This window comes from Neorhizobium sp. JUb45 (assembly GCF_004343585.1).
In the GTDB taxonomy this organism is placed as follows: domain Bacteria; phylum Pseudomonadota; class Alphaproteobacteria; order Rhizobiales; family Rhizobiaceae; genus Neorhizobium.
Window position 1 is genome coordinate 634,386 of record NZ_SLYW01000003.1, and the last position, 57,671, is coordinate 692,056.

Here is a 57,671-nt window from a genome sequence, read left to right on the forward strand (position 1 = left end):
GCGGTCTCGCTGTTGCTTCAGCAGCGCGGCTTCCGAAACATGATCGAAATACGGGAGAGGACGCTCGCCGTCGAATATAGTGGCGATTTCATCCTGAATTTCCGACGTCGCAAGAAGGAAGGCACCCTGATGGACTGCCTGCGACACGCGCTCGGTCGCAGCGATGAACTTGTCGAGCCCCAGTCGGATCTGCCCGGACAATTCCTCGTAATTGTTGGAAATCGTGCTGATCGCCTTGCCGGTATCGCCGAGCCGGCTTGCCTGCACGGTGAGGTTCAGCGGCACAAAACGGTATCTCTGATAACCCGCGGCGATGGTGGACGCCGCTTCCAGCAGCAGTTTCGATGCCGACATCAGCTGACCATAAAGCGCCACGGCGGGATGTGCATCCTTTTGCAGATGCCCGGAGCGGCTTGCCAGTTCCGCCGTCAGGCTGGCTCCCATGAAACCATCATAGCTCGAAAAGCCGAGGGCAGAGAGCCTTTGCAGCAAACGCTGCGCACTCTGCGATGGAGACAGGCCCTCGGTCTCCTCCGCTTTCAACAGATCCGCATATTCGCGCAATACGATGGGCAGGAGCGCGCTGCTCGGTTTCATGCGCACCGACATATATCCCGCCGCGATCGGCGAAATGATCGCGTAGACCCAGTAATAACGCCCGTCCTTGGCGCGGTTTTTCACATAGGCGCCAGTCGGCCTGTTCTGACGCAACCGATCCCACAGAAGCTGAAACACGGCGCGCGGCATATCCGGGTGGCGAACGATATTGTGGGGCTTTCCAAGAAGCTCCTGCCAGCAGAAACCGCTGATCTTCTGAAAGACCGTGTTGCCGGCCTGTATCTTTCCCCGCTCATCCGTGCGGGAGAAAAACAGCTCGGCAAAGTCGAGTGGAATTTCGCGCTCGAGCGAAAATTGCTTTTTGGAAGAAACATCCTGATCGCGCATAGAAAATATCCAGCAATATAAACCTCCCACCCAGTCTAAAATTTGCAGAGATATTCGTAATTCTATTCAATTCGGCGGATTTGATCGAGATCAAACATCAATACAGGCGAGGGACGACGATCCACTGAAAACACGTAGCAATCGGGCACGGAAGGCGAAAAACCATTTCTGGGTGTAAAACCGAAACCGAGCCTGACCAACCGCCGGACATGCCGGAGCCGATACCCTGCGTCGCATCACGCCTCAAAATTGTCACTAACTGCCATAATAATTGCCATAAACCGACAACTGATTTGTTCCGGTTGGGAGAGGATATGAGCAGTCGCCGCGAAGATGCCCGTCTGACCGTAGCGCGCCATGCTGCCCGCCTGTTCGTGGAAAATGGATTGGCGGCCACGAGTGGCGCACAGATCGCCAATGCTGCCGGCCTGTCGGAACGCACCATCTGGCGCTACTTCGCCTCGAAGGAAAGCTGCGTCGAACCGCTGTTTTTATCCACCGCCCTGCGCTTTCACGCCAAGCTGCGGCAATGGCCCCGCAATGTGTCGATCGAAGCGCATCTCTATGAATGCTGCCGGCTCGATGACGCATCGCCTCAAGACATTGCCGACGGCGTTCTGGTGGTGCGGCTTCTCACCCGGATGGCGACGGAACCGGCATTGCGCGCCGTCTGGCTGTTTGCCTGTTACCGGGTCGAACAGGACATGATCGACGTCGTTGCCGATCGGCTCGATCGATCGAAGAAGGATTTCGATGTTCGCTTATGCGCCGCGACCGTTGCTGCGGCGATGCGGATGATCGACGAAACGATCAGCATCGCCTCCATTGAACACGGCCAGAAATTCACCACCGAGCAGGTCGTTCACGAGCTTGCACAGGCAATCCGCAAGGCCAGCACTTTACCCATTTGCGATCCGGTCACGCCCAACGTTTTCGGCGCACCGACCCGGCAATGACCCTGAAAGGGACAAACCATGACGACCAAGGGCATTTCGAGCTTCAGCAGATTGGCAACCGTCGCCGTCATCGGCCTTGTGTTGGTGGCAGGCGGTGCCAGCGCGCAACAGCCGGCAAAACTGGAAGGGCCGCTGGAACTTGCCCCGGTCGATGTCAGCAAGGCTGTCCGGCAGGATATCGCAACGGAAGTGCGCATCGCCGGCTCGCTGACGCCGATCCGCCGGTCGACGCTGACATCGCGGGTCTCTTCCACCATCGTTGAACTGCCCGTGCAGATCGGCGACGTCGTCAAGGCCGGCGATCTGCTGGTGCGGTTCGACACCGAGGGACTGGCCTCGGCCGTCACCGCCCGCAAGGCAGAGGTCGATGCGCTGAATGCCCAGGTCGAGCTGGCCGAATCCGTGCTTGAACGCAACACGGCACTGGGAGAGCGTGGCGCCGCATCGGACGCCACCCGGCTGGAGGCGCGCGCCAACCTGTTGAACCTGCGCGCGCAGCTGCGCTCGAAACAGGCGGAGGTCGCCGATTCCGAACGCTCGCTAGCCTATGCCGAACTGCGCGCCGAATTCGACGGTGTCGTGTCCGCCCGCCCGGTCGAGCAGGGCCAGACCGTTGCGCTCAACACCGAGCTGATGACGATCGTCGATCTCAGCCGCATGGAGGTCGATGCCGGCGTGCCGACCAGCCGCATCCCGCTTGTGCAGCTGGAACAGCCGGTCGAGCTTTCGGTCGAAGGTTTCGCCGGCCGCACATTTGCCGGCAAGGTGATGCGCATCTCGCCGACCGCCGTTGCCGGTTCGCGCGCCGTGCGCGTTTTCGTCGCCATCGACAACAATGAGGGCCTGCTGCGTGGTGGCATGTTCACCACCGGCATTCTCAAGGTTGATGATCGCAAGGGTGTGATCGCTTTGCCGACGGCTGCGATCCGGCATGACGGCGACGGCACTTTTGTGCTGAAGGTGGACGGCAATGCGCTGCGCCGCCAACCCGTCAATCTCGGCACGAGCTGGACGGACCGCAACCTCGTGGAAGTGTCGGGCGTGACCGAAGGCGAAACGATCGTCACGGCGCCGCTGCCGGACCTGGTCGCCGGCACCGCCGTCAGCGTCGAGGGCCTCTGATATGTTTCTCACCCGCATCAGCGTCGGTCACCCCGTTTTCGCCACCATGATGATGGTGACGATCCTCGTGGTTGGCCTGTTCTCCTATTCGCGCCTCGGGGTCGACCAGTTCCCGGAAACCGACCTTCCTATCGTCGTCGTCGCCACCACCTATACCGGCGCCTCGCCGGCCTCGGTGGAAAGCGAAGTGTCACGGCCGATCGAATCCTCGCTCAACACCATCGGCGGCATCGATACGATCACCTCGGAATCCTACGAGGGCCGTTCGATCGTCGTCGTGCAGTTCGAACTCGACGTGGACAGCCAAGTGGCCGCGCAGGAAGTGCGGGACCGCGTGGCGCGTCTGGAAGCCACTTTTCCGGACGAAGTCGACACGCCGCAGGTCACCCGCTTCAACCCGGATGACCAGCCGATCCTGTCGATCGCTGCCTCCTCCCCCACCCGCACGCTTTCGGAAATCACCACGCTTGCCAACCGCGTCATCACCAACCGGCTGAGCGTCATCGGCGGTGTCGGCCAGATTTCACTGGTCGGCGGCAGCGAGCGGCAGGTCCTCGTGGTGGTCGATCCCGACCGGCTGGAGGCTTATGGCGTCAGCGTTTCGACGATTATGGATGCCATTCGCCGCGAAAATCAGGACCGCGCCGCCGGCACACTGATCTCCGGCATCAACCAGCGCATCGTCACCGTCGAAGGCCGCATTCCCGATGCCGCGGGCTTCAACAGCATCATCGTGGCCCAGAGCGGCGGTTATCCCGTCTACCTCTCGGATGTCGCTTCCATTCTCGATACCGGCGCCGAAATCACCAGCCGCGCTACCTATCAGGGCGCGCCGTCGCTCGGTCTCGATATCGTCAAGGTTCAAGGGGCCAACACCGTCGAGGTGGCTTCGGCCTTGCGCAAGGAAATCACCACTCTCAACACCGAGCTTGCCAAGGAAAATGTCGAGCTCACCATCACCCGCGACAATTCCCGCGCCATTGCCTCGCAGGTCTCGGAAGTGCAACGCACGCTGATCGAAGGCGGCGTGCTGACGGTGCTGATCGTCTTCGTTTTCCTCAACTCATGGCGCTCCACCGTCATTACCGGCCTGACGCTGCCGATCTCCGTCATCGGCACGTTCGCGGTCATTTATGCGCTCGGCTTCACCCTCAACACGATGACGCTGATGGCGCTGTCCCTGTCGATCGGCATTCTCATCGATGACGCCATCGTCGTGCGTGAAAACATCACCCGCCATCTGCAAATGGGCAAGGACCACGTCAAGGCGGCACTGGATGGCACCAACGAGATCGGCCTTGCCGTTCTCGCCACCACGCTATGCATCGTCGCGGTGTTTCTGCCTGTCGCCTTCATGGGCGGCCTGATCGGCCGCTTCTTCCTGCAATTCGGCGTCACCGTCGCCGCAGCAGTGATGATCTCGCTGTTCGTGTCCTTCACACTTGATCCGATGCTGTCGAGCGTCTGGCATGATCCGCAAAGCCAGAAGGGTGCCAAGCGCGGGTTTATCGGCCGCGCCGTCGAACGGTTCGATCACTGGTTCGAGGGATTGGCCGGGCGTTATCGTTCGCTCATCCACTGGACCTTCGACCACCGCAAGACGACGATTGCCATCGTTGCCGCCATGTTCGTCGGAAGTCTGGCTCTGATCCCGCGCATCGGCGCCGAATTTCTGCCGCCTGCCGATCAGGGCGAAGTCAGCGTATCGCTGGAGGCAGCCCAGGGGTCCTCCCTCGATTATATGGCCGCGAAGGTCAGCCAGGTCGAAAAGGCACTGCGTGAATTCCCTTATGTCTCGGCCACCTATTCCACCATCAATTCCGGCGGCGCGCGTGGCTTCAACCAGGCCAATGTCGCCGTGCAGCTGGTGCCGAATGCCGACCGCACCGTGACGACGGCACAGAGCATCGATCCGATCCGCCAGCGGCTGGCCCGTATTGCCGGGTTGGAAATCTCCGTTGGCCAGTCCTCCGGCATGGGCGGCGCATCGAAACCGCTGCAGCTTTCGATCCTCGGTGACGGCGATCAGGAACTGCGCCGCATCTCCGACCAGATCACCACAGCGCTTGCCGCAGTTCCGGGCGCAACGGAAGTGGAATCCTCGATTGAGAACGTCCGGCCGACCATCGCGGTCAGGGTACGCCGTGAAGCGGCAAGCGATCTCGGCGTGTCGATCTCCACGATCGGCGATACGCTGCGGCCTCTTGTGGCCGGTGATGCGATCTCTGTGTGGAATGCGCCGGATGGCGAATCCTACGACGTGACGCTCCGTCTGCCGGCAACGGGCCGGCGCGACGCGGCGCAGCTGCGCAACCTCACCATTTCCACCGGCCGCACCGATGACGACGGCAAGCCGATCACCGTGCTGCTCGATCAGGTTGCCGATGTGGTGGAAAGCACGGCGCCGGACTCCATCACCCGCAAGGATCTTTCGCGCGAAGTGCGCATCTCCAGCAATATCGAAGGCCGTGCACTGGGTGACATCACGACAGATCTCAATGCCGCCATCGCCAAGATGGATATCCCCGTCGGCTACCGCATCTCGTTTGGCGGCGATGCGGAAAACCTTGCCGAGAGCATGGGGTATGCCGTGCAGTCGCTCGTACTCGCCGTCATCTTCATCTACATCATCCTCGCTTCGCAGTTCGGCTCGTTCATCCAGCCGATCGCCATCATGATGACGCTGCCGCTATCGCTGATCGGCGTGTTGCTCGGGCTGTTGTTCACCGGCTCGACGCTCAACATGTTTTCCATGATCGGCTTCATCATGCTGATGGGCCTCGTCACCAAGAACGCCATCCTGCTGGTCGATTACTCCAATCTCGGCGTGCGCGATGGCAAGACCCTGCGCCAGAGCCTTGCCGATGCCGGCGCGGTGCGCCTGCGGCCGATCATCATGACCACGCTTGCGATGATTTTCGGCATGCTGCCGATGGCGCTGGGGTTGGGCGAAGGCGGCGAACAGCGCGCTCCGATGGCGCATGCGGTGATCGGCGGGCTGATCTCCTCGACGCTGCTGACACTGGTCTTCGTGCCGGTGGTGCTGACCTATCTCGATGGCATGGGCCGCCGCGTGTCACGCTGGTTTTCGCATTCCCCGGAAAAGCGCCCATCCACTCTGGCCGCACCGGATCAGAACCCTAATTAAGCGACCGCTGGCATATCCAAATCATTGTCAGGCTAGGGATTTTAAGGAAACACAGATGAAGAAAATCGTTTTGACCGGTCTGGTGGCGCTCGGCTTTGTTGCGCCGGCTTTTGCGCAAGCCACCAACGAGCAGATGGAAATGGCCTATAACTCGGCCCGCAACCAACTAGGCGTCCTGAAATATTGCCAGAACGAAGGCCATATCGACGGCGCGGCCGTCACCGTACAGGGCAAGCTGATTGCGCTCATTCCGGCGCCGAGCGACACGACCAAGGGCGACGAAGCCGAAAAGATCGGCGAAAAAGGCACGATCGCCGCCATGGGTGTGAACCAGGAGCTCGCCGCGTCCGCCAACGCGCAGAATGTTACCGAAAAGCAGTTTTGCGATGTTGTCGCCAACGCCGTGAAGCAGGTCGGCGACCAGTTGCCGAAGTAAGTTTTTCTGGCCCTGCCCACTTCTTGCATTGTCGAGGAGGGGAACGGATATCGGACAAGTCCCCCTCTGGCCTGCCGGCCATCTCCCCCACAAGGGGGGAGAAAACTTGCGGCAACCACCTGCCCCAACTGAGCCAAAACGGATCGGCCGGGTTAAGCCCCTCCCCCTTGTGGGGAGGGGTTTGGGGCGGGGTCTTTCGTCCTAAATAAGAAGGCCTTGCTTAGACGCGACACAATGTTCAGACGACCGGTCGGCAAACGCCGCCGGTCGTTTTTCGTTTAGGACAGGTTTGCTGTAATGATGGGCAAACTGCCCATGCGACATGCATGCCGCTTGTTTCCGGCAGGACGGCCGCATAAAGCATGCAACGAAGTGGATGCCGGGCATTCCGGCCAACAAGGAGAGCGGCGTGCTGACCCTTCTGGACTATGCGGGCGTCGTCGTTTTTGCAGCCGCCGGCGCGCTTGCCGCGTCGCGCAAACAGCTCGATATCATCGGTTTTCTGTTCTTCGCGGCCGTGACCGGCGTTGGCGGCGGAACGCTGCGCGACCTCATTCTCGGCAGGCTGCCGGTCTTCTGGGTCAAGGAACCCGCCTATATTATCGTCTGTGTGGCGACGGGCTTTCTGGTCTTCTTCTCCGCCCATCTTGTCGAGTGGCGCTACAAGCTGCTGCTCTGGCTCGATGCGCTTGGCCTTGCCGCCTATAGCGTCATGGGTGCGCTTATCGGCCTTGAAACCACGGGCTCCCCCATTATCGCCATCGTCACCGGCATGCTGACCGCCACCTGCGGCGGTGTACTGCGCGATATTCTGGCCGATGAACCGTCTGTTCTGTTGCGTCCGGAAATCTACATATCGGCAGCTCTTGCCGGTGCCGGCATCTTCGTTCTCTGCCAGTCTCTCGACATGTCTCTTTACGCCAGCGCCGCAGCGGGTTTTGCCGCCGCTTTCGCGTTGCGCGGCGGTGCGCTTTATTACGGCTGGACCATACCGCGTTATCGCCCACGCCCCGGACGTGATCCGGATGATGCCTTAAAGAAATAAAAAGCAATGGCAAGGTCGGGAACAGATGAACCAAAAACGCACCTGCGCGTTATAGGGCTGAAATTGTTCCAGCAAAGGACCTGAAATTGGACGTTATTCGTATTCTTTTCGCTATTTTCCTGCCACCCGTCGGCGTTTTTCTGCAGGTCGGCCTCGGGCTTCATTTCTGGCTGAACATCCTGCTCACCCTGTGCGGATACATTCCCGGCATCATCCACGCCATCTGGGTCATCGTGAAGAAGTAAACAAACGCCGGTGCGGCGCGATCTGCACCGGCATTTTCACGCTCTGCCGGCTCCGTTCCGAGATATTCAACGCGAGTTCGAGCCACTTATACGTGACAAAATCCAATTATATTCTGTAAACGCGTATTTTTACGGAATAACGAGTACATATCATCTTAAAAGAGCGGTGAGATAACCGCAATTATTGCCTGTTATAAATTGTACATCATTGATTTCATTGGAAAAACAAAACCACCTTTTTTGGTAATGTTTACTTGGTGCGTTTCGCGCCGAGTACAGCTGCGTTATTTGTGAAGTGCGAAATGATTCGCGTGAATATTGGCTAGATGATTTAGCGAGGCTGCTTTGAACGAGCAAAGTAGTACAATTGAGTCCTGGGCTTTCCAGAGAGCACACCAGATCGTGGTTCACCAGGGTCTGAGTCTTGTCGATGCGGCACAGTCGCTCGACCACAAGCGTACCAGCAACCATACCTATGCATTGCGGCAGGCGATTTCCGATTGCCTGCTGGAAGCCCTGAAACACGGCCTCGGCCGCCAGGGACCCGAAGAAGTCATACAGTAAAATCCCGGAAATACCGGCGGGCGCGAAATTTTGGTTGATGATCACCGTTATGTGACACGGTGCTGACACCAAGGTCTCGCGCCGCCTGTCTTCTGTGTTACTCTTCTAATAGATTAACGCAGTGACGGGGTTGAAATGCTGGTCACCTTTGCGATGCTCATGGGGCTTTCCGCCTCTCCCAATCTCACGGCTGCAACAGCGGGCGGTGAGGTGGATGTCGAACTAGCGCTTGCCGTCGATGTCTCGCGCTCGATGGATTACGAAGAAGTACGGATCCAGCGACAGGGTTATGTCGAAGCACTCTCCCATCCTGAATTCATCAACGCCGTCAAAGGTGGAATGCTCGGACGCGTCGCCATCAGCTATTACGAATGGGCCGGCGAAGTCGATGAAGCCTCGGTCATAGACTGGCAGATCATCGAGACGGAAGCGGACGCCAAGGCGTTTGCCGACAAGATCGCCGCGCGCCCGGTCGCCACCCAGCGCCGCACATCGATCTCCGCGGCGATCGGTTATGGTGCGACATCGATCATCGCCAACGATTATCGCGGTATGCGGCAGGTCATCGATGTATCGGGCGACGGGCCGAACAATATAGGCGTGCCGGTGCTGCCCGTGCGCGACAAGGCTATCGAAGCCGGGATTGTCATCAATGGTCTCGCCATCATGCTGCGCCCTTCCGGCACGGCGGGTGGATTGGACCGTTATTATTCCGACTGCGTGGCCGGCGGACCCGGCTCCTTTGTCCTGCCCGTGCACAAAATCGAGGATTTCGCCACGGCCGTGCGCCGCAAGATGGTGATGGAGGTCAGCAACATTTCCCCCTCACCTCAAATGCACAGGATCGCAGCCGAGCCGAAGGCCGACTGTCTTTCCGGCGAGCGGCAATGGCAGGATTTTCTCGATCGCTAATGACAGAGCATCTGTCAGCGCAAAAGCCCCTGCCCGCCATCGATATAGATCGGCACGCCGGTGATGTGTCTTGAACGCGGCGACGCAAGGAACTGCACGAGATCGGCGACATCCTCGCTGCGGCCAGGCCTGCCATCGCTGATCGGCACCTGCCCCGCCGGCCACTCCACCGGGATCGCCGTCTCTTCCGCATGTCGCTGGCGTGTATTGTCCTCGATACTGGTCTCGATCTCGCCGGGGCAGATCGCGTTGACGCGGATGTGGTGTTTTCCAAGCTCCAGCGCCAGCTGCTGCACCATCGCCACCTGCCCTGCCTTGGTCGCGGCATAGGCGGTCGCGCCGGGTGTCGTGAATGTACGGTTTCCGTTGATCGACGAAATGACGATGATCGAGCCACCGCCCTGTGATTTCAGATGCGGCACGGTGGTATGCAGTGTGAGATAGGTGCCTCGCAGATTGACCGAAATCGTTTTGTCCCATTCCTCGGGCTTGAGATCGTCGATCGGCGCCCAGACGCCATTGATGCCCGCATTGGCGACCACGATATCCAGCTGTCCATAGGTCGTCACAAGCTCATCGACGGCGCGACGCATATCACCCTCCGAAGCCACGTCTGCTTCCAGAACCAGCGCCTGCCCGCCCGCATCGACGATTTCCGTTACCGTCCTTTCGATCTCGGATCGCGTGTGACCGAGAATACCTACCTTGGCCCCCTGCCCGGCCAGCATGATCGCTGCCGCCTTGCCGATGCCGGAACCCGCGCCGGTTACCAGCGCCACCTGAGATTTCAGCTCCATGAAAGATCCTTTCGCCGCAGTGCAACCTTTCACCGCCAACGAAAGAAATCTGCCAAGGTTCCGCGAGTGACCCAGATCAGCCGTGCCGCCGCTCCATTGCGGCCCGCAGCAACGCGGCTGCCCGGTACGCGCCGTGTGCCAGCTTGCCGGTCGAGATAAACAGGAAGAGGCTAAGCACCGCGCCGAAATGGATGGCGAGCAGCATGCCCATCATCATCGTCTCGCGCCATATCAGCAACGCAAAACCGCTGACCGAAACCAGCATCAGCAAAGCCAGCAACATGTAGCCGCCGGCGGTCTGAGCCTGCCGCCGCCGGTCACGCCGCAACCTGCTCCACCACAAACCGCCGCAGCCGAACATCATCAGGCTACCACCGATGCTGCCGAGAACGACTGGCAGGCTGGTCATCGGATAGGGCGCCTGAAGACCAATGCTGTGGTGATAGACGGTCGCGACCGCAGTCGAGCCAAAGCAGAAACCAAAGCCGGTGACCAGACCATGATGCGCCCATCGCCGCATTCCGCCATGATCACAAGCAATGCCGCCACCCTCCAGATTGCGCAGGGTCAGACTGTCGGCCAGCGCCGTCATGATCGCACCACGCGGATTACCGCCGCCACTGCTGCGCCAAAAGCGGAAGATCCCGAAGCCAAGGGCAGCAAGTGAACTCATGAGCGCGATGCCGGCACCAATGCTCAGAACCGACCAGGGCAGCACTACGTAAAAGGCACCGGGCCCCAGATGCCGGGCAAACAGGATATCCGATGGCACGAGGAGGAATGTCATCAGCGGCGCCAGCGGCACAAAAAGCAATGTTAGCCACGACCATATCTTCGGCCACAACTGCGACCGCACATCGGCAAGATTTTTCGGTGGATCGATCTCAAAAACATGCGGCGGGGCATATTGGCATGCTTCGAGACAATTGCCGCAATCGTGGCAGAGATGGGCGAGATAGGTGATGTCGCCATCCAAAAGCTGCGGCCGCCTGCCCGCGGCGCGGAACATTTCGCAAAAGCCGCTGCAGTAATCGCAGACGATGCAGATGGCGAGCATCCGCCGGGCTTCGTCCGACAGGGTTTCATCCAAGCGCATGACGGGCTGCCTCCTCACCTGCGATACGCCCGAAGACAGCGCTGATCGTCAGCGCCGTGCCGGAGAGATAACCGATGTGCAGAACCGCCGGCGCCATGATTGCACCTGCCGCGAACAGATTTTTGCTCACCGAACCATCGCCCATTTTCACCCGAGCACGCGTATCGACCCGCAGACCATGGCAGGAAAAGGTCAGCCCCGACACGACCGGATAAGCAAAAAACGGCGCTTTTCTCACCCGGCCGGATTGCCGCGCCGAGCAGGAAAGAGCCGCGAAATCGACCTCGATCAACGCGGCCATCTCGCCAAGATTTGCCGCACGGATGGGCTCGAAGGCCAACCGGGGCATCGCTGCCATGCCTCCCGCATCGAGAACAAGCGTTGCGCTGGGCACCGGCAAGGCGGCAATCGTCTGCCCCCAAATCGAATAGCGCCGGGACCCGACAATCGCCGTCTCGTCGGCAAACCGTCTGCCTTGCGCATCGACCATCATCCCGAATTGCATGCCATCGATGCGCGTCACGATCCCTCCGTCATGGCGGGGTGAGCGGGCGTCGACGGCAACCAGATGTACCGCCCCCGAGACGCCGGCCACCGCAGCCCCTGCCCGGATCAAGCCTTCCATCGGTGCGCCCACATTGAACGGCGTACCGCGATTGATGAACCGCTGCCGGGCATCGGCCTGATCACCTCCACAGCACAGAACCACTGCTGCAGATGGCAACTCACAAAGGGTATCGATGTCCCATGGCGTCTCGTAGCTGACCGCAATACCAAGCGCCTCGATCCTTGCATAAAGTGCGTTGGTTGCCGCCTTTCCACCGCCCAGAAAGAACGCCGTCCTGCGGGAAAACGGGATATGTTTCGTCTGGAAAACCACGCCCTGGTCGGCAAGCCATTCGCCGAGATCAGCCGCGCGGGACGCCAGCATATCGATCAATGCGGCATCCCCATCTCCACGCGAGACCTCGGTCAGCTCCCGAGCAAATTCCTCGACCGGGTAAATGCCCGGAGAATAGGAACTGATGCCATCGTGCGGGATGCGGATATTGCGGGCATGGCGCAGATTGCCACCGCGCATATGCCGGGGAGACGCTTCCAGAATCCGCACCGTCGCACCCGCCTTTTGCGCTGATATGGCCGCACACAAGCCGGCCATTCCGCCGCCGACGACCAGCACCTCCGCCTTGGACGGAGGCGGCCTCATGCCTGAAAACGGCCCGCATTTCGCTCGGTGCGGCGCAGCCATTCGGATGAAATTTGAAAAAGTTGCCAGCTGACAACTCTGGAATAATCGGACTTCATGAGCCCTATCTGACCTAAACGGGGTAGCCTGTCCTTGACATCAAACAAGCTCCCGACGGGCCAAAGCCCGCATCAGAGAACACCCCAGGCGCGAAAGCGACCGCGACCGGTCAGTTCCCGCAGGTTCAATTCACCCGCTATTTTCAACGCCCCTTGCGGGGTCACCGACAGCGCGTCTGCGATCATGCCTGTGGAAACGATCGGGTTGGAGAGAATGAGATCGATCAGTTGCGGCAGCTTCGAGGAGCTTCGACGCCCGGCAAGGCGGTGCTCCATCTGCTGCCGTGCCAGCAGCAGGCGATCATGTTCCTTGAGACCGCTTTCGGCCGCCTCGCGCATCGCCTCGATCATCGCAATGAGCCGGACATCGCGATCGCGATGCGTCCTCTTTTGACGTTGAACCTGTTTCAGGCCGACGCTGATCGGCAGCAGATAACCTGCCGTCAGCCCAGCCTCATGCAGAATTGCGGCGGCCAGCAACCGACCCAACCAAGGCACATGTTGAAGAACCTGCAGCACATTCCAGGCATCCAGCACCACCGCCGCACGCACCACCGCCGGCAAACCGTCACTGTCTTTCAGCGCGCGTTGCCACTCCGCAAGCCGCTCATCCTCGTTCCAGTCGGGCTCATAAACAAGTGCATCCCGTTCCGCCGTATCGCGTAAAAGCGCGGTTCCCTTCGCCGCAGCCAGCAGCGCTTCACTGCGCGCAAGGATGACATCGATCGCGGCCAGCTCCGCACCGAGCGGATCCTCATCACCTTCCATCGGCATCATATCCGGTGGCGTCGAAACGGACTTTATCTCAAGATCGGTTTCGGGACCGTCGCCACTCCGCCGCAGCCTGCGGACACCATCCATGCTCAACGCCCAGCCCGGCGGGTTGGCAAGGATCCGACGTCGCGACCGAAGCACGTCCTGCGCGATGGTCAGTTCATGCGTGGGTTTTCGGACCCCCATGCCTGCATCATGCAGGACGAGATCCTCCATATGGACCAGTTCGCCATCCACCCAAAGGGATGCGCAGGCGTCGAAAAAGTGAGACCGGGCCAGCCAGCCATCTCCATGCTGCGAGCGCATGACGCGCTCATCAAGACGCGCCAATGCAGCAGAGGCGGCGGTGGCCGGCTGCAGAAAGTCCTGAAATGGCAGCATTGCGAATTCATACCGCATCCCTCATGGCTAATCGATTCCATTAACCGAGGCGATAGGCGCCATGAATTATAATGCTGGCAACTGAAATTCACTGTACAGAAAAGTAGCAAACGAGCCGAGCCGGTGAGCCAAAACGGCACAAGAACATGACATTACGGGCCACGAAGCTTGCCAATTCAAGCGCCTCAAGTCACGTTTCATCTATCTGAATTATAATGATAATTATTGCGAATTGAAACCTAAACAGCCATTCGGTTTCAGCACATCGACTTCTACACCGACGAGCCTAGTTCAATCAATGCGCCCTCCAAACATCCGAGCCAATCCGATAGACTCAGTCCCGTTGGATACGGTCCAATCTATACCTCAACACCACAAAAAGTGCCAGAGACTTCAGGCATTGCCGACCGTTTTCAACAACACCGCCTGTCGGAAGGCTTGCTGACAAACCAAGTTGCCATGTGGCAACGCAGACCGGCGCGCCCTGCCCTGCTCTTCGTGAAACCAATGCCGGCAATGGCAGGTCGGCTTGGCTTCAGGAGATCACTCGATCAGCCGCCGCCGAATGGCCTCGGCAATGGCTTCGGTGCGGTTGGATGCCCCAACCTTTTTCACCGCACTTTTCATATAGGTATTTACGGTATCGACCTGATAGCCGCTTTCCGCAGCGATGCGCTCGCTGGTCAGCCCATGGCTTGCCAACCGCAGACAGATCAATTCTCCATACGTAAGTTTCAAAGTGTCGGCTGCGAAGCGATCCATCAGCGGTTTGGTAATAGCGACATGCGTCGCCTCGCAGATGCGCTTGAGGAAATCGACTTCATCAGCATTGAACGGCACCGTTCGTATGAAGGTGATGGCGCCATAGACATGCTCGCCACGCCGCAATGGAAACAAGGTGCGATTGAGAACGCCAAAACTTGTCATCAACTGCTGAAGTCTGGCACTGGGCGGCGCAGACACGAACACCTCTGCATCGCAGACCACATCCTTGCCATCCACCGAAGCGGCCACCAGCGGATCGCTCAGATAGAGTTTTTCCGCGGCATAGGCTTCCATGTAGCCGGGGGGAAGATTGGTATCGATCGACTGCCCGCGGCCAAAACGGAAACGATCTATATCGAGACCGCTGACGGCAATGAAATCGAAATGAACGGCACGACGCAACCGCTCGATAAACGGATGATGGTGAAAGAAACGCGTTCGTGGCACCGACGCCAGATCGACGAATTCCCCATAGGGTTCTGCTTGAGAATCGGAAGCCATCGCCATTAAGATCAACCCACCCATTTGATGCGCGGACCATATTCCCGTTCTCGGCCATCGGCAACGCGCCAGTCTAACGGCCGTCGTAGTCGCCGCGGCGCGTGCTTCAGAAACGCGCTGGAGAGAGTCTTTTGGAGAATTGGGGAGGTGGGTTGCCATATGGCAACCTCGTCAATCCTCTACACGGCGGCGATGAACGAATCGTGGAGCAAATGCTGTTAACCTATCGTTAACCCTAAAGGCCTTGCGACTCAGAGCGACTCGCGTCATGGTTCGCTACGGAATATTCCGACACTCTGGAGATTTATCGTAGTTATGGCCAAGACACGTAGTCAGCCAACGGAACCGCAAGAACCCAAGCGTCCGATGACGGAAGTTATCGCTGGCGACGGTGCTGCTTTGTCCGAAGAACTGCAGGCGATGCGTGCTGCGCTCTTTCCTCCCGTTGCGCAGAAAATGCTTCGCTCGTTTTCCTCAGTGGAATCCGCCAAGCTGATTGGCATTGCTGATGCCTATCTTCGTCAGCTCTCCCTGAACGGCAAGGGCCCGCAGCCCACCATCAACTCTGGCGGCCGGCGTTATTATACGCTGGCACAGATCAACGAGATCCGCGCCGTCCTCGACGAAAATGCCAAGGGCAACAAGCGTTATGTCCAGCGCCGCCGCGAAGGTGAACATTGCCAGGTTATGGCCGTGGTCAACTTCAAGGGCGGCAGCGGCAAGACCACCACAGCGGCTCACCTGGCGCAATATCTGGCTTTCCAGGGTTACCGCGTGCTTGCGGTCGATCTCGACCCCCAGGCGTCTCTGACGGCCCTGCATGGCTATCAGCCGGAATACGACATCGCCAGCAACGAAACGATGTATGCGGCTATCCGCTACGACGATCAACGTCGTCCGATGAAGGACATCATTCGCAAAAGCTACATTCCCGGTCTCGACATCGTGCCCGGCAATCTGGAACTGATGGAATATGAACACGACACACCGCGTGCGCTTGCCGAACGCGGTGCGGAACCGTTCTTCGGTCGGGTCGCATCCTCTCTTGGCACGGTGGCAGACGACTACGATGTCATGGTTCTGGATTGCCCGCCGCAGCTCGGTTTCCTGACGCTCGGCGCACTCTGCTCCGCCACAGGCCTTGTCATCACTGCACATCCGCAGATGCTCGATGTCATGTCCATGTGCCAGTTCCTTCTAATGACGTCCGATCTTCTCGGTGTCGTGCAGGAGTCGGGCGGCGATCTGGATTACGATTTCATTCGTTATGTCGTGACGCGTTACGAACCTTCGGATGGACCGCAGACACAGATGGTCGGTTTCATGCGTTCACTGTTCCGTGAACGTGTGCTGACCAACACCATGCTCAAATCGACAGCCATTTCCGATGCCGGCCTTTCCAAGCAGACGCTTTACGAAGTCGGCCGCGAGAACTTTTCGAAAAACACCTATGACCGCGCCATGGAATCTCTGGACGGCGTCAACAGCGAGATTGAAGGTCTGATCCGTCAGGCCTGGGGTAGGGCAGGATGAGCCGTAAGGATACGTTGAAAGCCATGTTGTCACGTCGGGATCATGAGTTGCCAGCTGGCAACCCTGCCGATGACGATACGACTGCCGGCAAGGCCGTTGCCGCAGACACTGGTCACGACGCGAAGATGCAGCATATCCGTTCCGGTGCCGTCGGTGCCATGGGTCGCACGCTTGGTCAGATTGCCAATGCCGCCGATCAGGCCCGCGCGCTTATTGCAGCCGGTTCCGCCGTTGTGGAAATTCCTGCAGAAAAGATCGAGGGCTCGTTCGTCAACGATCGTCTTCCGGATGATGGCGAGGACTTCCAGCGGCTGACCGACGCCATTCGCGAGTCGGGTCAGAAAAGCCCTATCCTTGTCCGTCCGCATCCTGACAAGGCCGACTTCTATCAGATCGCTTTTGGTCATCGTCGTGTGCGCGTTCTGCGGGCCCTCGGTCGTCCGGTCAAGGCTGTCGTACAGAACCTGACGGACGAAGAACTGGTCGTCATCCAGGGTCAGGAAAACTCGGCGCGTTCGGATCTCAGCTATATCGAACGTGGTCTGTTTGCCCTGGCTCTGGAAGAGAAGGGGTTTGATCGCCGTATCATCATGTCGGCACTCGGCATGGAGAAGACACAGCTTTCGCGCCTGATGTCCGTTGCACATGGTCTGCCGCGTTCGCTGATCGAAGCCATTGGTCCGGCCCCTAAGACCGGGCGACCACGCTGGATTGCCTTGACGGAGCGCCTGGCAGAGAAGCCGGAATCGCCAGCACTGTCGGCACTGCTGCGGAACCAGCAATTCCTTCAGTCGGATTCCGATAGCCGTTTCGTCAAGGTCATGACGGCCCTGTCGGTCAAGATCGAGAAGGAAAAGCCGGAACCGATCAAGGCTGCAAGCGGTGTCAAACTGGCAGTGATGGAGCGCTCCAGCAGCCGCACCACGCTTCTCTTCGATGAGAAGGTCGCACCCGAATTCGCAGATTTCGTTGCAGCCCGTCTGCAGGAACTGCATCTGGAATATCTCAAGTCGTCAGCATTGCGTCACGACTGAGACCATCATCAACCCGAACATTTAGGAGAGGGACAAGAGCGCAAAAGAAAAGCCCCCGAACGTCACCGTTACGGAAGCTTTCCTCGTAGTCTGAGCAACTCGAGAATCGCACTTCCTAGAATCAGTGTCAAGCACAGCGTCGTTTCGGCGAGCGAATTTCTTTTGCCTGTCACAAGGTAAAAGTCATGAACAGTGGATATTTGACGACGCCCTTTGGGCGGCGGTCGATGACCCTTGCCATGTTGACGGATCAGATCGTCGACAGTGAAAAGGTATGCGACAAATCCATCGACAAATGGGAACTCTATCGCGCCCTATGCCAGGCAAAGCCGCTTCTTGGCCTGTCTGACCGTGCGCTTGCGCTTATGAATGCGCTGCTGAGCTTCTACCCGAAGGCCGAGATTTCCCTGGCAAACGGTCTTGTCGTTTTTCCTTCCAATCAGGCTCTGTCTCAGAGAAGCCATGGCATGGCCGAACAAACCATCCGTCGCCATCTGGCATCGCTGGTGGACGCCGGTCTTCTGACACGCAAGGACAGCCCGAACGGCAAACGGTACGCACGACGCGGCAGGGCAGGGGATATCACCCAGGCTTTTGGTTTCTCACTGCAGCCGCTTCTTGCCCGTTCCGATGAAATCTTTGATCTCGCCGAGAAGGTCGAGAACCAGCGTCGGCAGACCCATCTTCTGCGGGAAGAGATCTCTTTGCATCGTCGCGATATCGGCAAGCTGCTGATCGTGGTCGAAGTCGAAGACGTTCCCGGTGACTGGAATTCTCTCAAAATCCGTCTGGCTGACCTCGTTTCTGCTCTCCCGCGCAAGGCTGAACTGCATCAGCTCGAAGCACATCTCTCTATTTTATCGCGCGTTCATGCGGAAATTGTCAATTCATTGAAAAACTTTGCAAATTCCCAAAATTTGGGCGGCAACACCTCTCAAACTGAGCGGCACATAGAATCCAAACCAGAATCCAGATTCGATTCAAACATCTCTGTTGTTGAACCGCGCGCGAGCCAAGAAACCTCGAATGATCGGCAGCCGGCAAAACCGCTGTCACTGGATCTGGTCAACCGTGCCTGCCCCAATGTCGCCATCCTCAGCGCAAGCGGCAGTCTGAAAACCATGCAGGACCTGATGTCGGTTCAGCCGGTTCTATGCTCGATGCTCTCCATCAACCGTCAGCTTCTGGAATTGGCACAGAGTTCGATCGGCATCGTCGAGACTGCCGTCACCATTGCCTGCCTCTATGAAAAGGGCGAGGAGATTGCTTCGCCGAGCGGTTATCTTCGCAACCTCGCATCCTCTGCAAAATCAGGCAATTTCCAAGTAAGGCCGATGGTGGAGAGGCTGATGATGACGCAGCTGGCAACTGTCGGAAACGAACAGCACGCCGCTGAGGTCAATGAAGCTGAGGATGGCAGCCTCACCCATCTCAACCACGCATCGGCCTTCCTGACGGCGAATGAAGCCAAACAGGCCTATCTTCTGTCGATGAAGTCGCAATCGTTTTCTGCCACGGCCGGCAAAAGGGCATATCCGGCAAAATCAGCCGTATCGTCCCACCAGCGTATGATGGCAGGACGCTCGGAATATCCAGCATGATCAACCGGCTGGCGATGATTGCTGATCTTGAGACGGCGCCGAGATTATATCCCGGCCGCTCAGAGAGCGAATGCCGGCACACGTTCGCCGCCAGCACGGAAAATTGCCTCGAGTTCGGCAAGCGTCGGGCATGCGGGAACGGTTTCAAGAAGTCCGGTTTTCGCGTCCGCTCTGGGAAGAGCAACGACCGCTGCGCTCAGCACCGTCGTGCCCGCAGAAATCTCGCCACGCAATTGCGGCACCAGCGTTTTGGCATGGATGAGGTTCGCATTGGCGATGGCACTGATGGCATGGCCGTGGCGTGTGATCGTCGGCGACAGATCGACAATGGCGCTGATATCCGTCTGACCTTGCCAGATGGCTCTGCCCGGCTCCTGCACGCTGCTATCGGCATTGAAATCGGCACGCGGAATGGCAAACCCGCCTTCGCTCGTCTGCAGGCTACGCGGTGTGTGAATGCGGTGGATACGGATATGCCAGGGATTGGCCGGGACAAGCCAGCTCTCGACGGTCACATCATCCCACGGCTTCCAGCGGGAATAGAGTTTGTCGCCGGCAATCAGCGCGTCTTCCAGCGTCTCACGCATGCGAAAATGCACACCGTCATCGGAAAGCCCCAGCATGCCGTCAAAACTGGCGGCAACGAAATGCCGATCGTTGAGTTCGATGTTGAAGCCGTAACGGGTGGAATAGACGAATTTCGAATATTTTTCGTTGGCCCCGAGCATCCTGTCATGCTGTTGGCCGGAAGAAAGGATCACGGTATTGCCGGGCGTATGCATCGCCACCATGCCGGCTTCCTTCAGCGGAACCGGGTCAGCGAAATCAGGGGCAGGGGTCTCCTCAGTCGCCCAGAAAGGATGATCGGCGGGCAGGGCCAGCGGCAGGAAAAACTTGAGTGCCCAATAGGGTGATCCCGCCGAGTTATAGCTCTCGCTCATCATCAGGTTCGGATAACCGTAGCCGATGGAGAGAATGCCATCACGCTCGGCAATCGGCAGGTCCGACCACCAGCGGATATGGCGCATGTAATATCCCTTGATCTCGTTCCAGGGCAGGGCCTCGACGCCGGCAAAGGCCAGCGCCCCCCAAATGCCACCGCAGGCAAAACGATAGGTCTGGCTGCGACCGAAAGCGAGCGCCGCACCATCCGACCCGAACCAGTGGCGGATATCCTTGGCAAACACGTTTGCACGCGCGCGGTAGGCCTCAGCACGCTTCGTGTCGTGCTTGGCAATGACGGAATAGATCAGCGCATAAAAATGCAGGGCGAACGGTACATAGTGGTCGACCCGTTTTACAGGTCCGTCGCGATACCAGCCTTCGCCCAGCCGGAAAGCCTCGACCTCGTCGAGATATTGCTCCGTGAGCGAGCGGTCGAAATCCACACCCGCCTGCGTCAGGCCGAGATCGATCAGGACGCGAAAAAATTTCCAGTTATTGTCGACGAAGTCTTTGGTTCGCGCCGAGATCAGATAGGCGGCAACCGTTTTTTTCTGGTCTTCGCTCAGCGGTTCCCAGATAAACTGCGGCACCATGGCAATGGCAAAACCGATGGCAGCAAGCTCCACCTGTCGCTGGTCGGTGCGGGAAACATCGCCCCAATATTCCGGATTGTCGGGATCGGTGCCGTTGGCAAGGCCGCGACGATAGAGGTCCCAATGCGGAAAATCATAACCGCCGGCAGCCAGCGGCACGATGCCCCACAGCGGCCGGGCAAAACCTTCGAGATCGGCCGCTGCGCGATCAAAATGCGCACCGGTGGCGCTGAGCCGCACCCGCGCGCCACCCTCGGAGAAGTAGGGAAGCAACGGATTGAAGAGATCCATCACCGCTTTGGCTAGATCATCGCGGCTGAGAAGAGGATTGCCGTGGAGGGGATTGGCGCGGACAGGATCGTAGATCATCGGTCTTCCATAGGTTCGGACATGTGTGCGGACAAAAGAAACCCCGCGAAAACGTTTGGTCTCCGCGGGGTTCTGGCATGTTATTTGATGGCCTTCACGCCATCGGCCATTTCCTTCAACCCGTCATCGATAGAGATATTGTCGGTCATGATCGAGTCATGCGCGCGGTTGAGGATAACCTCGATGCGGGCAGCATTCGGCGTGACCGCCATTTCCAGATAGGATTTTCCGGGTTCCAGTGCCCCCTTGCTGGTCTCGTCCTGCGGGAAACCGTCAAGCGAGGCGATCTTCGCCGTCACTTCCGGTGTACGCACGGTCGGAATGGTGCCGGTCGACGCGATGATCGAAGCCCCTTCGGCGCTGGTCACGAACTTGATGAAGTCGAGAACCGCTTCCTTGTGGCCGGAATTGCTGTTCACCGAAAGACCGGAAATCTGCGCCGCCGTGGTGCCGGCAACAACACCGTCCGGATGCGGGAATTTCACGATACCCCAGTTCTTGCTCTTGCTCTCACCGGATTTCACCTTGGCGATCTGCGTGCCGACGAACCATGTGCCCATCGGCAACATGCCGATCGTGCCGTTGAAGAACGGACCGGAATAGTGCGTGTTGGAGGTTTTCAGCGTCGCATAGGATGGCACGATGCTGTCTTCCTGCAGTTTCAGCGCCCGCTCGTACCAAGGCTTGAGGAAGGCATAATCCGGGCCGGCCAGCGTGTTCTTGCCGTCGAGAATACCGGCCAGCTGCACGGTGGAGCGCCAGGTGTGAAACAGCGCGCCATAGGTCTTGTTGACACCCATGCCACCCGCCAGTTTCGTGGCTGTCTCGTCGAACTGCGCCCAGGTCATGTCATTGGTGGGGTAGGGCACGCCGGCTTTGTCAAAAATGTCCTTGTTGTAATAGACGACCCAGAAATCCGAGCGGAACGGCAGCGAATAGATTTTGCCATCCACCGTCATTTCTTCGGCCAGACCACCGAAGGAGGCCTTGTCGATCTTCTGCTCAGTCATGAAGCTGGACAGATCCATGATCGAACCGGCGCGGATCAGGTTCGTGTAGTTCGGCACGTCCTTGACGGTGACGATGTCGATATCTTTTGAACCGCCCGCGAGCTGCGTGGCGATCATCTGCTGGTAATCCTGCGAGCCCAGGTCGATATGCTCGAACTTCACATTGGGGTTCTTGGCCTGATAGGCCTCGATCAGCGGCTTGTAATAGGCCACCTTGTCCCAGTCCCACAGCGCCCAGCGCAATGTGACGGCGTCACCGGATTGCGCGAACGCTGCACCTGTGGTCGATGCCGCAAGGGCAAGCCCCGCCAAAGTCAGTTTCATGCCTCTCCCAAACGTTTCCAAATACATCCTGTTTCTCCTTCCCTGGATTGTCTCTGGTTCAGATATGTCTTGCGTCAGCCGCCTCCGTTTCGAGGGCTGGCTGAACGGCAGCCGGCAGGGCAAGCACCATCACGGCGGCGCGGTGCGCGGCAAAGGTAATGGCGAAAAGCCCGAGTGAAAAATTGAGCGTGGCCGGCATGAACACCGACACCGGGTAAAAGGCGATATGCGCCACCCACAGCGCGGCGACGAAAACAAGGGCGGCGATCGCCGGCAGCGGCCGCAGCACGGAAGCGATGACGGCAAGCTTCAGCAACGTCTTTGCGGGCATGTCGCGCATCACCATCAGCACGATGAGATGGCAGGCGACGATGCCGAGAAAAACAGTGACGGCGAGCGCGGTCGTCAGCGGGAAGGCGAGAAAAACATTCTCCCGCGCCGCTGCCGCGTAGGTGACGATGGCATAGATGGCGAGGCCGATGACGGCGGCAAATGCCAGGCCCCAAGCCGTCGCCCGCCAGAAATAGCGGCGCAGCGCCTCCACGAAATCACGCAGCAGATAGGTGTTGCGGTCCTCGACGAAAGCGACGCAGACAAAAACCGTGGCGGCGATGGCGGCAGGCAGCGGAATGATCAGCAGGGCGACCAGAATGAACAGGATGTTCAGCTTGACCATCTCCCACCATTCACGTGCAAAGATCTGGGAAAACAGAGCAAGGCCGGTCTTTTGCGGCGCATTCTTGGGAATGCCCGGCCCTTCCTTCGTCCACATATCCCGCAGCCACTGCATGGCCTACCTCCAGGTGGTGTTTCCTCAGTAGAGTATCGACCGTTCCGTTTCCTTGTCGAACAGCTGCATATTGGTCGTATCGACGATCAGTTTTGCCGTTTCGCCAATCCCCGCCTTGAAGCGCGGCGAGACACGCACAGTCATAGCCTTTTCCCCGGCGGTGATATTGAGATGGATCTCGGACCCCATCGGTTCCGCCAGATCGACCACGGCCTCGAAGGGCGCAAGATTTGCGGGGTTGATGTCGGCAGGCGCCAGTTCATGGAAGTTTTCGGGGCGCAGGCCGATAACGACTTCGCGGCCCTCGTAGGGCGCAATCCGGGCCTTGTCGAAATTTTGCGGGATCGGCAGCACGCGGCCGTCAAAGATCGCCACATATTCTTCGCCGCGCTTTTCGATCTTCGAAGGCAGCATGTTCATCTGCGGTGCGCCGATAAAACCGGCCACGAACATGTTGATCGGGCGGTCATAGAGGTTCTGCGGCGTATCGACCTGCTGGATATGACCATCGGCCATCACCACGATGCGGTCGGCCATGGTCATGGCCTCGATCTGGTCATGGGTGACGTAGATGAAGGTCGAGTTCAGCCGCTTGTGCAGCTTGGTGATCTCGGCGCGCATCGTGCCGCGTAGCTTTGCATCGAGGTTGGAAAGCGGTTCGTCGAGCAGAAACACTTCCGGATTGCGCACCATGGCACGACCCAGCGCCACGCGCTGCCGCTGTCCGCCGGAAAGCGCCTTGGGCTTGCGGTTGAGAAGATGCGTGATGTCCAGGATCTTTGCCGCTTCCTGCACCTTCTGGTCGATGACCTCTCGCGAAGCCTTTCGCAGTTGCAGGCCGAACGCCATGTTCTTGTAGACGGTCATATGCGGGTAAAGCGCATAGTTCTGGAACACCATGGCGATGTCGCGGTCCTTGGACGGCACGTCGTTGACGACGTCGCCGCCGATGATCAGCTCGCCGCCCGAGATTTCCTCCAGGCCCGCGATCATGCGCAATGTCGTCGACTTTCCGCAGCCGGACGGACCGACCAGAATGATGAATTCCTTGTCGGCGATCTCCAGATCGATGTCATGGACAACGGTCAGGGCACCGTAGGTCTTGTTCAATTTCTTCAGTGAAATGCTGGCCATCGGTTCAATCTCTCACCAGTAGGAAGACCACGAACGCGACAGGCGCGTCAGGGCCTCCATGTAATAATAGTCACCCCAGGACACGCACTCGTCGACGCCTTCGCCGCGGCAGGTGTTGTAGGGCGATTTTTTGGAATAGGTGCCGTGCAGGACGAGCCCGTTGGAGACGGCCGGATCCTTGACCGCATAATGATCGGCAAGGCTTTTCATCATCCGGCGGGCCAGATCGCGGTAACGGTCCGCTGCTTCGCCGCCGACAAGATCGGCCATTTCCAGCAATCCGCAGGCAACGATCGAGGCCGCAGACGTATCGCGCGGTTCGTTGTCGCCATCGGTAAACACCATGTCCCAATAGGGCACCAGATCGGCCGGCAGCTTGTTCAGGTAGAAGGCCAGCAGCCGGTCGAACGTGTCGCGATATTCGTCTATCCGTTCATAACGATAGGAAAACGCCATGCCGGCCACACCCCAGGCCTGACCGCGCGCCCAGAAACTGTCGTCGCTAAAACCCTGCTTGGTGGCGCCGCGCACGGGCGCACCGGTCACCGGGTCCATGTAGAAGGTGTGATAAGTGGATGAGTCCGGCCGCACGGAATTGGCAAGCGTCGTGCGGGCATGGATCAGCGCGATATCGCGGTATTTCGGGTCGCCGGTCTGTTCCGTTGCCCAGTAGAGCAGCGGCAGGTTCAAAAGGCAGTCGATGATGTAGCGGTATTCTTCCGCGACGCCCTTGCGACCCCATGCCTGAATGAACTGGCCGATCGGCTGGTAGCGTTCAAGCAGCTGGTCAGCGGCGAGAAGTGCCGCCTTACGGCCATCCTCGTCGCCCACCAGTTTCCAGGCGGCGATGCAGGAGGGCGAATAGAGAAAACCCATGTCGTGATGGTCGGTTTCGATGCGGTTCTCGATCCGGTGCAGAAAACTCTGCACCTGGATTTGCGCCGCATATTGAAACACCTTGTCACCGCTATGCTCGAAGGCCAGCCAGATCTCGCCCGGCCAGAAGCCGGCGGTCCACTGGTCGTTGGCGACAGCGGGGTAAAAATTTTTCACGCTCGAATGGTTCTGGGCGCTGTAGGTGAAGTCCGGCAGATTGCGGCGGATCTGCGCGACAGCGATATCGAGAGCGGCTTTGACCTCTTCGTCGGTAATCGGCTGCGGAGCGATGGATGTGTTCACGTTCATAAAATCAACCCTTGATGCCGGAGGATGCGACGCCTTCGACAAAGAAGCGTTGCAGCGACAGGAAGACGATCAGCACCGGGATCAGCGCCACCACGGATGCGGCCATGATCAGCCCGTATTCGGCGGAATATTGGCTGATGAACATGCGCAGGCCGATCTGGATCGTCTTCAGCTCGGTCTTGGTCAGGTAGATCATCGGTCCCAGAAAATCGTTCCAGGTGGTGACGAAGGTGAAGATGGTCAGCGTCGAGAGTGCAGGCTTCGACAGCGGCAGCATGATCTTTGCCCAGATCTGGTATTCGTTCATGCCGTCTATGCGGGCGGCTTCGCACAGCTCGGTCGGGATCGACATGTAAAACTGCCGCATCAGGAACACGCCGAAAGCGGTGAAGGCCTGAAGGCAGATCAGCGCCAGATGGGTGTTGTTGAGGCCGAATTCGCGCATCAGCAGGAACTGCGGCACCATATAGACCTGCCAAGGCATGGCGATGGTGGCGATGTAACCGAGAAACAGCGCGTTCTTGTAAGGGAAATGCAGCTTGGCGAAGGCATAGGCCGCAAAGCTCGATGTGAACAGCTGCATCAGCGTCACGATGATCGTCAGCTTCGACGTGTTGTAGATGAACAGCGCCAGCGGGATTTTCGTCCAGATATCGACGTAGTTCGACCACTGCGGGTTGGATGGTATCCATTCGATCGGGAAAACGAACACTTCGCTGCTGAGTTTCAGCGAGGCCGACAGCATCCAGGCGAAAGGCAACAGCATCACGATGGTGATGAGGATGACCGTCGCATAGATGGCGGCGAGTTTTCCGGTGAGTTTTTGGCCGGCAATGCGCATGGCTCAGTCCTCCTTCTGGCGGCGGAACTGGACGACGGTCACGGCCAGCACGAGGAAGAACAGGACGAGCGCGATCATGCTGGAATAACCGAGATCCCAGGAAATGAAGGCCTCGTTGTAAATGTGATAAACGAGCACGAGGGTCGAGGTGCCGGGTCCGCCCTGGGTGATCATGTAGATCTGGTCGAACACCTTGAAGGACTGGATGGTCAGCATCACGGTCACGAAAAATGTCGTCGGCCCAAGCTGCGGCACGGTGACGTACAGAAATTTCTGCCAGGCATTGGCGCCATCCAGATCGGCCGCCTCGTAAAGCTCGGAATTGATGCCCTGCAGGCCGGCCAGGTAGATGACCATGAAATAACCCATGCTTTTCCACACGCCGAACAGGATGACGGTGACCATCGCCCAATGGCGGTCGGCGGCCCAGCCGGGCATGTTTTTCGGGTCGAGGCCAAGAGTGTAGAGGATCATGTTCACCGGCCCCATTTCGGGGTTGAAGATCATGTTCCAGACAACGGCTACGGCCACCAGCGAGGCGACATAGGGAAAGAACATCGCGGTACGGAAAAAGTCGCGGCCTAGGATTTTGTGGTTGAGCAGAATGGCAAGGCCGAGCGCGCAGGCAAGCGTCACCGGCACCGAGACGACCGTATAGATGATCGTGTTCCAGAAGGCGTCCTTGAACGCCTTGTCCTCGAACAGCCGCCAGAAATTGTCGAGCCCGGCGAAAGACATGGCATTGCTGCCATCCCAGTGCATGAAGGCCAAAACGAAGGCGAACAGGATCGGGCCGAGCGTGAAAACGGCAAAGCCCAGAAAATTGGGAGCAATGAAGGAATAGGCCACCAGCGCGTCCTGCACCCTGCGGCGACGTTTGGACACGGTTTTCCGTCGTCTCGCCGGAACCGGTGTGTCGCCGGCGGCAATGGTAGAATGGGCCATGAAACTCCTCCGAAGAATTCGCCACAGACATGCGTTTCAAAGCGCTTATCCGCGGATGCACGTCAGCCAGATTGCTCTGTTGTCCGTACCTCCTCCCACATTCGACATAGCATATCCACGACATTGGTCAAACAACTTATCAACCCATCATATGAATTAGCTGGAACTGCAAAAATACATATGATAGGGCGGATCAAATCACGGTGATCGTGGCTCATGTCGACAGGGAGGAAAACATGTTTGGCGAGGTCGCAGCGCGGCTGCCGGCGGTTTTGGCGGACTTTCTTCCCGGTCGCCCCATCGATGACCGTGAAACCTGGAACAGCTTCCCTGAAAACCTCAGGGCGCTGGTTCTGGCCGATGCCGAGGCGGCGCTTGGTCGCAACTGGCCGGTGATCACGGCCGGCGATTACCGCCAGTTTTCGCAAGACGGCAATCGCGCCGATTTCGAAGCGCTGTATTTTTCCCGCCGCCGTATGTTGAACGATCTGGTTCTCGGCGAACTGCTGCAGAACGAGGGCCGGTTTTTATCCGCGATCATCGATGGCATCTGGCTGATCTGCGAGGAAAGCGGCTGGCAGCTTCCCGCCCATAATGCCTACCAGCGCGGCGGCATCCGTTATCCGCTGCCGGATGTGGACCGCCCGGTCATCGACCTGTTCGCCGCCGAAACCGCAGCACTTCTCTCCACCATTGTCGCGATGATGGGCAGCCGCCTTGACGCGGTGATCGTCAGCCGCATCGAGCGCGAGGTGCGCAAGCGCATTCTCGAACCCTATCTCACCACCCATTTCTGGTGGATGGGTAATGGCGATGAACGCATGAACAACTGGACGGCCTGGATCACCCAGAATGTCCTCCTCTCCACCTTCAGCCTCAGGACCGATCAGGGCTTACGCGCCCATGTGGCGGAAAAGGCGCTCGGCAGCCTCGATGCCTTCATCAAGGATTATGCGGATGACGGTGCCTGCGAGGAGGGTGTCGTGTATTACCGGCATGCGGCGCTCTGCATGTTCGGCGCCATGTCCATTCTCGATACCGTTGCCCCCGGCGTCATGGGGCCGCTCTGGTCCGCCTCAAAAATCCGCAACATGGCGGAATACATCGTCAACATGCATGTGGCCGGGCATTTCTATTTCAATTTCGCCGATTCCGCGGCCGTCATCGATCCTTGCACAGCCCGTGAATATCTGTTCGGCAAGGCGGTCGGCTCGCAAAAACTCAGCGATTTTGCCGCCCGCGATCGCGCCACAAGCGAGAGGCCGCATCTGCCGGAGGAATGGAACCTCTGGTACCGCGTGCAGGAACTGTTGACGCCTGTCGCCCAACCGGAAGGCGCTTTCCTGCCGACAGATGCCTCCTATCCCGGCATCGGCCTTCACATCGCCCGCGACGAAAATTTCGCGCTGGCGGTGAAGGGTGGCAATAATGGCGAAAGCCACAATCACAACGATGTCGGCAGCGTCACGCTCTACAAAAACGGCCAGCCTTTCCTGATCGATGTCGGCGTCGAGACCTATACGGCGAAGACCTTTTCCGCGGATCGTTACCAGATCTGGACCATGCAATCGGCTTTTCACAACCTGCCGACATTTGGCGAGGTGATGCAGTCCGATGGCGCCGCCTTTGCCGCGCGCGACATGCAGGCAAAATTTTCGCCGGAGAAGGCCGAGATATCGCTCGATATCGCGCCGGCCTATCCGCCCGAGGCCAAGCTGCGCAGCTATCGCCGAACGGTCACGCTCAACCGCGGCCATGGCGTCGAGACCACCGATATCCACGAGGGCGACCTGCCGGCCACCCTGTCGCTGATGCTGCGGGAAAAGCCGGTGGTTGAAGGCGGCATCATCCATGTCGGCGACCTTGGTCTCATCGAGGTCGAAGGTGGCCGCGACATTCAGGTCGAAACGATCGAGATCAATGACGCAAGGCTGAAAATCTCATGGCCTGCAAAACTTTACCGGCTGCGCGTCCCGTTCGCGGACACGCGCCTGACATTGCGGATCGTCTGAGGAGGACGGGATGGAACTGACACTGAAAGTGATCGATGGCGCCGGTGCCGTGAAGGCGCAAGCGTCGAATGGCGATGAAGTTTTTCTGGTTTTCATGGATGAATATCAGGCGGGCGATCAGGTCGTGGTCGAAGCCTCCGAACCCGGCCATATCGTGCTGTCGCTGGATGATGCGATGCCTCCGACGCTCGTTTATCTGGCGGCTGAAAACTATGCGCTGGCCGTTCCCTTCGAGATCAAGCGCGCGCCCTACTCGCCTCGGTCCTTCACCGGCGAGCGTCATCGCCTGCATGTGCGAAAAGCTCGCCCGGAAGAGAGCGCTCAACGCCGCAATCTGGCGCTCAATCCATGGGATGACCACGCCAACACGACACTGTTTCCGCACGCGCATGCCAATGTCGAAACCCGCGGTGAATCGCAGTTCTTTGCCCGCAACGCGATTGATGGCGAAAAGGCCAATGACGATCATGGCCACTGGCCCTATACGAGCTGGGGCATCAACAAGGACCGGGAAGCAGCGCTGACGATCGAGTTCGGCCGCCCGGTCAGGATCGATGAAATCGTGCTTTATCTGCGCGCCGATTTCCCGCACGACGCCTGGTGGGAAAAGGCGAGCGTTACGCTCTCCACTGGCGAGACCCATACATTTTCGCTGATCAAGACCGGCGCGGCGCAAGCCTTTCCGATCAAGGAGCAGACGGTGGAATGGGTGCGGCTGCACAGTCTCATCAAGGCGGATGATCCCTCGCCCTATCCGGCATTGACGCAGATCGAGGTCTGGGGTCGGGATTGATCGAGCTGACGGCAGCGGCAATGCTCGCTGCCGAAATCAGTTCGAACCTGCCCGCGAATTCCGTAGCAGATCGCGATACCGGATCTGGCTGCCGCGCAGATGGTCGCGCATGGCGTTGCGGGCGGCTTCCTCGTCGCGATCTGAAATCGCCATGACGATCGCCTCATGCTCCTGATGGATCAGGCGGCGATAGGCAGTCTGTTCGGCGGGTTCTGGGTCCGGCACCGGGCGCGATTGCGGAATGACGGCGCCGCCGTGAAACTCCAGATGCTGGCGGAACAGTGGATTGTTGGTGGCGTCGGCGATCGCGAAATGCAGGGCCAGATCGGCCTCGCGGATCGATTCATTGCGCTCGATACAGCGCAGCACCTGCCGGTGACATTCGAAAATCGCCTCTTCCTGAGCCGGAGAACGGCGCGCGGCGGCAAGGGCTGCCGCCTCGATTTCCAGCGGAGCGCGCACTTCCAGCACTTCCAGATCGGAGGAAACCCGCGCCTTGTCGATCCTTCGGTTATTTGCCAGAGCGGACGCCGGTTCCAGCACAAAAATGCCCGCACCCTGGCGCACGTCCACCAGCCCGTCGGATTTCATCGCCGCCACCGCCTCGCGGATCACCGTGCGGCTCACCTTGTGGGCTTCGGTCAGCTCCGCTTCGCTTGGCAGCTTGTCTCCGGGGGCATACTGGCCGCTGGAAATCGCCAACCGGAGGCTCTCGCCCACCTGAAACACCAGAGACCCGGCTGTCTTGCTTCGATCCTTGGTTTGCACCACCACGCCCAATTCCTTGTCAAAGACTTGCGGCGATGTTTTTGCTCGCCCGATCCGTTTCATCGCGATACTTGTATGATAAGTTAATGCAAACATCAATCTTCGCACGGATTGATGTTTGCCATGTTCACCGGTTAAGCATCGGAAATATGGTGGAGAAGCCGGTTGTCCGGACAGGAATGGCCGCAAAAATGTCAATTCGTATGATGACAATAAGCGGCGGGAGGAGAACAAGAATGATGGATTGCGACGTCAAACGCGATATCGACACGGCGAGAGAAGACCGGCTGCAATTCATGACCTGGGAGCGGCAGCCCGGTGATATGGACAGCGACGGCCAGAAAAAACGAAGAGCCGATTTGGCGAAAAGTGCCGGTGCGCGGATCGCGGACACGGCCTATATCGCCGGTGATGCACGCATATTCACCTCCCGGCTGGTGGTCGGGGAACACTCATGGATCGCAGGCCATGCTCTGGTGCGGGGCGATGTCGAGTTTGGCAAGAACTGCTCGGTCAACGCCTATGCCTGCCTGTCGGGAAAAATCCGCTGCGGTGATGGCGTGCGCATTGCCTCGCTGGTCTCCATCGTCGGCTTCAACCATGGTTTTGATGATCCCGATACGCCGATCAACGACCAGCCGCATGTCACACTCGGCATCACCATTGGCGATGATGTCTGGATCGGTGCCAATGCCGTCATTCTCGATGGCGTGACGATCGGGCGAGGGGCGGTCATCGCCGCCGGTGCCGTCGTGACAAAAGATATCCCCGAACTCGGCATCGCCGCCGGTGTGCCGGCCAAGGTGGTGCGCCGCCGCGGTGAAAGCGCTTTATCCACCAAATCCCGGCGCTCGGAAGTCGAGGCGGCGTTGAAACGGATCGGCGACATTGCCGGCAGCGAATGGCGCGACGTGCTTGCCCACTACTGCACACCAGCGGGGTACATGTCGGCCGGTGCCGATGGCGTGGTGCACGCCGCCCTCCGGCACGAATGCGACGCAATCGAAATCGCCGCCGGTTTCGGCCACGCGCCGCAGGGCGAAGAGGCGCAGGATCTGGTGGCAAGGCTGCAGGCCCTGCAGGATCCCGAAACCGGTTTCATTCCCGATCCCTATAATCCGCCCGACCGCACGAAAAATATCCGCGAGGATTCCGCCTCGCTCTACCATGTGCTTTCGGTCGGTTATGCGCTGGAAATTCTGGGTTCCCGCCCGCGTCTGCCAATTTCGGATGTCGAGCTGGAACCGGCCGCGCTCTGCGACTGGCTGGAAGCCCTGCCGTGGTCGACGCGTGCCTGGTGGAGTGGTGATCGTGTCGATTCCATCGCAACGGCGCTCTATTTCAATGCGCGGTATTTTAAGACCGGCAGGGGCAAGGAAGTGCTGTTCGGCTGGCTGGCAACGCATGTCGATCGTGCCACCGGCCTCTGGGGAAAACCAACAGAGGCGCAGGGCCTGCTGCAACCGGTCAACGGCTTTTATCGCCTCACCCGTGGCGCTTATGCGCAGTTCGGCGTGCCGGTGCCGCTGCCGGAAGCGGCCATCAATTCGGTCACTACCAACTACCGCAATCACGACGGTTTTTCCGGCGAGAGCTACAATGCCTGCAATCTGCTCGACACCATCCATCCCTTGTGGCTGTGCCTGAAACAGACGGATTTTTCGCGCGCGCAGGCGGAAACGATTGCCGAAAACGTCATTCTGCGTGGCGCCGAGAGATGGCAGACGGGCAGGGGCTTTGCGTTTGCAGACCGCCAGAACCCCGGCCTTCAGGGCACGGAAATGTGGCTGTCGACCCTGCATCTGGCGGCCGATCTTCTGGGGGTGGAAGAAAAATTTGCCTTCACGCCGAAGGGTGTGCATCGCACCCGCGCGGTCGGCATGGGGTTATGAAGGGCTTCGAAAAGGTGGGTTCTTAAAGGGCAATGACGCCGTGCGAGCACCGGGCATGGTGTGATTGAAACGTGGCTCGGAAAACCCACGATGTGCATGGATTGATCACTGCTCGAGCAGGCTACAGTCTCTGGGCAGCACATCATTGGCAGGAATGCGGCAAAGGCGGACATCCTTCGAAGTCTTCAGGATGATCCGCGCTATGACCGCAGAGTCATTCTTAGGTCATCCAGCGTGTATCACGGTGGGTGCGGTGGCGACGGGCAGCCGCCATCCGCTGGTTCAGACAATCGGAAAACTAGCCAGCGAGCTCTCTCCGGACGATCTCAGCTCCTGCACTCAAGGCATTCAGCTTGCCTCTTGCCACACGACGGGACAGAGGGGCCATGCCGCAATTGGTGCAGGGGCAAAGGTTTTCTGCGTCGACAAACTTGAGCGCCTTGCGCAGCGTTGCAGCGACCTCCTCCGGGGTTTCGATGGTATCGCTTGCCACATCGATGGCTCCGACCATCACTTTTTTCCCTCGTACAAGCTCCAGAAGATCCATCGGAACATGAGAATTGTGGCATTCGAGGGAGATCATGCCGATGCTGGATTTCTGCAGTTTGGGGAGAGTTTCCTCATACTGCCGCCATTCTGACCCAAGCGTCTTTTTCCAATCCGTATTGGCCTTAATGCCGTAACCGTAGCAGATATGGACGGCGGTCTCGCACTTCAGCCCTTCGATTGCCCTTTCCAGAGTGGCGACACCCCAGTCATTCACCTCGTCAAAGAAAACGTTGAAAGCAGGTTCGTCGAACTGGATGATATCGACGCCGGCCGCCTCCAGTTCCCTTGCTTCCTCGTTGAGTATCCCGGCAAATTCCCAAGCGAGCTTTTCTCGGCTCTTATAGTGCCCGTCAAAGAGTGTATCGATCATCGTCATCGGACCCGGCAAAGCCCACTTGATCGGCTGTTTGGTCTGCTGACGCAAAAACCTGGCGTCTTCGACGAAAACCGGCTTCTGGCGAGAGACAGTGCCGACAACTGTCGGGACACTCGCATCGTAGCGATCGCGAATTCTGACGGTTTCGCGTTTTGCAAAATCGACCCCTTCGAGGTGCTCGATGAACGTCGTGACGAAATGTTGGCGTGTTTGCTCGCCATCACTGACGATGTCGATGCCGGCCTGTTGCTGATCGTCCAGCGAAAGGCGCAAGGCGTCTCTTTTGCCCTCCAGCAATTCCTCATCCGCCAGTTTCCAGGGCGACCACAGTTTTTCGGGCTGCGCAAGCCAAGAGGGTTTCGGCAGGCTGCCGGCGGTCGATGTGGGGAGAAGTTTCTTCACAATGGGGACCTCTTCTAAGTGTTGATCAGGCGGCGCAGTGAGCAAACAGTTGCTCAAGGGCAGCGCGGTATGGCTTGATGAAGTGTTCTTCGGTGAACTTGGCCTGATCCACCGCCAAGCGACTTCGTTCGTCGCGGTCGTAGGCGATCCGGGTCAGCGAATAGTCCTGGTGTTTCAGATTGGGCTGGTAAAATGTCCCGGCCGCTGCATTCGCATTGTAGATTTCAGGGCGATAAATCCTCTGAAACGTTTCCATCGTGCTGATGATGCCGATCAGTTCGATATTGGAATAATCGCCCAGCAAGTCGCCAACAAAATAGAAAGCCAGCGGCGCGACGCTGCCCGCAGGCATGAAGTGGCGAACCTGCAATCCCATTTTCCCGAAATACTGGTCGGTGGACGAGAATTCATGCTGCCGGTACTCGACGCCCATGACGGGGTGATGATTTTCGGTCCGGTGATAGGTCTTGCTGGTCGAGGCGCTGATGCAAATGACCGGCGGCTTGCGAAACTGCGACCGGTAGGCATCTGACTGCAGAAAGGACTTGAACAGCTTCCCATGCAGGTCGCCGAAGTCGGCCGGAATACTGAAGGCAGGCAGGCTCCTGTTATACTCCGGCAGCACCACGCTGAAGTCGTAGTCGCGCACGTAGGAGGAGAAGTTATTCCCCACAATGCCTTCGATACGTTCCCCGGTTTTGTGATCTACGATCGTCGTCTTCAGTATCTCGATGAGAGGAAATTTCTCGCCATCAACATCCAGGTTCATTTCGACCGAAATGATCTCCAACTCGACCGAATAACGGTCAGATTTGGGATTATCCCAGTGTGCGAGGGCATTGAAGCGGCTATCGATCATCGCCAAGACATTGCGCAGGTTTTCCTGCCGCTTTTCGCCTCTGGCCAGATTGGCAAAATTGGTGGTGATGCGCGTATGTGCCGAAGGACGATAATCCTCGTCGAAGGGTAGGCTTGTGATCGTGAAACTGCAGGTCTGAGACATGTTGTGCCCCTATAAAGTTGGGGGCATGGGTCTGCGGACGCATAGCAAGATCGGCCGCGACGATGCAGCCTTTGCTACGGCACACTGGGACACCCCGCCCGTGGACGTTATTTCGCCAAAGGCAGGTCTCCTGGCTCACGGTTCATCACTTCCGTCCGTCTTCCCGGGGTAAACCAGTGACATATTGGACTTCAGCTCGCCGCTTACAGTTGCGGGGGCAGCGTCGGCTTTTCCGCATGACACGGAGCACCGACTTACCTCTTAGCCCAGGCACGTTGCAGGCAACGACCGGGGAACCTTAGGCATGGTGACCATATTGCAAGTTAAGTCGCCGGTCAACATCATATAACGATATCTTTATATCGTTAAGTCTCTGCTGCAGTTGTAGGTGCGGGCCAAATGATTGCATTCGGCATCAACAGAGGATTCTCGCAGGCGCAGGCTTGGGCCGCGGCAACCAAATATAGATGGCTGACTATCGGCGCAATTCCGACGGGCGCAGGTGAGCATGCGTGATGACCGCAATGGGGCGACCGCAGCCCTGGCATTCTCGCGTCTTCTCTCGTCCCCGAGACATCCAACCCCCAAAACGCAAACAGGCGGCCGAAGCCGCCTGTCCAAAATCTCGAGCCGAAACCGGATCAGCCGGCGGCCGGAACCAGCAGTTCTTCGCAATAGCTGGAACCCTTGGAGCCGGGGCGATCGGCAACGATACGGATGTCTCGGATGTTGTAATCCGAAGAAACCGTCAGCGTCGCCGCGCAGCTGACGCTGGCGCTCTTGCCATTTTCCATCTTGATGCGCTTGTAGCCGCCACGCCAGTTGTAGACGGTGGAGGAACCGCTTGCGACGTCGCTGTATTGCGGGCCATAGGCGGCAAAAAATTTGCCGGCCGACTGGCCGACCCAGCGTGCCGAAATCGGGTCCGACTTCAGGGGAGAAGCGGTGGTGCATGCGGAAAGCGCGACTGCGACGACAGCCAGCGCGGCAAGACGGGTGTTCATGGTTCTGGTGGCCCTTGTTGAAAAACCGGGCAGCCGTCCCGCCACCCTGGAAATGCAATATTTCGCAAGCGGCCTAGCAGATTTCCGTCATGTTTCGCGAGAGGCTTTCCCGCATCTGCGAAAAAACTTTAGCAATCGCACTTTTATGTCACGCTTTTGCTGCGGCAAACGCCTCAGTTCTCGCGCATGGCCCGTGCCACCTGGTCGGTCAGCGGTTTGACCAGATAGGAAAGCGCCGATCGTTCGCCCGATTGCACAAAGGTTTCCACCGGCATGCCGGCCACCAGCGTCAGGTCGCCCAGCTTGTTGCGCTCATCCTGAGGAATGGTGATGCGCGCCGAATACCAGCTTTCACCGGTCTGCTGGTTGTGGTTGAGGTCGGCCGACACCGTTTCGACAATGCCGTCGATCTCCGGCGTGGTGCGCTGGCTGAAGGCGGAAAACCGCAGGCCCGCTTTCTGGCCGGCGCGGACCTGATCGATATCGGCCGGCCGGATCTTTGTGTCGATCACCAGCTTGTCGTCGGTCGGCACGATCTGCATCACCGTTTCGCCGGGTGAAATCACCCCGCCGATCGTGTGCACAGCCAGTTCATGCACGATGCCGGCCTGTGGCGCGATGATGTCGATGCGCTTCAGCTGGTCTTCGGCGGCAATGCGCTGTTCAGCCAGTTCCGCCAGCTTGTTGTCGATGTCGCGCATCTCGGTCAGCACTTCGGCAAGGCGGTCCTGATCCAGTTGCAGGATCTGCAGTTCGGTTTCGGAAATGCGGGTGGCTGCGCGGGCAATCTCGGCAATCAGCTGGCCGCGTTCGCCATCCAGCTGCGCCTTGGTGCGTTGCAGTTCGGAAAGCCGGGTAAACTGCACCAGCCCTTGTTCGCTGAGGTTGGAAATGCGTCGCAACTCCTCGACCACCCAGGAGAGTTCCTCGTTCTTGGCGTCACGCCGCACTTCCAGCCCGGTGCGCTCCTGCTCGATCTGGCCGATCTGCTGGCGAAGCCGTCCCTTCTGGCCCTCCATCGTCTCGCGCCGCGCCCTGAACAGCGCCGTCTCGGCGGAGATGTATTCGGAAACGGCAGGCTCCGACAGGCGTCCGGCCAGATCGTCGGGCACCTTCAAATCCTTCTGCTCGTCACGCTCGGCAATCAGGCGCATGCGCCGCGCGCCCAGCTGGTCGATCTGCTTGGTGACGACCGAAAGGTTGGCGCGGGTAATGGTGTCGTCCAGCCGGATCAGCAATTCACCGGCTTTCACGCGGCTGCCGTCTGTCACGCGGATCTGGCCGATGATGCCGCCTTCGCGGTGCTGGATACGTTTGGCCGATCCTTCCACCACGATCGTGCCGGTGCCGATGACCGCGCTTGAAAGGTTGGCCGTCGCGGCCCAACCGCCGGCACCGACCACGAGGGCACCGACAGTGACCGCCGAGGCCAGAAGATAACGGCGAATGGCTTGTGATGCCGGCGTTTTGGGACCTTCCTCCAGCTTGAACCGCTCGAGAAACTGCAGCCGCTGGCGAAATCCGGGCCAAAGAGATTTCAGGTCGAATATCATATGGCGATCCTCTTGCCGGGCTTGCTGGCGTCCGGTGCCTCGGTCGTCTCGTTCTCGGCCAAGCCCGTGGCCGGTTTCGGTCGCTGGCCTTCTTCCGCCTGTCGCGTCGTCTTGCGCAACACTTCATCGCGCGGACCAAACGCCACCATCGCGCCGCCATTCATCACCAGCACATGGTCCAGCGCCTGAAGCGCGTTGGGCCGGTGGGCAACCACGATGATGATCGAGCCGGCCGCACGCACGGCGGTTATCGCGCGGGTCAGCGCCACTTCGCCTTCGGAATCCAGATTGGCATTCGGTTCGTCCAGCACGATCAGGAAAGGTTTGCCGTAAAGCGCGCGGGCAAGGCCGATGCGCTGGCGCTGGCCGCTGGAGAGAATGGCACCGTGATTGCCGATGGCGGTGTCGTAACCGTCTGCCATGGAGAGCACCAGATCATGCACGCCGGCAAGCTTTGCCGCCTCGATGATCAGCTCCGGGCTGGCTTCGGGCGAAAAGCGGCTGATGTTTTCGGCAATCGTGCCGTCGAACAGGTCGACGCCCTGCGGCAGATAGCCGATCGAGGGGCCAAGTGCTTCCGGGTCCCATTGGTTCAGTGCTGCGCCATCGAGGCGGATGCTGCCGCGCGCTGCCGGCCAGATGCCGACCAGCGCACGCGAAAGCGTCGATTTTCCCGATCCGCTGGGACCGATGATGCCCAGTCCCTGGCCGGCAAACAGGCTCAGCGAAACATCATGGATGATCGGCTTGGCGCTGCCGGGCGGAATGATGGCGAGGCCGGCAACCGACAGCGAGCGTTTTGGCGCCGGCAGCGGCATCGGGCTGCGGTCATTGCCATAACGCTCCAGCGTTTCCTCCAGCCGGCGGCGCGACTGGCGAGCATTGATGAAACTGCGCCACTGGCCGATCACCATCTCGATCGGCGACAGCGCCTTCGAGGTCAGGATGGACGAGGCGATGATGGCGCCGGGGGAGGCCAGTTGCTGGATCACCAGCCAGGCGCCGAGCGCCAGAATGGCCGATTGCAGCGCCATGCGAAAGATCTTCGAGACGGCCGAAAAGCTGGCGGTCAGGTCGCTGGTTGCCGTCTGGCCCTCGACGTAGCGGCGGTTCACCTCGTCGAAGCGGGCGGCATAGGCGCTGCGCATGCCCATCGCATGCAGCGGTTCGGCATTGCGTTTCCCCGCCTCAACCAGTTCCCAGCGGGCCGAAACCAGCTGCGACAGTTTTCGCGTCGGGTCGCGCAACAGGAATTCGCTGGAGAATGTCAGCGCCATCAGGAAGGCGGCGCCGGCCAGCGCCGCATAACCGAAATAGGGATGGAAGATATAGAGGATGATGATGTAGAGCGGCATCCACGGCAGGTCGCAGATGGCGATCGGGCCGGAACCGCTCATGAAGCCGCGGATCTGGTCGAGATCACGCAGCGGCTGCGAAACCGCATCGCCTCGCGCCATGTTGAGCGGCAGCGACAGCACCGTGTTGAAAGTGGGATCGCTCAGCTGTTCGTCGATACGCCGGCCGATCTGCAAAAGGATTTTCGAGCGCATCATTTCCAGAACGCCGAGAAAGGCATAGATGCCGAGCGCAAGCAGGGTCAGTGCGACGAGTGTCGGCACGCTGCGGCTGGTCAGAACCCGGTCATAGACCTGCATCATGAACAGCGGACCGGTCAGCATCAGGATATTGGTCACCGCACTCAGTGCGGCAATGCCGTAAAAGGCCTTGCGGGTTTCCGTCAGCGCGGATGCCACGCGCGTACGCCGACCCCCTGATGAAGCCATCTCACTCACCCTTTAAAAATGTCCGGGATCGATACACGCCTTGAACTTTGACATCATTGATGCCCGGTGTTCATTTTAGGTCAGAGATCTCTAATAAACGTAAATCCGGCCAAAGCATGTTCGCATCCGCGAAAAATGTTGCAATGCCCGCAACGTCATTGCTGCGGAAAATGGATTTTTGCCGGCGCTTTTGAAAATTCTCCGGTTGCTGCACCGCCGCATGCCAATGAAACAATTTTGAACGATCAGGTCGGAAAACGCCAACCGCAGGTCTTAAATTATGTTAAGTATGTGTTTGCAGTGCGGGTGAATGTGTCTCGAAACGAGGCATTTTTCAGGAGGAATCGCATTTGCGGCGTTTGAAGGGCAACTTTCAGGCTATGAATTCGTTAAGGAAATAGGCCGGTCGGGAGCCGGTTGGAGACAATAGGGAGGAATTCACCATGCAAGGACACGTGTCGGGCTATCTTCTGTCGCTACAGATCTCCCTTTACATGTGGGCGGTGATCATCGTCGGCGGGTATACGCTTCTGACCTGATGACTACAGAGACGGATATTTTCCGCGGATCTCGGTCATGTAATAATTGCCGGGTGAGGCCGCGACCGTGAGGCCGACCACCTGGCCCTTCGAGACCCCGGAATAGGCCCTGCGTTCGCCATTATAGAGAAAAACCGTGAGGTTTTTTTCGTCCTCGTCGTAATCGATCGCTTCAATCAGCTTGGATTGAATGCTGATGATTGCCATGGCCCACCTCTTTTTTGGTTAAAACACGGCTGGACGCCAGCTGCATCCTGCGGGTCCATTGTGATCGAAATGCGTCAAATGACAAAAAATCTGTCACTTGTTCCGATCATGGATTACACTCCATCCTATCGAACTGCATAAAGCCACCTGCATGACCAATAACGAAGCCAGCCTCCAGTGTGAGGTAAGCTCGGATTGCTGAAAGATTGAGGGTATCTTCGGCATCGAGTTGCGGGCAATCCGTGAGGAATGCCCAAGGCTTGAAGGAATAGGGGGCAGGCATGCGCCAGAAGCGTATAAGGGGCGAACGCACCACGCTGCTTGATGTCGCCACCAAGGCTGGCGTCAGCGCGATCACCGTTTCGCGGGCACTGCGCGAGCCGGATCGGGTTTCGGAAGAATTGCGCGAGCGGATTTTCCGGGTCGTCGCAGAAACCGGCTATGTACCTGATTTTGCCGCAAGAGCATTGGCCAGCCGCCACAACGGCATCGTCTGCGCGCTGATCCCGGAAGTCAGTAGTCTTGCGGTGATGAACATAATCCATGGCATCGAGGCGCGGCTGCAGGATACCGACCTGCGAATACAATATGCCAATGCCTGGCGGGATCCGGAAAAGGAAAAACGCCAGCTGGAAATGTTCATGTCGCAGCATCCGGCGGGCATTCTGGTTGCCGGCGGGCAGAACCAGCAGGTTATTGCCAATCTCATCCTGAGCGCCAAATGTCCCGTCGTCCATATGATCGACATCAACCTGACGGCACTCGGCACCGTCGTTGGATCCGATCACTGCACAGCCGCCAAGGTTGCCGTGCGCCACCTGCTCGATTGCGGTTATCGCCGCATCGCCATTCTTGGCGCGGGCGTTGATCTGCGTGTGCAACGACGGCTGGAAGGTTATCGCGTCATGCTGGAGGCGGAAGGTCTCTTCGACCAAAACCTGGTGATGATGTTGCCGGAATCGACATCGGTCCCGTTAGGATGTCGCATGCTGGGTGAGATGATCGAGCGCCATCCGGATGTCGATGCCGTCTTCTGCCTCAACGATGACCTTGCTCTCGGGGCATATTTCGAATGCAAGCGGCGCGGCATAAACGTGCCGGAGGATTTTGGCATCTGCGGCTATAACGATGTGAATTTCGCAGCCGTTGCCGAACCGCCACTGACGACGGTGCGCATCCCGCGATACGACATGGGCTACCGCGCCGCCGATCTTCTGATCCGCCAGATCAATGGCGAGAAGAGCGCCAAACAGTCGATCGATCTGGGGTTCGAGCTGAAGGTGAGGGGGACGACCCGCCACCGCCTTTAAAGCAATCCTCTGATCCAATATCAGCAAACACCACATCCAGCGTGTGTCCGTACCGAACCGTACGGTTTTGCCTGCAATCGACCTTGACCCGTATCGTGGTGGGTCTATTGCGCCTCCTTTCCCGTATGGAGGCCTCCTTTTGAAAGCGTTGACATCTTTTTCCAGCTTCGTCGGCAGAACATTTGCCGTCTGGGTTATCATTTTTGCCGTGCTCGGCTTTTTTCTGCCCGACCTCTTCAAGCTGGTGGCGCCCTATATCGTCATTCTGCTGGGCATCATCATGTTCGGCATGGGCCTGACCATCTCCGTCGATGATTTCAAGGAACTGGCCCGCCGCCCGTTCGAGGTGGCGATCGGCGTTGTCGCCCATTTCGCCATCATGCCGGCGCTGGCGCTGCTGTTGACCATCCTCATTCCGATGCCGCCCGAAGTCGCAGCCGGTGTCATCCTTGTCGGCTGTTGCCCCGGCGGCACCTCCAGCAATGTCATGACCTATCTTGCCAAGGGCGACGTGGCGCTGTCGGTTGCCTGCACCTCGGTCACCACGCTTGCCGCACCCATCGTCACACCATTTCTGGTCTGGATGTTCGCCAGCCAGTATCTGCCGGTTGATGGCTGGGCGATGTTCATCTCGATCGTCGAGGTCATTCTGGTGCCGCTGGCGCTGGGTTTCCTGGCGCAGAAACTGGTGCCCGGCGCCGTTCGCGCGGCGCTGCCGGTCCTACCGTTGGTCAGTGTCGTCGGCATCGTTCTGATCGTCGCCGCCGTGGTGGGCGCCAGCAAAGGCGCCATTGCCCAGTCCGGCCTGCTGATCTTTGTCGTCGTCGTTCTGCACAACGGATTGGGTTACCTGCTGGGCTTCTTCGCCGCCAAGGCTTTTGGACTGAGCTTTTACAAACAGAAGGCACTCGCGATCGAGGTCGGCATGCAGAACAGCGGTCTGGGTGCAGCACTCGCTACAGCCTATTTCTCGCCACTGGCCGCGGTGCCGAGCGCCATCTTCAGCGTCTGGCACAATATTTCCGGCGCGCTTCTGGCCAATTATTTCGCCAGCCGCAGCAAGGATGAGGAAGCAGGCAAGGCGCCTGTATTCCATTGATGAAAAAGGAAAGGGCCGCGTTTGCGGCCCTTGTCGGTTCTGGAGGAGGAGCCGGGCTCAGATATCGCTGCCGGCATTGCGCCACAACGTTGCCGCTTCCGCTGCCGTCAGACGCTTGATCTCGGCCTCATCGCGGCGGTTGGCAAACAGGTCGCTGGCCATCAGCTGTTCGGCGAGATCCGCTGGTAGTGACAGAACCACCCGGTCACCCTCACGTTTCAACCCGCCAAGATTGGCGCGCTTGCCGGTAATCATGCCGCCGGCCACCGTGTTCAGCGTGTCCGGGTCGATCAGGATGAAGGCACCAGTGGCGCGGTTCTGCTCGTAAGCGTCGAAAACCGCGGTTTCCTCGAAGGCGAGGCGCACCTTGCCGATGGCGTTCATGGCCAGCGTCGACGCATGCGGACGCCACTGACCGGAGGCAAGGTCGAGCTGTGATAACGGCTCGATCGAAACACGCTGGCGGCGCGAACCACTTTTTAGCCAGTAGCGCTTGCCGGGCTCGATGCCGCCCTGCTGAAGCGCCACAAGCTGCGCATCGAAGGCGGTGCCGGTCAGCGGCTGGGCATCGATCGACACGATCAGGTCGCCACGCGCCACGTCCACCTGCCTATCCAGCACGAGTGTGATGGCATCGCCGGCAACGGCGGCATTGCGCACCAGATCGAAGGTGACGATCTGGCTGACATTGGCAACCGTGCCGGAAGGCAGGATCACAACCGAGTCACCCGGCTTGATCGCGCCACCGGCAACCGTGCCCTGATAGCCGCGAAAACTTTCGCCGGGGCGCACCACGCGCTGCACCGGCATGCGGAAACCGCCGGCCTGGGTGGAGCGCGCCGTTGCCAGTTCCAGCGCCTCGATCAGCGTCGGGCCTTCATACCACGGCATGGCATCGGAAGCGGGCGCCACGACGTTTTCGCCCTTCAGCGCCGACATCGGAATGGCGGTGATCTGGCGTACGCCGAGCGACAGTGCAAACTCCCGGAACTCGTGGCTGATACGGTCGAAGATCTCGCGGTCGTAGTTGACGAGGTCGAACTTGTTGACCGCCAGAATGAACTGGCGGATGCCCATCAGCGAGGCGATCGTGGCGTGGCGGCGGGTCTGTTCCAGCAGGCCGACGCGGGCATCGGCCAGAAGCACGGCCAGATCGGCGGTCGAGGCGCCGGTCGCCATGTTGCGGGTATATTGTTCATGGCCGGGCGTATCGGCAACGATGAACGACCGCCGGTCGGTCGAAAAATAGCGATAGGCAACATCGATGGTGATGCCCTGTTCGCGCTCGGCCTGCAGGCCGTCGAGCAGAAGCGCGAAATCGGGCAGGCCCAGATCGTTCTGGGCGCCGCTGTCGCGGGCAAGGCTTGCCGCCTGGTCTTCCTTCACCGCCTTGGTATCCCAGAGCAGGCGGCCGATCAGCGTCGACTTGCCGTCATCGACGGAGCCGCAGGTGATCAGGCGTAACGGCCGTGTGTCACGGTGGACGCGGGCGGCAGATTCCGCAAATGGCAGTATGGTCGCGGATGTGGTTGCTGCAGATGCGCTCATGTCAAAAATATCCTTCGCGCTTCTTCTTTTCCATGGAGCCCGACTGGTCGCGATCGATGGCGCGGCCCTGACGTTCGGAAACGGTGGCGATTTCCAGTTCGGCGATAACCTCATCGAGATTGGATGCGGTCGAGCGGATGGCGCCGGTCAGCGGGAAGCAGCCGAGCGTGCGGAAGCGGATCGAACCGTGTTTCACCTCTTCGCCGGGCAACAATTCCAGTCGCGGGTCTTCGGCCAAAATCATCATGCCGTCGCGCTCCACGTAAGGGCGCTCTGCGGCGTAATAGAGCGGCACGAGAGGGATGTCTTCCGCCTGTATGTAGCGCCAGATATCCACTTCGGTCCAGTTCGACAGCGGGAAGGCGCGCACGCTTTCACCCTTGCGGATCATGCCGTTATAGACATTCCACAGTTCCGGGCGCTGGTTGCGCGGGTCCCATTTGTGGTCGGGCGTGCGGAAGGAATAGATGCGCTCCTTGGCGCGGCTCGCTTCCTCGTCGCGGCGGGCACCGCCGAAAGCGGCATCGTAACCGCCGGCATCCAGTGCCTGCTTCAAGGCTTCCGTCTTCATCACGTCGGTATAGAAGGCCGATCCATGGGTGAATGGCGTAATGCCTTCTTCCTTGCCGCGCGTGTTGGTGTGCACGACGAGGTCGAGATCGTATTCTTCGGCGATGCGATCGCGGAACTCGATCATCTCCTTGAACTTCCACGTCGTGTCGACATGCAGAAGCGGAAAAGGCACGCGGCCGGGAAAGAATGCCTTTCGCGCCAGATGCAGCAGGACGGATGAATCCTTGCCGATCGAATAGAGCATGACCGGGTTATCGAACTCGGCCGCGACCTCGCGAAAGATATGGATGGCTTCGTTTTCGAGGGCCTTCAGATGCGGATCGAGCGGTGGTCTGGAAACGGGCGGGTTCTTGATTTCCGTTTCCTGTACGGACAGGGGCATTTCGGTCTCCGGGGTATTCGTACAAACACAAGAGTTTGGCGTGACCGTCAGCGGACGGAATTTGCCGTGAAACTGGCCTGGGAAACAGGCTGAGCGTCGTTTTCGGTTGCCTGAACATCAGGTACATGCAGACCGCATTCGCGCTTTTCGTCGTTTTCCCACCACCATCGCCCGGCGCGTTCTGGTTCGCCGGGCTTGATGGCGCGGGTACAGGGCTCGCAGCCGATCGAGGGATAACCGCGGGCATGCAGCGGATTGACGGGGATCGCCTCTGCCGAGACATGCGCCTTGATCGTCTCGATGTCCCAGTCGGCCAGCGGATTGACCTTGAGCAGACCGCGCTCGGCATCGAACTCCACGAACGGTGTCGTCGCGCGGTTGCCGGACTGGCCGCGGCGCAGGCCGGTGATCCAGACTTCGGCGCCGGACAGTGCCTTGGCCAGCGGGATCAGCTTCCTGACATGACAGCAGGCATGACGGGCTTCGACGCTGTCGTAGAAGCCGTTCAACCCAAACTTTTCGGCATAGGCGTCGATATCGTCCTGCTCGGGATAGAAACGCTCGATTGCTATATCGTAGCGCTCCTCCGTCTCGGCGATCAGGTCGACGGTTTCCTTGAACAGGCGACCGGTTTCCAGCGTCGAGACATTGATGGGCAGGCGATGGGTGCCGATGGCAGCGGTGATCACCTGGTCCTCGATGCCGAGAGACGTGGTGAACACGGCACGACCGAGCGTTGCCGCGAGCGAAAGACGGCCGGCAAGGTCGAGATCTGCAAATTGGCTATCGAGAGAGGCAATCTCCGCGGAGGCGGCATGAACTGACATGACTACATTCCGTTTTCAGTGATCGGATTATCCTTGTCGAAGAGCCGATTGACCAGAAAAACGGGTTTCAACCTGAGCGAAGGTTGAGCAAATATCTCTCCAAACGCATGAACGCGGAGAAAACTGGCTCATATGCCCGAAAATCCGGGGATTTGTCGTGTTTCACGCCGGTTTGTGCGCGTGTCGCATGGGGGATGGAATGCTGTCTCGCCAGCGACGTTCGTGACCCCTGTGGCGGGTCGATCGGCAGAAGCCTTCACGAAAGGCGTCTCCACGTTAATCAACGTCAGTAATATTTACTCGCTGCGGCGCGGCATTCGTTTGTAATCGTTTATCATTTGGGCTAGGCAGAAGGTGTCGCACGTCAAACGTGTTTTGGCGGCGCCGGAGCCTCTTAAGATCACCTCCGCGAATTCTCGAAACTGAGATCTTCCGCGTTTCGCCGCTTTTGGCGGGGCGTGAGGATATGATGGTCGCGTTATGATATCGCAGAAAGCGAAATATGCGCTGAGAGCGCTGGCCGCACTCGCGCAGGCTCGCCCTGAAGAGCCGATGATGATCTCCGAGATTGCCCTGCAGCAGAGCATCCCGAAGAAATTCCTCGAGCAGATTTTGCTCGACCTCAAGCGTTCTGGCATGGTCGAAAGCCGGCGTGGCAAGCAGGGCGGTTATCTGCTGCTGAAGGCGGCAAACGACATCACCTTCGGCGAGGTCCTGCGTCTGGTCGACGGCCCGATCGCGCCGCTGCCCTGCCTGTCGCAGACAGCCTACCGCAAATGCGAGGATTGCGACGGTGAGCACTTGTGCGAAATCCGCCACGTCTTTGCCCGTGTCGCCGATGCCACCCGCGATGTTCTGTTCAACACCACGATCGCCGATGCGGTCGAAGGGGCAGCAGTCGCCAAGGCGCCGGTGCGGGAACTGCTGACGGCGTGAAGCACGGAAGCCGTGTCAGGGCTTGTCGGATCGTCTGATGTAAACCCTTGGATCGAAATCCACCCTCTGCGTATTTCCATCAGGGGTTTTCAGGACGAGTTCGACGCTCCCACCCATCGAATGCACGTAGCGCACGATCGATGACACCAGCACGTCATCGGCGTGCTCGATTTTCGAGATGGTATTTTGGGTCATCGCGGCCTTTTGGGCCAGTTCCTGCTGCGTAAGGCCGGTCGCTTTTCGCAGTTCTGCAAGCGCGTTGCCCATACGACGAGCTTCGCGTTTTGCATCGAGTTCCGCTCTCACATCCTGCGGCAATTCTGCGCGCAAATCTTTCCAGTCGGTACCCGTCATCTTCTTCCCAGCCATGAATCGAACCTCATATCGGCTTTGGCGATCAGCTTTTTGTAGAAAAGGTCCTCGTTCATGCCCTGCTTGTCGCCGCCGCATAAAATGATCGCAGATTGATCAGGATCGAAGGCAAAGGCGAAACGCCAGATTTCCCGCCCGAACCGGACGCGGATTTCCTTCATGTTAGCATGCCTGGAGCCATTGAACGTGTCCACCTCCGGGCGGCCGAGAAATGGCCCGCTGTCTTCAAGATGGTCCAAAACTTCGCCGGTAATCTTTTTCAGTTCCATCACCAGCTGTTTCCACTCAGGCACAAAGTCATCGTGAAATATCACCCGATAAGGCATGTCTCTTCCATTTATATCTTTAAAGATATTTGATCAAGATATCCGCACTTAGCCGCAGAGTGGTTTGGTTGGACTGGAGGCATGATCGATTAGGCCGAAGAGCGGTGCCGAACAACCATGGAATTCGAGGGAAAAAGCAGTTTCTGTCCGAACTCCCTTTCCGTCCCATGGCCTTTTCCCAATGCGACCATTCTGTGCATTAGCCCTCTCGCCACGCATTCTTTGTCGCCTGAACCCGCTCAAGGGAAACAGTTTTGCCTTCTTTTTGCCGCGAATTGACTAACTCGACCTGACCGCTAGTGTTTAGCCACCAGAACACAGGAGAGACCTCATGCTGAATTTTACCGATGGAATTGGAAAGCGACTGCTGGCTGTCGCCCTCGGCGTGACGCTCGCTGCCGGAAGCGTGGCACCGGCCTTCGCGGCCTCCCAGCTCCTCAACGTGTCCTATGATCCGACCCGCGAGCTCTACAAGGATTTCAACGCCGCCTTCATCAAGCACTGGAAGGCAGAGGGCGGTGATGATGTCACCATCCGCCAGTCGCATGGCGGCTCCGGTGCGCAGGCGCGCTCCGTCATCGATGGTCTCGATGCCGATGTCGTGACGCTGGCGCTCGAAAGCGATATCAACGCCATCCAGAAGACCGGCAAGATCAAGGAAGACTGGCGCACCCGCCTTCCCAACAATGCTTCGCCCTACACATCGACGATCGTCTTCCTTGTCCGCAAGGGCAATCCGAAGGGCATCAAGAACTGGGGCGATCTCGTAAAGGGTGACGTGCAGATCGTCACGCCGAACCCGAAAACCTCTGGCGGCGCCCGCTGGAACTATCTTGCTGCCTGGGCCTGGGCCAATGAAGAGTTCAAGGGCGACCAGGACAAGATCAAGGCTTACATCGCCGATCTCTACAAGCGTGCGCCTGTACTCGACACCGGTGCTCGCGGCTCGACGGTCACCTTCGCACAGCGCCAGATCGGCGACGTTCTGCTTGCCTGGGAAAACGAGGCCTACCTCGCCGGTGAGGAATTCGGCAAGGACGCGTTCGATATCGTCGTGCCGCCGATCTCCATCCTCGCCGAGCCGCCGGTCTCCGTCGTCGACAGCGTCGTTGATGCCAAGGGCACCCGCAAGGTGGCGGAAGCCTACCTGCAGTATCTCTACTCGGACGAAGGCCAGAACATCGCGGCCAAACACTTCTATCGCCCGTCGAAGCGCGAGGTCGTGAAGCCTGAACTCCTGAAGCAGCTGCCGGATATCAAGCTCGTCACCATCGACGATCCGCTGTTCGGCGGCTGGAAGAAGGCGCAGCCGGAACATTTCGGTGATGGCGGTATCTTCGACCAGATCTACAAGCCCGGCGCCAAGTAATCCCACCCCTTGAACTTGGCCAAGTGACACTGACGGCACGGTGCGGTAGTTTTATCCGCACCGTTGCCATGTTGGGCCTGTATCTCGAACCCGGAAGCAAGCATGACCGCATCCGCCACCGCTTCGAAGGCGGGCTGGAGAGTAAAGCAGCCGAGCATCATACCGGGGTTCGGTCTGACACTCGGCTTTTCGCTCGCCTACCTGTCGCTGATCATTCTCATTCCTATCGCCGGCCTGCTCTGGCGCACGGCCGAACTCGGCTGGTCCGGCTTCCTCGCCATCCTCATGGATGAGCGCACCATCCGCGCCCTTTACGTCTCGTTCGGCACTGCTTTTGCGGCGGCCCTGATCAATGTCGTGTTCGGCACGCTGCTGGCCTGGGTGCTCACCCGTTACCGTTTTCCCGGCCGCCGGCTGATCGATGCCATGGTCGACCTGCCGTTTGCGCTGCCGACGGCTGTAGCCGGCATCGCCTTCGCCTCTCTTTATGCGCCGAATGGCTGGGTCGGTTCGTTGTTCATGCCGTTCCGCATTGCCTACACGCCTTATGGCATCGTCATCGCGTTGATCTTCATCGGCCTGCCCTTCGTGGTGCGCACGGTGCAGCCGATCATGGAAGAGATCGACCGTGAGGTGGAAGAGGCCGCCGCAACGCTCGGCGCCAATCGTTTCCAGACCATTTTTCAGGTCCTGCTGCCGGGCCTGACGCCTGCGATCCTGACAGGCTTCGCGCTCGCCTTCGCACGCGGCGTCGGTGAATACGGCTCGGTCATCTTCATCGCCGGAAATATTCCTTACGTTTCGGAAATCGCGCCGCTTCTGATCGTCATCCGGCTGGAAGAGTTCAACTATGCGGGCGCAACAGCCATCGCCACGATCATGCTGCTGATCTCTTTTGCCATGCTTCTGGTGATCAATCTTATCCAGGCCTGGAGCCGTGGGAGGTATGGCAATGCGTGATAACCGCCGCGCGTCCTTCCGCAATCCCGCCGATGAAAGCCTCGTCACCAAAGTCCTGCTCGTTGCGCTGACCTTGGTTTTCCTCGCCTTCTTTCTCTTCCTACCGCTGGTCTCGGTTTTCGTCGAGGCGTTCCGCGATGGTTGGGGCGCTTACGAGGAAGCCCTGATCGAGCCCGATGCCTGGGCGGCCATTCGGCTGACGCTGACGGTCGCTGCCATCGCGGTACCGCTCAACGTCGTTTTCGGCGTGGCGGCAGCGTGGGCAATCGCCAAGTTCGAATTCAAGGGCAAGGCTTTTCTGATCACCCTGATCGACCTGCCTTTCTCCATCTCCCCGGTCATTTCCGGCCTCGTCTATGTTCTGCTGTTCGGAAGTGCTAGCCTGCTGGGGCCGTGGCTGAAAAGTTATGGTATCGAGATCCTGTTTGCCGTGCCCGGCATCGTGCTCGCCACCGTCTTCGTCACTTTTCCCTTCGTGGCGCGCGAACTCATCCCGCTCATGCAGGACCAGGGCACCGGCGACGAGGAAGCGGCGCTGTCGCTTGGCGCCTCCGGCTGGCAGACCTTCTGGTACGTGACGCTGCCCAATATCAAATGGGGCCTGCTCTACGGCGTGCTGCTGTGTAATGCCCGCGCCATGGGCGAGTTCGGGGCGGTGTCGGTCGTCTCTGGCCGTATCCGCGGCCTCACCAACACCATGCCGCTGCATGTCGAAATCCTCTATAATGAGTACAACATGGTCGCGGCTTTCGCGGTGGCATCGCTGCTCGCGCTTCTGGCGCTCGTCACCCTCGCATTGAAAACCTTTCTCGAACTTCGGTTCGGTGCCGGCGCCGCCGGCGGCAGACATTAAAAGGCCGATCGCATGGAAGTTCGCATCAACAATATCCGCAAGGAATTCGACCGTTTTGCCGCGCTGAACGAGGTGTCGCTCGATATCGCGTCCGGCGAACTGATCGCCCTGCTCGGTCCATCCGGCTCCGGCAAGACCACGCTTCTGCGCCTGATCGCCGGCCTGGATTTCCCGACCGACGGCCAAATCTTCTTCGGGGAAGAGGATGCCTCGCATAGCAGCGTGCAGGAGCGCAATGTCGGTTTCGTGTTCCAGCATTACGCGCTGTTCCGCCACATGACGGTGGCCGAAAACATCGGTTTCGGTCTGAAAGTGCGCCCTTCGGCCACGCGCCCCCCCAAGGCCGAAATCCGCAAAAAGGTCTCCGACCTGCTGGACATGGTGCAGCTGTCCGGCTTGGAAAACCGCTATCCGAACCAGCTCTCCGGCGGCCAGCGCCAGCGCGTCGCGCTTGCCCGCGCCATGGCCATCGAACCACGTATCCTTTTGCTCGACGAACCTTTTGGCGCGCTTGATGCGAAGGTCCGCAAGGAGTTGCGCCGCTGGCTGCGCGAATTCCATGATCGCACCGGCCACACAACCGTCTTCGTCACCCACGATCAGGAAGAGGCGCTGGAACTCGCGGATCGCGTCGTGGTCATGAGCCAGGGCAAGATCGAGCAGGTCGGCTCGGCCGATGATGTCTATGACCGGCCGCAATCGCCCTTCGTGTTTTCGTTCATTGGCGAATCCTCACATCTGCCGGTCGAAGTGAAGGATGGCACGGTGCTGTTCCAGGGTGAGCCGGTTGGTCTTTCGGAAAGCGCCGATACCGCCGGTGACCTGTTCTTCCGCCCGGAAGATGTGACGCTGACCGATGAAGCGCATGCGCTGTCGGGCAAGGTGACCGCCTCTCGCCGGCTTGCCGGAACGCGTATCGCCGAGATCGACATCGCCAATAATGGCCATGCGCCCTTTCACGTGGAAATCGAGGTGCCGTTGCATGCGCCGATCGAACTCGGTTCGGAAGCACGTTTCCGCCCGACGCGATGGAAGATCTTTTCGAAATGAATTGAAATGGAGGCGGGTCGGGCAGGCCGAAAAATCTGTCTCCCGCCTCTCTTCCACCTGAACGCGTAAGCTTCGGTAAATGAAACTTCGCTAAAGAAAGCCTGGATTGTCTTTCTAACAGGTTCCAGATGGCGCAGAGTGCCCCTAATTCCGCTGTTGTGTCTGCGGTGCGTGATACGCATGCGATCGCGACACAATCCGCGGGAAAACCGCAGCGACTGCAGGATCCCAGCCTGCCTGTCTTCTTTCTGCTCGTCGCTGCGACGGCGCTGTTGGCGACAGTTCTGCTGGTCGATGGCAACCTGTTTACGCGCGGCTGGCAATTTTTGATGTCATGGCTTTTAGGTGAAACGGATCAGATGCATCTCGCAACGCTTTCTTTTGCCAGCGGCTGGACCGGCCGGCGCCTGAAAACCGCAAAAACTGACGATATCACGCCCTCGCGCGAGGAAATCGATCGCGCCATCGCGCTTCTCGACAGCCAGCCCAATGCCAGCGCCGGCCTCGTGCGGCTGGGTGACAAGAACGTGCTGTTTTCCGATTGCGGCAACGCCTTCATCATGTATGCCCGCCAGGGCCGTTCGCTTGTCGCCCTATTCGATCCGGTCGGACCCAGCGAGCTCTGGCCCGACCTGCTGCAAAAATTCATCGCAGCCGCCCGCAGGCAACGGTGCCGTCCGGTCTTCTATCAGGTCTCCACCGAGTTTCTGCCGCATGCCTTCGATAGCGGCCTGCGCCCCTACAAGCTTGGCGAACAGGCGGTGGTGGATCTCACGCGTTTTGATCTGAAGGGTGGCGCCTGGCTAAAACTTCGCCGCTCGATCAACCGTGCCGAACGCGATGGTCTGGAATTTTCGATGTTGCCGGTCGAGCAGGTGCCGGATGTCATCGACGAACTTTTATCCGTCTCGCGCACATGGCTTGCGGCCCACAATGCTTCCGAAAAAGGCTTTTCACTGGGCACGTTCGATCCCGCCTATGTGAAGGCCGGCCCGGTTGCCGTCATCCGCATCGAGGGGCGCATCGTCGCTTTCGCCAGCATTCTCGAAGCCGGCCAGCATGGCGATGCCTTCATCGATCTCATGCGCCATATTCCAGATACCCATCGCGGCATGATGGATCTTCTGTTCGTGCGCATCATGGAGCATATGAAAGCGCGCGGTTTTCGCACGCTCAACCTCGGCATGGCGCCGCTGGCCGGTCTTGTCGACCATCGCTACGCGCCGCTCTGGAACCATTTTGGTCGGCAGGTTTTCCAGTTCGGCGAGCGGTTCTACAATTTCCGTGGCGTGCAGGCTTTCAAGTCGAAATTCGATCCGGTCTGGCAGCCGCGTTATCTGGTGGTCGCCGGTCGTCGCGGCATGCCGATGGCATCGCTTTACGATGTCACAATGCTGATCGGCGGCGGTCTCAAGGGTGTTTTCCGCCGATAAAACCAATCAGCCGCGATAGGCAACAAGCACCGCACCGGCTGCAATGAAGCAGACGCCGAGCCAGTTCGGCAGAGACAGCTTTTCGCCCAGAAAGGTGACGCCGAACACGGCGACCAGCACGACGCTCATCTTGTCGATCGGTGCCACGCGGACACCACCGCCCAGAATTGCCAGCTCAGAAGCATGGGTTGCTGCCTGTTCGAATCTCTAATGCTCTCCCGCCGTAGACCCTAGCGCAGTCAGGCATAGCGCGTAAGGCGATTGGACCTCGACCGTTGACGACAGGGCTGCCCGGTGCAATCATGCATCGCAATTGCAACGCATGAGGTGATGCCGATGAAAACCGCCACCATTCCATCGCTGCGCGTGGATCCTGAATTGCGCGCTGCTGCTGAAAGTGTGTTGAAAGAGGGCGAGACGCTGTCTGCTTTCGTCGAGGCTTCGGTAAAGCAGCAGGTTTACATCCGCAAAACGCAGGCGGAGTTCATTGCGCGCGGGCTGGCTTCACTGGCTGAAGCGGAGCGGACAGGCGTCTATTACAGTTCGGAAGACGTGCATGCGATGCTGCGCGAAAAGCTCGAAAGAGCCAGGAAGCGCAAGGCCGCGCAGTCCAAATGACGTTTCGGCTTAAATATACGGCGGATTTTTACGAGGATTTGGATCGCATAACCGAATTCTTGATCGAGCACGATCCTGACCTTGCCGAGCGCGCAATCATCGCGATCGATAAAGCCCTAACAATTCTCGAGGATTTTCCTTTGATTGCCAGAGCAGTGTCGGCTGACGAGCCAATGCTCCGTGAACTGGTAATCCCTTTCGGCTCTTCGGGTTACGTCGTTCTTTTTCGTATTGACGGCAAGGATGTCATTTCCGTCGCCGCCATCCGCCACCAGCGCGAAGACGACTATCACTGACGCTGAGCCCAGCTACCGATCGCTCACACCCGCACGCGGGTTGACCCAAGGCTCCTGATTGCTGCGGGGCAGGGGCGTTCTTCCCAAAATATGATCCGCTGCCTTCTCGCCCGTCATGATCGATGGGCCGTTGAGATTGCCGTAGGTCACATGCGGAAAGATCGAACTGTCGGCCACTCGCAACCCCTCGACGCCAATCACCCGGCATTGCGGATCGACCACCGCCATCGGGTCGTCGGCACGGCCCATGCGGCAGGTGCCGCAGGGGTGGTAGGCGCTTTCCAGATGGTGCCGCAGAAAGGCGTCGATTTCTTCATCCGATTGCACGGCCTCGCCCGGCTGGATTTCCGGGCCGCGATAATCGTCGAACGCTTTCTGGGCAAAGATATCGCGGGTGAGACGCACGCAATGGCGAAACTTTTCCCAGTCTTCTGGATGGCTCATATAGTTGAAGCGGATGACCGGATCATCTTTTGGATCGGACGAGCGCAGCGTCACGTTGCCGCGCGATTTCGACAGATTGTAGCCGACATGGACCTGGAAACCATGGCTCTTGGCCGCCGCCTTGCCGTCATAGGAAATGGCGACGGGCAGGAAATGGAACTGGATATCCGGCTGCTTCAAACCGGCTTCCGAACGCAGAAAGGCGCAGGCCTCGAACTGGTTGGAGGCGCCAAGCCCGCCCTTTGTCATCAGCCATTGTGCGCCGGCCACGCCCTGCCAGAACCACGGCAGCCACGAATAAAGAGAAACCGGCTTGGTCGAGACCTGCTGGAAATAAAATTCCATATGGTCCTGCAGATTGGCGCCGACCCCCGGCCGGTCCGCTTTCACCTCGATACCCATGTCTTTCAGGTGCTGCGCCGGCCCGATGCCCGACAGCATCAGCAGCTTTGGTGAGTTGAAAGACGATGCGGCTACGATCACCTCGCGGTTGGCCCTGATCACCTCCGTCACGCCGCGACGGGAAATTTCGACGCCGATGGCGCGTCCGTTCTCGATCACCACCCGGTTGGCGAAACCGGTGACGAGCTCAACGTTTTTCCGCTTCATCGCCGGCCGTAGATAGGCATTGGCGGCAGACCAGCGGCTACCATTGTGAATGGTCTGCTCCATCAGCCCAAAACCTTCCTGTTTCGAGCCGTTATAGTCGTCGGTCGTCTCGAACCCGGCCTGCGCCCCCGCCTTGATGAAGGCATGGAACAGCGGATTGGTCACCGGCCCGCGCCGCACATGCAAAGGCCCATCGGTGCCGCGCCATCCGGCCTCGCCGCCATGGCTGTGCTCCATGCGCTTGAAATAGGGCAGCACATCCGCATAAGCCCAGCCGGACGCGCCCAGCTCCTCCCAGCGATCGTAATCCTCCGCATGGCCGCGCACGTAGACGAGGCCATTGATCGAGGACGAGCCACCGAGAACCTTTCCACGCGGTGCAGTAATCCTGCGGTTGTCGAGGTGCGGCTCGGGCTCGGAAAGATAACCCCAGTTGTAACGTTTCATGCTCATCGGCCAGGCGAGAGCGCCGGGCATCTGGATGAACGGCCCGATATCGGAACCGCCGGCCTCAATGACGATCACCGAATTTTTGCCGTCCTCCGACAGGCGGTAAGCCATGGCGGACCCCGCCGAACCGGAACCGATGATGACGAAATCTGCCTGCTGCATGAATATCCCCTAGGGTAATCGAATAGGCGTTTGGGTGATTTGGAACTGAATGCGGCTCTTGTTAGGTTTTGATGTTCTATGATTTCATGGCGGCAGAGACTGGACGAGGCGTATCGATGGGTGCCAGGAATTTCACCAAAAATATTCTCGCCAAACTTGCTCGTCGCGAGAGTGAAAGGCTGGCTCAAGAACGTGCTCGTGAACGGTTCAGCGAAGGTATCTCCAACATTTACCGAGACCGCCGTGAACGCCACCAACCTCGCTCTCGATATATGACAAGACAAGCTCGCAAAGGTGTGGTTGCTGTTGGAGCGTTTTTTGGACTTCTCGTACACTTACGCTCCGGGCTAAACATGATACTTTGCATTTCTGTTTTCGGCGTTTGCGCTCTATTGATCTTCGAGCGCTGGAGGCAGGTGAAGCGCGCACGCGACGCTCACTTCGACTAGCGCTGTTTCGCTCTCAATACGGCGCGTCCACCTTGCCCATGCCTACATAAACCGTCTTCAGTTCGGAATAATGCTCCAGCGCGGCCAGCGAGTTTTCGCGCCCGAAACCGGACTGCTTCGAGCCGCCGAAGGGAATTTCCACCGGGCAGAGATTGTAGGTGTTGATCCACAGGGTGCCGGCATCCAGCTGATCCACCACCCGATGCCCGCGCGTCAGATCGGCGGTGAACACGCCCGCTGCCAGGCCAAATTCTGTCGTGTTGGCGCGAGAAATCACCTCGGCTTCGTCGTCGAAATCCAGCACGCACATGACCGGCCCAAAAATCTCCTCGCGGGCGATTGTCATCTCGTCGGTCACATCGGCAAACACGGTCGGCTGGATGTAATACCCTTCGCCGGTGACATGGTTCGGTAATCCGCCGCCGGTGATGAGCGTCGCACCTTCCGCTTTGCCCTTGTCGATATAGGAGAGCACTTTCTGGCGCTGCTCGAAGGAGACCATCGGCCCCATCTGGGTCGCCTCGTCCAGCGGTTCGCCGATGACGATGTTTTCCGTGCGCACCTTCAGTTTTGCCAGAAACTCCTGCTTGATCGCCTTCTGTACGAACACACGCGTGCCGTTGGAGCAGACCTGTCCGGTCGAATAGAAATTGCCGAGCATGGCGCCGCCGACGGCTGAGTCGAGATCGGCATCGTCGAACACGATCAGCGGCGATTTTCCGCCTAGCTCCATCGTCACATGTTTCAGGTTTCCGGCAGCCGCTGCCGCCACCTTGCGGCCGGTCGGCACTGAGCCGGTCAGCGACACTTTTGCAACGTCGGGATGCTGCACCAGCAAAGGCCCGGTCGAGCGGTCCCCCTGGATGACATTGAACAGACCCTTTGGCAGCCCTGCTTCAATCAGGATTTCTGCGATCTTCAAGGCACCGAGCGGCGTGTTTTCCGATGGCTTGAACACCATGGCATTGCCGGCGGCGAGCGCCGGTGCCGCCTTCCAGCAGGCGATCTGCTGCGGATAGTTCCAGGCGCCGATGCCGACGCAGACACCGAGCGGCACACGCTTGGTATAAGCAAAATCGCCACCCAGCGGAATGTAATCGCCATTCAGCCCGGCCGCGATCACGCCGCCGAAAAATTCAAAACTGTCGGCGCCCGATGTCGGGTCGGCGACGATGGTTTCCTGAATGGGTTTGCCGGTATCGAGCGTTTCCAGTTGCGAAAGCTCACGGTTGCGTTCGCGGATCAGGTCGGCGGCCCGGCGCAGGATACGGCCGCGTGCGGTCGGGCTCAAAGCCGCCCATTCCGGCTGCGCCCGTTTGGCGGCGGCAATCGCCTGTTCAACGATCGCGGGCGTTGCCGCATGCAGCCGGGCAATCACCTCTCCGGTGGCCGGGTACAGGCTTTCGAAGGCGGTGCCTTCGGTGTCT

At 59.0% G+C, this 57,671-nt stretch carries 51 protein-coding genes, 1 pseudogene and 1 riboswitch (2 of these 53 cut by a window edge); of the genes and pseudogenes, 24 read left to right on the plus strand and 28 right to left on the minus strand.

All coding sequences use genetic code 11. From position 1 onward, the window contains the following. Positions 1 to 945: the 5' portion of a PAS domain-containing protein gene (locus EDF70_RS15485; protein WP_132275101.1), read on the minus strand. 294 nt of this gene lie to the left of the window's left edge; the window shows 945 of its 1,239 coding nt (coding positions 1-945); its start codon is at positions 943 to 945; the stop codon falls past the left edge of the window. A 314-nt stretch (positions 946 to 1,259) separates the two neighbouring features. Here EDF70_RS15485 and EDF70_RS15490 point away from each other — a divergent pair, with 314 nt between their 5' ends. From EDF70_RS15490 to EDF70_RS15525, 8 genes are all read left to right on the plus strand, one after another. Next, positions 1,260 to 1,901 (plus strand): TetR/AcrR family transcriptional regulator, encoded by a 642-nt coding sequence (locus tag EDF70_RS15490; RefSeq protein WP_165932041.1) that lies wholly within the window; start codon positions 1,260 to 1,262, stop codon positions 1,899 to 1,901. An 18-nt stretch (positions 1,902 to 1,919) separates the two neighbouring features. Next, positions 1,920 to 3,023, plus strand: coding sequence for an efflux RND transporter periplasmic adaptor subunit (locus EDF70_RS15495; protein ID WP_132275107.1), 1,104 nt, complete (start codon positions 1,920 to 1,922; stop codon positions 3,021 to 3,023). A gap of 1 nt (position 3,024) precedes the next feature. After that, entirely contained in the window at positions 3,025 to 6,171 is a 3,147-nt protein-coding gene (locus EDF70_RS15500) for an efflux RND transporter permease subunit (protein WP_132275109.1), read from the plus strand. 55 nt (positions 6,172 to 6,226) lie between these two features. After that, positions 6,227 to 6,607: a pore-forming ESAT-6 family protein gene (locus EDF70_RS15505; RefSeq protein ID WP_132275112.1), complete on the plus strand. Its 381-nt coding sequence runs from the start codon at positions 6,227 to 6,229 to the stop codon at positions 6,605 to 6,607. A 409-nt stretch (positions 6,608 to 7,016) separates the two neighbouring features. After that, positions 7,017 to 7,652 (plus strand): trimeric intracellular cation channel family protein, encoded by a 636-nt coding sequence (locus EDF70_RS15510; RefSeq protein ID WP_245519182.1) that lies wholly within the window; start codon positions 7,017 to 7,019, stop codon positions 7,650 to 7,652. 86 nt (positions 7,653 to 7,738) lie between these two features. Next, complete coding sequence (locus EDF70_RS15515; protein ID WP_112733530.1) at positions 7,739 to 7,897, plus strand: YqaE/Pmp3 family membrane protein; 159 nt, start codon at positions 7,739 to 7,741, stop codon at positions 7,895 to 7,897. 402 nt (positions 7,898 to 8,299) lie between these two features. Further along, on the plus strand, positions 8,300 to 8,461 hold the full coding sequence (locus EDF70_RS15520; protein ID WP_348639721.1) for a hypothetical protein: 162 nt from the start codon (positions 8,300 to 8,302) through the stop codon (positions 8,459 to 8,461). A 135-nt stretch (positions 8,462 to 8,596) separates the two neighbouring features. Further along, entirely contained in the window at positions 8,597 to 9,373 is a 777-nt protein-coding gene (locus EDF70_RS15525; RefSeq protein WP_132275120.1) for a DUF1194 domain-containing protein, read from the plus strand. 14 nt (positions 9,374 to 9,387) lie between these two features. Here the strand turns inward: EDF70_RS15525 and EDF70_RS15530 are convergent, their stop codons facing one another. The 5 genes from EDF70_RS15530 to EDF70_RS15550 form a co-directional block, all read right to left on the minus strand. Further along, positions 9,388 to 10,170 (minus strand): SDR family NAD(P)-dependent oxidoreductase, encoded by a 783-nt coding sequence (locus EDF70_RS15530; RefSeq protein WP_132275123.1) that lies wholly within the window; start codon positions 10,168 to 10,170, stop codon positions 9,388 to 9,390. Between the two features lie 76 nt (positions 10,171 to 10,246). Continuing rightward, complete coding sequence (tcuB, locus tag EDF70_RS15535) at positions 10,247 to 11,266, minus strand: tricarballylate utilization 4Fe-4S protein TcuB (protein WP_132275126.1); 1,020 nt, start codon at positions 11,264 to 11,266, stop codon at positions 10,247 to 10,249. After that, on the minus strand, positions 11,253 to 12,473 hold the full coding sequence (tcuA, locus tag EDF70_RS15540; protein ID WP_132275129.1) for an FAD-dependent tricarballylate dehydrogenase TcuA: 1,221 nt from the start codon (positions 12,471 to 12,473) through the stop codon (positions 11,253 to 11,255). Before tcuA ends, tcuB begins: the two co-directional genes overlap by 14 nt. A 170-nt stretch (positions 12,474 to 12,643) precedes the next feature. Next, positions 12,644 to 13,744, minus strand: coding sequence for an RHE_PE00001 family protein (locus EDF70_RS15545; RefSeq protein WP_132275131.1), 1,101 nt, complete (start codon positions 13,742 to 13,744; stop codon positions 12,644 to 12,646). Positions 13,745 to 14,269: 525 nt separating this feature from the next. Next, on the minus strand, positions 14,270 to 15,151 hold the full coding sequence (locus EDF70_RS15550) for a LuxR C-terminal-related transcriptional regulator (protein ID WP_245519184.1): 882 nt from the start codon (positions 15,149 to 15,151) through the stop codon (positions 14,270 to 14,272). Positions 15,152 to 15,358: 207 nt separating this feature from the next. Between EDF70_RS15550 and repA the strand changes: the two genes are divergently transcribed. The 3 genes from repA (at position 15,359) to repC (ending at position 19,160) form a co-directional block, all read left to right on the plus strand. Then, entirely contained in the window at positions 15,359 to 16,525 is a 1,167-nt protein-coding gene (gene repA / locus EDF70_RS15555; RefSeq protein ID WP_245519185.1) for a plasmid partitioning protein RepA, read from the plus strand. Further along, a complete protein-coding gene (repB, locus tag EDF70_RS15560; protein WP_132275136.1) occupies positions 16,522 to 17,559 on the plus strand; it encodes a plasmid partitioning protein RepB in 1,038 nt (345 codons plus the stop codon). Before repA ends, repB begins: the two co-directional genes overlap by 4 nt. Positions 17,560 to 17,744: 185 nt before the next feature. Further along, the gene (gene repC / locus EDF70_RS15565) at positions 17,745 to 19,160 is read left to right on the plus strand and encodes a plasmid replication protein RepC (RefSeq protein ID WP_132275139.1); all 1,416 of its coding nucleotides are present in this window, start codon (positions 17,745 to 17,747) and stop codon (positions 19,158 to 19,160) included. 59 nt (positions 19,161 to 19,219) lie between these two features. Here the strand turns inward: repC and EDF70_RS15570 are convergent, their stop codons facing one another. The 7 genes from EDF70_RS15570 to EDF70_RS15600 form a co-directional block, all read right to left on the minus strand. Next, entirely contained in the window at positions 19,220 to 21,067 is a 1,848-nt protein-coding gene (locus EDF70_RS15570; protein WP_132275142.1) for a DUF2264 domain-containing protein, read from the minus strand. Positions 21,068 to 21,147: 80 nt separating this feature from the next. Further along, positions 21,148 to 22,428 (minus strand): sugar ABC transporter substrate-binding protein, encoded by a 1,281-nt coding sequence (locus EDF70_RS15575; protein ID WP_132275144.1) that lies wholly within the window; start codon positions 22,426 to 22,428, stop codon positions 21,148 to 21,150. Between the two features lie 31 nt (positions 22,429 to 22,459). Further along, the gene (locus tag EDF70_RS15580; protein ID WP_132275147.1) at positions 22,460 to 23,191 is read right to left on the minus strand and encodes a DUF624 domain-containing protein; all 732 of its coding nucleotides are present in this window, start codon (positions 23,189 to 23,191) and stop codon (positions 22,460 to 22,462) included. Positions 23,192 to 23,215: 24 nt separating this feature from the next. After that, positions 23,216 to 24,325, minus strand: a complete 1,110-nt coding sequence (locus tag EDF70_RS15585; protein ID WP_132275150.1) for an ABC transporter ATP-binding protein — start codon at positions 24,323 to 24,325, stop codon at positions 23,216 to 23,218. A gap of 12 nt (positions 24,326 to 24,337) precedes the next feature. Next, on the minus strand, positions 24,338 to 25,510 hold the full coding sequence (locus tag EDF70_RS15590; RefSeq protein WP_132275153.1) for a glycoside hydrolase family 88 protein: 1,173 nt from the start codon (positions 25,508 to 25,510) through the stop codon (positions 24,338 to 24,340). Between the two features lie 4 nt (positions 25,511 to 25,514). Then, positions 25,515 to 26,351 (minus strand): carbohydrate ABC transporter permease, encoded by an 837-nt coding sequence (locus EDF70_RS15595; RefSeq protein ID WP_132275156.1) that lies wholly within the window; start codon positions 26,349 to 26,351, stop codon positions 25,515 to 25,517. 3 nt (positions 26,352 to 26,354) lie between these two features. Then, the gene (locus EDF70_RS15600; RefSeq protein ID WP_132275158.1) at positions 26,355 to 27,296 is read right to left on the minus strand and encodes a sugar ABC transporter permease; all 942 of its coding nucleotides are present in this window, start codon (positions 27,294 to 27,296) and stop codon (positions 26,355 to 26,357) included. Between the two features lie 236 nt (positions 27,297 to 27,532). On the opposite strand from EDF70_RS15600, the gene EDF70_RS15605 reads away from it, so the two are divergent. Beyond that, positions 27,533 to 29,308, plus strand: coding sequence for a heparinase II/III family protein (locus tag EDF70_RS15605; protein WP_132275161.1), 1,776 nt, complete (start codon positions 27,533 to 27,535; stop codon positions 29,306 to 29,308). Between the two features lie 10 nt (positions 29,309 to 29,318). Then, positions 29,319 to 30,101: a carbohydrate-binding protein gene (locus EDF70_RS15610; RefSeq protein WP_132275163.1), complete on the plus strand. Its 783-nt coding sequence runs from the start codon at positions 29,319 to 29,321 to the stop codon at positions 30,099 to 30,101. A 36-nt stretch (positions 30,102 to 30,137) separates the two neighbouring features. Here EDF70_RS15610 and EDF70_RS15615 read toward each other — a convergent pair whose 3' ends face one another. Next, a complete protein-coding gene (locus EDF70_RS15615; protein WP_132275889.1) occupies positions 30,138 to 30,869 on the minus strand; it encodes a FadR/GntR family transcriptional regulator in 732 nt (243 codons plus the stop codon). Positions 30,870 to 31,108: 239 nt separating this feature from the next. Between EDF70_RS15615 and EDF70_RS15620 the strand changes: the two genes are divergently transcribed. Further along, entirely contained in the window at positions 31,109 to 32,761 is a 1,653-nt protein-coding gene (locus EDF70_RS15620) for an acyltransferase (RefSeq protein WP_132275891.1), read from the plus strand. A gap of 298 nt (positions 32,762 to 33,059) precedes the next feature. Here EDF70_RS15620 and EDF70_RS15625 read toward each other — a convergent pair whose 3' ends face one another. The 6 genes from EDF70_RS15625 to EDF70_RS15650 all read right to left on the minus strand — a co-directional run bounded on the left by EDF70_RS15625 (position 33,060) and on the right by EDF70_RS15650 (position 40,178). Continuing rightward, positions 33,060 to 34,088, minus strand: coding sequence for a methionine synthase (locus EDF70_RS15625; RefSeq protein ID WP_132275893.1), 1,029 nt, complete (start codon positions 34,086 to 34,088; stop codon positions 33,060 to 33,062). A 25-nt stretch (positions 34,089 to 34,113) separates the two neighbouring features. Further along, a complete protein-coding gene (locus EDF70_RS15630; protein ID WP_132275166.1) occupies positions 34,114 to 35,091 on the minus strand; it encodes a DUF1852 domain-containing protein in 978 nt (325 codons plus the stop codon). A 102-nt stretch (positions 35,092 to 35,193) separates the two neighbouring features. After that, positions 35,194 to 35,407: riboswitch (cobalamin riboswitch) on the minus strand. 325 nt (positions 35,408 to 35,732) lie between these two features. Further along, entirely contained in the window at positions 35,733 to 36,095 is a 363-nt protein-coding gene (locus EDF70_RS15635; RefSeq protein WP_132275169.1) for a hypothetical protein, read from the minus strand. A gap of 173 nt (positions 36,096 to 36,268) precedes the next feature. Then, positions 36,269 to 37,648: an HlyD family type I secretion periplasmic adaptor subunit gene (locus tag EDF70_RS15640; RefSeq protein ID WP_132275172.1), complete on the minus strand. Its 1,380-nt coding sequence runs from the start codon at positions 37,646 to 37,648 to the stop codon at positions 36,269 to 36,271. Further along, positions 37,645 to 39,432 carry a type I secretion system permease/ATPase gene (locus EDF70_RS15645; protein WP_207908262.1) on the minus strand — a complete coding sequence of 596 codons (1,788 nt, stop codon included), beginning with the start codon at positions 39,430 to 39,432 and terminating at the stop codon, positions 37,645 to 37,647. The genes EDF70_RS15640 and EDF70_RS15645 overlap by 4 nt, the downstream gene beginning before the upstream one ends. 542 nt (positions 39,433 to 39,974) lie before the next feature. Beyond that, entirely contained in the window at positions 39,975 to 40,178 is a 204-nt protein-coding gene (locus EDF70_RS15650) for a KTSC domain-containing protein (RefSeq protein WP_132275190.1), read from the minus strand. Positions 40,179 to 40,459: 281 nt separating this feature from the next. Between EDF70_RS15650 and EDF70_RS15655 the strand changes: the two genes are divergently transcribed. Both EDF70_RS15655 and EDF70_RS15660 read left to right on the plus strand, forming a co-directional pair. Next, a complete protein-coding gene (locus EDF70_RS15655; RefSeq protein WP_132275193.1) occupies positions 40,460 to 41,488 on the plus strand; it encodes a LacI family DNA-binding transcriptional regulator in 1,029 nt (342 codons plus the stop codon). A 139-nt stretch (positions 41,489 to 41,627) separates the two neighbouring features. Next, positions 41,628 to 42,587 (plus strand): bile acid:sodium symporter family protein, encoded by a 960-nt coding sequence (locus EDF70_RS15660; protein WP_132275196.1) that lies wholly within the window; start codon positions 41,628 to 41,630, stop codon positions 42,585 to 42,587. A 57-nt stretch (positions 42,588 to 42,644) separates the two neighbouring features. Here the strand turns inward: EDF70_RS15660 and cysN are convergent, their stop codons facing one another. From cysN to EDF70_RS15675, 3 genes are read right to left on the minus strand one after another with little or no spacing between them, the layout of a single operon-like run. After that, positions 42,645 to 44,135 (minus strand): sulfate adenylyltransferase subunit CysN, encoded by a 1,491-nt coding sequence (gene cysN / locus EDF70_RS15665; RefSeq protein ID WP_132275199.1) that lies wholly within the window; start codon positions 44,133 to 44,135, stop codon positions 42,645 to 42,647. Between the two features lies 1 nt (position 44,136). Continuing rightward, on the minus strand, positions 44,137 to 45,090 hold the full coding sequence (gene cysD / locus EDF70_RS15670; protein ID WP_132275201.1) for a sulfate adenylyltransferase subunit CysD: 954 nt from the start codon (positions 45,088 to 45,090) through the stop codon (positions 44,137 to 44,139). A gap of 47 nt (positions 45,091 to 45,137) precedes the next feature. Further along, positions 45,138 to 45,917 carry a phosphoadenylyl-sulfate reductase gene (locus EDF70_RS15675; RefSeq protein WP_132275204.1) on the minus strand — a complete coding sequence of 260 codons (780 nt, stop codon included), beginning with the start codon at positions 45,915 to 45,917 and terminating at the stop codon, positions 45,138 to 45,140. Between the two features lie 480 nt (positions 45,918 to 46,397). On the opposite strand from EDF70_RS15675, the gene EDF70_RS15680 reads away from it, so the two are divergent. Then, positions 46,398 to 46,853 carry an Rrf2 family transcriptional regulator gene (locus tag EDF70_RS15680; protein ID WP_132275207.1) on the plus strand — a complete coding sequence of 152 codons (456 nt, stop codon included), beginning with the start codon at positions 46,398 to 46,400 and terminating at the stop codon, positions 46,851 to 46,853. Positions 46,854 to 46,868: 15 nt separating this feature from the next. On the opposite strand, the gene EDF70_RS15685 is transcribed toward EDF70_RS15680, so the two are convergent. Both EDF70_RS15685 and EDF70_RS15690 read right to left on the minus strand, forming a co-directional pair. After that, complete coding sequence (locus EDF70_RS15685) at positions 46,869 to 47,222, minus strand: helix-turn-helix transcriptional regulator (protein WP_245519188.1); 354 nt, start codon at positions 47,220 to 47,222, stop codon at positions 46,869 to 46,871. Further along, complete coding sequence (locus EDF70_RS15690; protein WP_132275209.1) at positions 47,204 to 47,551, minus strand: type II toxin-antitoxin system RelE/ParE family toxin; 348 nt, start codon at positions 47,549 to 47,551, stop codon at positions 47,204 to 47,206. Before EDF70_RS15690 ends, EDF70_RS15685 begins: the two co-directional genes overlap by 19 nt. A 331-nt stretch (positions 47,552 to 47,882) precedes the next feature. Here EDF70_RS15690 and EDF70_RS15695 point away from each other — a divergent pair, with 331 nt between their 5' ends. The 5 genes from EDF70_RS15695 to EDF70_RS15715 all read left to right on the plus strand — a co-directional run bounded on the left by EDF70_RS15695 (position 47,883) and on the right by EDF70_RS15715 (position 53,216). Beyond that, a complete protein-coding gene (locus EDF70_RS15695; RefSeq protein ID WP_132275212.1) occupies positions 47,883 to 48,920 on the plus strand; it encodes a sulfate ABC transporter substrate-binding protein in 1,038 nt (345 codons plus the stop codon). 102 nt (positions 48,921 to 49,022) lie between these two features. Next, entirely contained in the window at positions 49,023 to 49,880 is an 858-nt protein-coding gene (gene cysT / locus EDF70_RS15700; protein WP_132275215.1) for a sulfate ABC transporter permease subunit CysT, read from the plus strand. Then, positions 49,873 to 50,733 carry a sulfate ABC transporter permease subunit CysW gene (gene cysW / locus EDF70_RS15705; protein ID WP_165932042.1) on the plus strand — a complete coding sequence of 287 codons (861 nt, stop codon included), beginning with the start codon at positions 49,873 to 49,875 and terminating at the stop codon, positions 50,731 to 50,733. The genes cysT and cysW overlap by 8 nt, the downstream gene beginning before the upstream one ends. A 12-nt stretch (positions 50,734 to 50,745) precedes the next feature. Continuing rightward, on the plus strand, positions 50,746 to 51,783 hold the full coding sequence (locus EDF70_RS15710; RefSeq protein ID WP_132275220.1) for a sulfate/molybdate ABC transporter ATP-binding protein: 1,038 nt from the start codon (positions 50,746 to 50,748) through the stop codon (positions 51,781 to 51,783). Positions 51,784 to 51,911: 128 nt separating this feature from the next. Next, entirely contained in the window at positions 51,912 to 53,216 is a 1,305-nt protein-coding gene (locus EDF70_RS15715) for a GNAT family N-acetyltransferase (RefSeq protein WP_132275223.1), read from the plus strand. A 6-nt stretch (positions 53,217 to 53,222) separates the two neighbouring features. On the opposite strand, the pseudogene EDF70_RS15720 reads toward EDF70_RS15715, so the two are convergent. Then, a pseudogene (locus EDF70_RS15720) lies at positions 53,223 to 53,366 on the minus strand (EamA family transporter); the annotation flags it as partial. Between the two features lie 186 nt (positions 53,367 to 53,552). On the opposite strand from EDF70_RS15720, the gene EDF70_RS15725 reads away from it, so the two are divergent. After that, complete coding sequence (locus EDF70_RS15725; protein ID WP_132275225.1) at positions 53,553 to 53,834, plus strand: YlcI/YnfO family protein; 282 nt, start codon at positions 53,553 to 53,555, stop codon at positions 53,832 to 53,834. After that, complete coding sequence (locus EDF70_RS15730; protein ID WP_132275228.1) at positions 53,831 to 54,130, plus strand: type II toxin-antitoxin system RelE/ParE family toxin; 300 nt, start codon at positions 53,831 to 53,833, stop codon at positions 54,128 to 54,130. The genes EDF70_RS15725 and EDF70_RS15730 overlap by 4 nt, the downstream gene beginning before the upstream one ends. A gap of 12 nt (positions 54,131 to 54,142) precedes the next feature. Here EDF70_RS15730 and betA read toward each other — a convergent pair whose 3' ends face one another. Both betA and betB read right to left on the minus strand, forming a co-directional pair. Then, positions 54,143 to 55,795, minus strand: a complete 1,653-nt coding sequence (betA, locus tag EDF70_RS15735) for a choline dehydrogenase (RefSeq protein WP_132275230.1) — start codon at positions 55,793 to 55,795, stop codon at positions 54,143 to 54,145. Between the two features lie 462 nt (positions 55,796 to 56,257). Further along, positions 56,258 to 57,671 carry the 3' portion of a betaine-aldehyde dehydrogenase gene (gene betB / locus EDF70_RS15740; RefSeq protein WP_132275233.1) on the minus strand. 50 nt of this gene lie beyond the right edge of the window, so only the last 1,414 of its 1,464 coding nucleotides appear in the window; its start codon lies off the right edge, out of view — the gene reads right to left on this strand; the stop codon is at positions 56,258 to 56,260.

Excerpts from the sequence above, each read along its gene's own strand:
- repB (WP_132275136.1), top strand. The coding sequence starts at position 16,522 with ATGAGCCGTAAGGATACGTTGAAAGCCATGTTGTCACGTCGGGATCAT.
- EDF70_RS15635 (WP_132275169.1), bottom strand. The coding sequence starts at position 36,095 with ATGAACACCCGTCTTGCCGCGCTGGCTGTCGTCGCAGTCGCGCTTTCC.
- EDF70_RS15610 (WP_132275163.1), top strand. The coding sequence starts at position 29,319 with ATGGAACTGACACTGAAAGTGATCGATGGCGCCGGTGCCGTGAAGGCG.
- EDF70_RS15630 (WP_132275166.1), bottom strand. The coding sequence starts at position 35,091 with ATGTCTCAGACCTGCAGTTTCACGATCACAAGCCTACCCTTCGACGAG.
- EDF70_RS15530 (WP_132275123.1), bottom strand. The coding sequence starts at position 10,170 with ATGGAGCTGAAATCTCAGGTGGCGCTGGTAACCGGCGCGGGTTCCGGC.
- EDF70_RS15545 (WP_132275131.1), bottom strand. The coding sequence starts at position 13,744 with ATGCGGTATGAATTCGCAATGCTGCCATTTCAGGACTTTCTGCAGCCG.
- betA (WP_132275230.1), bottom strand. The coding sequence starts at position 55,795 with ATGCAGCAGGCAGATTTCGTCATCATCGGTTCCGGTTCGGCGGGGTCC.
- tcuB (WP_132275126.1), bottom strand. The coding sequence starts at position 11,266 with ATGCGCTTGGATGAAACCCTGTCGGACGAAGCCCGGCGGATGCTCGCC.
- EDF70_RS15650 (WP_132275190.1), bottom strand. The coding sequence starts at position 40,178 with ATGGCAATCATCAGCATTCAATCCAAGCTGATTGAAGCGATCGATTAC.
- EDF70_RS15680 (WP_132275207.1), top strand. The coding sequence starts at position 46,398 with ATGATATCGCAGAAAGCGAAATATGCGCTGAGAGCGCTGGCCGCACTC.
- EDF70_RS15695 (WP_132275212.1), top strand. The coding sequence starts at position 47,883 with ATGCTGAATTTTACCGATGGAATTGGAAAGCGACTGCTGGCTGTCGCC.
- EDF70_RS15600 (WP_132275158.1), bottom strand. The coding sequence starts at position 27,296 with ATGGCCCATTCTACCATTGCCGCCGGCGACACACCGGTTCCGGCGAGA.
- EDF70_RS15575 (WP_132275144.1), bottom strand. The coding sequence starts at position 22,428 with ATGTATTTGGAAACGTTTGGGAGAGGCATGAAACTGACTTTGGCGGGG.
- cysN (WP_132275199.1), bottom strand. The coding sequence starts at position 44,135 with ATGAGCGCATCTGCAGCAACCACATCCGCGACCATACTGCCATTTGCG.
- EDF70_RS15590 (WP_132275153.1), bottom strand. The coding sequence starts at position 25,510 with ATGAACGTGAACACATCCATCGCTCCGCAGCCGATTACCGACGAAGAG.
- EDF70_RS15570 (WP_132275142.1), bottom strand. The coding sequence starts at position 21,067 with ATGATCTACGATCCTGTCCGCGCCAATCCCCTCCACGGCAATCCTCTT.
- tcuA (WP_132275129.1), bottom strand. The coding sequence starts at position 12,473 with ATGAGGCCGCCTCCGTCCAAGGCGGAGGTGCTGGTCGTCGGCGGCGGA.
- cysW (WP_165932042.1), top strand. The coding sequence starts at position 49,873 with ATGCGTGATAACCGCCGCGCGTCCTTCCGCAATCCCGCCGATGAAAGC.
- EDF70_RS15550 (WP_245519184.1), bottom strand. The coding sequence starts at position 15,151 with ATGGCAACCCACCTCCCCAATTCTCCAAAAGACTCTCTCCAGCGCGTT.
- EDF70_RS15580 (WP_132275147.1), bottom strand. The coding sequence starts at position 23,191 with ATGCAGTGGCTGCGGGATATGTGGACGAAGGAAGGGCCGGGCATTCCC.
- cysD (WP_132275201.1), bottom strand. The coding sequence starts at position 45,090 with ATGCCCCTGTCCGTACAGGAAACGGAAATCAAGAACCCGCCCGTTTCC.
- EDF70_RS15645 (WP_207908262.1), bottom strand. The coding sequence starts at position 39,432 with ATGGCTTCATCAGGGGGTCGGCGTACGCGCGTGGCATCCGCGCTGACG.
- EDF70_RS15605 (WP_132275161.1), top strand. The coding sequence starts at position 27,533 with ATGTTTGGCGAGGTCGCAGCGCGGCTGCCGGCGGTTTTGGCGGACTTT.
- repA (WP_245519185.1), top strand. The coding sequence starts at position 15,359 with ATGACGGAAGTTATCGCTGGCGACGGTGCTGCTTTGTCCGAAGAACTG.
- EDF70_RS15490 (WP_165932041.1), top strand. The coding sequence starts at position 1,260 with ATGAGCAGTCGCCGCGAAGATGCCCGTCTGACCGTAGCGCGCCATGCT.
- EDF70_RS15495 (WP_132275107.1), top strand. The coding sequence starts at position 1,920 with ATGACGACCAAGGGCATTTCGAGCTTCAGCAGATTGGCAACCGTCGCC.
- EDF70_RS15715 (WP_132275223.1), top strand. The coding sequence starts at position 51,912 with ATGGCGCAGAGTGCCCCTAATTCCGCTGTTGTGTCTGCGGTGCGTGAT.
- repC (WP_132275139.1), top strand. The coding sequence starts at position 17,745 with ATGAACAGTGGATATTTGACGACGCCCTTTGGGCGGCGGTCGATGACC.
- cysT (WP_132275215.1), top strand. The coding sequence starts at position 49,023 with ATGACCGCATCCGCCACCGCTTCGAAGGCGGGCTGGAGAGTAAAGCAG.
- EDF70_RS15500 (WP_132275109.1), top strand. The coding sequence starts at position 3,025 with ATGTTTCTCACCCGCATCAGCGTCGGTCACCCCGTTTTCGCCACCATG.
- EDF70_RS15595 (WP_132275156.1), bottom strand. The coding sequence starts at position 26,351 with ATGCGCATTGCCGGCCAAAAACTCACCGGAAAACTCGCCGCCATCTAT.
- EDF70_RS15620 (WP_132275891.1), top strand. The coding sequence starts at position 31,109 with ATGGATTGCGACGTCAAACGCGATATCGACACGGCGAGAGAAGACCGG.
- EDF70_RS15585 (WP_132275150.1), bottom strand. The coding sequence starts at position 24,325 with ATGGCCAGCATTTCACTGAAGAAATTGAACAAGACCTACGGTGCCCTG.
- EDF70_RS15725 (WP_132275225.1), top strand. The coding sequence starts at position 53,553 with ATGAAAACCGCCACCATTCCATCGCTGCGCGTGGATCCTGAATTGCGC.
- EDF70_RS15655 (WP_132275193.1), top strand. The coding sequence starts at position 40,460 with ATGCGCCAGAAGCGTATAAGGGGCGAACGCACCACGCTGCTTGATGTC.
- EDF70_RS15640 (WP_132275172.1), bottom strand. The coding sequence starts at position 37,648 with ATGATATTCGACCTGAAATCTCTTTGGCCCGGATTTCGCCAGCGGCTG.
- EDF70_RS15730 (WP_132275228.1), top strand. The coding sequence starts at position 53,831 with ATGACGTTTCGGCTTAAATATACGGCGGATTTTTACGAGGATTTGGAT.
- EDF70_RS15505 (WP_132275112.1), top strand. The coding sequence starts at position 6,227 with ATGAAGAAAATCGTTTTGACCGGTCTGGTGGCGCTCGGCTTTGTTGCG.
- EDF70_RS15675 (WP_132275204.1), bottom strand. The coding sequence starts at position 45,917 with ATGTCAGTTCATGCCGCCTCCGCGGAGATTGCCTCTCTCGATAGCCAA.
- EDF70_RS15525 (WP_132275120.1), top strand. The coding sequence starts at position 8,597 with ATGCTGGTCACCTTTGCGATGCTCATGGGGCTTTCCGCCTCTCCCAAT.
- EDF70_RS15685 (WP_245519188.1), bottom strand. The coding sequence starts at position 47,222 with ATGGCTGGGAAGAAGATGACGGGTACCGACTGGAAAGATTTGCGCGCA.
- EDF70_RS15710 (WP_132275220.1), top strand. The coding sequence starts at position 50,746 with ATGGAAGTTCGCATCAACAATATCCGCAAGGAATTCGACCGTTTTGCC.
- EDF70_RS15690 (WP_132275209.1), bottom strand. The coding sequence starts at position 47,551 with ATGCCTTATCGGGTGATATTTCACGATGACTTTGTGCCTGAGTGGAAA.